The organism is Leptospira licerasiae serovar Varillal str. VAR 010, from assembly GCF_000244755.1.
Lineage (GTDB): Bacteria > Spirochaetota > Leptospiria > Leptospirales > Leptospiraceae > Leptospira_B > Leptospira_B licerasiae.
Genome location: NZ_AHOO02000013.1, coordinates 115,344 through 173,014 on the forward strand (window position 1 = coordinate 115,344; position 57,671 = coordinate 173,014).

Annotated in this window: 55 protein-coding genes (2 of these 55 cut by a window edge); 47 read left to right on the forward strand and 8 right to left on the reverse strand. The window is 43.1% G+C overall.

All coding sequences use genetic code 11. The features are described 5' to 3' along the window. From acpS to LEP1GSC185_RS16515, 21 genes are all read left to right on the forward strand, one after another. Nucleotides 1-287: the 3' portion of a holo-ACP synthase gene (gene acpS / locus LEP1GSC185_RS16415; protein WP_008592441.1), read on the forward strand. It extends 94 nt beyond the left edge of the window; only the last 287 of its 381 coding nucleotides appear in the window; the start codon falls outside the window, past its left edge; it ends in the stop codon at nt 285-287. Between the two features lie 6 nt (nt 288-293). Next, nucleotides 294-515 carry a tetratricopeptide repeat protein gene (locus LEP1GSC185_RS16420; RefSeq protein ID WP_008592471.1) on the forward strand — a complete coding sequence of 74 codons (222 nt, stop codon included), beginning with the start codon at nt 294-296 and terminating at the stop codon, nt 513-515. 9 nt (nt 516-524) lie between these two features. Continuing rightward, complete coding sequence (locus LEP1GSC185_RS16425) at nt 525-908, forward strand: bactofilin family protein (RefSeq protein ID WP_008592741.1); 384 nt, start codon at nt 525-527, stop codon at nt 906-908. Between the two features lie 22 nt (nt 909-930). Continuing rightward, complete coding sequence (locus LEP1GSC185_RS16430) at nt 931-1,191, forward strand: hypothetical protein (protein ID WP_024864096.1); 261 nt, start codon at nt 931-933, stop codon at nt 1,189-1,191. Between the two features lie 7 nt (nt 1,192-1,198). Next, nucleotides 1,199-2,080, forward strand: coding sequence for a 30S ribosomal protein S2 (rpsB, locus tag LEP1GSC185_RS16435; RefSeq protein WP_008592958.1), 882 nt, complete (start codon nt 1,199-1,201; stop codon nt 2,078-2,080). A gap of 11 nt (nt 2,081-2,091) precedes the next feature. Continuing rightward, on the forward strand, nt 2,092-2,691 hold the full coding sequence (gene tsf / locus LEP1GSC185_RS16440; RefSeq protein WP_008592207.1) for a translation elongation factor Ts: 600 nt from the start codon (nt 2,092-2,094) through the stop codon (nt 2,689-2,691). Between the two features lie 3 nt (nt 2,692-2,694). Next, entirely contained in the window at nt 2,695-3,447 is a 753-nt protein-coding gene (pyrH, locus tag LEP1GSC185_RS16445; protein WP_008592152.1) for a UMP kinase, read from the forward strand. Beyond that, nucleotides 3,437-3,991 (forward strand): ribosome recycling factor, encoded by a 555-nt coding sequence (gene frr, locus LEP1GSC185_RS16450; RefSeq protein WP_008592068.1) that lies wholly within the window; start codon nt 3,437-3,439, stop codon nt 3,989-3,991. The genes pyrH and frr overlap by 11 nt, the downstream gene beginning before the upstream one ends. Before the next feature lie 2 nt (nt 3,992-3,993). Beyond that, nucleotides 3,994-4,719 (forward strand): isoprenyl transferase, encoded by a 726-nt coding sequence (locus LEP1GSC185_RS16455; RefSeq protein WP_008592728.1) that lies wholly within the window; start codon nt 3,994-3,996, stop codon nt 4,717-4,719. Continuing rightward, nucleotides 4,712-5,626: a phosphatidate cytidylyltransferase gene (locus LEP1GSC185_RS16460; protein WP_008592557.1), complete on the forward strand. Its 915-nt coding sequence runs from the start codon at nt 4,712-4,714 to the stop codon at nt 5,624-5,626. Before LEP1GSC185_RS16455 ends, LEP1GSC185_RS16460 begins: the two co-directional genes overlap by 8 nt. A gap of 8 nt (nt 5,627-5,634) precedes the next feature. Next, nucleotides 5,635-6,804 carry a 1-deoxy-D-xylulose-5-phosphate reductoisomerase gene (gene dxr / locus LEP1GSC185_RS16465; protein WP_008592622.1) on the forward strand — a complete coding sequence of 390 codons (1,170 nt, stop codon included), beginning with the start codon at nt 5,635-5,637 and terminating at the stop codon, nt 6,802-6,804. Further along, on the forward strand, nt 6,798-8,489 hold the full coding sequence (locus LEP1GSC185_RS16470) for a site-2 protease family protein (protein ID WP_008592697.1): 1,692 nt from the start codon (nt 6,798-6,800) through the stop codon (nt 8,487-8,489). The genes dxr and LEP1GSC185_RS16470 overlap by 7 nt, the downstream gene beginning before the upstream one ends. Nucleotides 8,490-8,498: 9 nt before the next feature. After that, complete coding sequence (locus LEP1GSC185_RS16475) at nt 8,499-10,235, forward strand: proline--tRNA ligase (RefSeq protein ID WP_008592881.1); 1,737 nt, start codon at nt 8,499-8,501, stop codon at nt 10,233-10,235. A 17-nt stretch (nt 10,236-10,252) separates the two neighbouring features. Further along, a complete protein-coding gene (gene trpB / locus LEP1GSC185_RS16480; protein ID WP_008592241.1) occupies nt 10,253-11,467 on the forward strand; it encodes a tryptophan synthase subunit beta in 1,215 nt (404 codons plus the stop codon). Then, nucleotides 11,464-12,270 carry a tryptophan synthase subunit alpha gene (trpA, locus tag LEP1GSC185_RS16485; RefSeq protein ID WP_008592452.1) on the forward strand — a complete coding sequence of 269 codons (807 nt, stop codon included), beginning with the start codon at nt 11,464-11,466 and terminating at the stop codon, nt 12,268-12,270. The genes trpB and trpA overlap by 4 nt, the downstream gene beginning before the upstream one ends. Nucleotides 12,271-12,365: 95 nt before the next feature. Beyond that, nucleotides 12,366-14,693 (forward strand): adenylate/guanylate cyclase domain-containing protein, encoded by a 2,328-nt coding sequence (locus LEP1GSC185_RS16490; protein WP_008592101.1) that lies wholly within the window; start codon nt 12,366-12,368, stop codon nt 14,691-14,693. Between the two features lie 24 nt (nt 14,694-14,717). Beyond that, nucleotides 14,718-16,631: a 1-deoxy-D-xylulose-5-phosphate synthase gene (gene dxs / locus LEP1GSC185_RS16495; RefSeq protein WP_008597165.1), complete on the forward strand. Its 1,914-nt coding sequence runs from the start codon at nt 14,718-14,720 to the stop codon at nt 16,629-16,631. A gap of 47 nt (nt 16,632-16,678) precedes the next feature. Next, complete coding sequence (locus tag LEP1GSC185_RS16500; RefSeq protein ID WP_008592720.1) at nt 16,679-17,149, forward strand: tetratricopeptide repeat protein; 471 nt, start codon at nt 16,679-16,681, stop codon at nt 17,147-17,149. A gap of 2 nt (nt 17,150-17,151) precedes the next feature. Continuing rightward, nucleotides 17,152-17,772, forward strand: a complete 621-nt coding sequence (locus LEP1GSC185_RS16505) for a GNAT family N-acetyltransferase (protein ID WP_008592774.1) — start codon at nt 17,152-17,154, stop codon at nt 17,770-17,772. A 98-nt stretch (nt 17,773-17,870) separates the two neighbouring features. Further along, nucleotides 17,871-18,815 (forward strand): alpha/beta hydrolase, encoded by a 945-nt coding sequence (locus LEP1GSC185_RS16510; protein WP_008592654.1) that lies wholly within the window; start codon nt 17,871-17,873, stop codon nt 18,813-18,815. Further along, nucleotides 18,812-19,873, forward strand: coding sequence for an alcohol dehydrogenase (locus tag LEP1GSC185_RS16515; protein WP_008592563.1), 1,062 nt, complete (start codon nt 18,812-18,814; stop codon nt 19,871-19,873). Before LEP1GSC185_RS16510 ends, LEP1GSC185_RS16515 begins: the two co-directional genes overlap by 4 nt. 1 nt (nt 19,874) lies before the next feature. On the opposite strand, the gene LEP1GSC185_RS16520 is transcribed toward LEP1GSC185_RS16515, so the two are convergent. Beyond that, nucleotides 19,875-20,369, reverse strand: coding sequence for a hypothetical protein (locus LEP1GSC185_RS16520; RefSeq protein ID WP_008592327.1), 495 nt, complete (start codon nt 20,367-20,369; stop codon nt 19,875-19,877). Beyond that, on the reverse strand, nt 20,369-20,701 hold the full coding sequence (locus LEP1GSC185_RS20220) for a hypothetical protein (protein WP_232298458.1): 333 nt from the start codon (nt 20,699-20,701) through the stop codon (nt 20,369-20,371). Before LEP1GSC185_RS20220 ends, LEP1GSC185_RS16520 begins: the two co-directional genes overlap by 1 nt. A gap of 313 nt (nt 20,702-21,014) precedes the next feature. Between LEP1GSC185_RS20220 and LEP1GSC185_RS16530 the strand changes: the two genes are divergently transcribed. Then, the gene (locus LEP1GSC185_RS16530; RefSeq protein ID WP_008592254.1) at nt 21,015-21,701 is read left to right on the forward strand and encodes a hypothetical protein; all 687 of its coding nucleotides are present in this window, start codon (nt 21,015-21,017) and stop codon (nt 21,699-21,701) included. Between the two features lie 393 nt (nt 21,702-22,094). Continuing rightward, nucleotides 22,095-22,973: an SDR family oxidoreductase gene (locus tag LEP1GSC185_RS16535; protein ID WP_008592454.1), complete on the forward strand. Its 879-nt coding sequence runs from the start codon at nt 22,095-22,097 to the stop codon at nt 22,971-22,973. Here LEP1GSC185_RS16535 and LEP1GSC185_RS16540 read toward each other — a convergent pair. Beyond that, nucleotides 22,970-25,504: a Crp/Fnr family transcriptional regulator gene (locus LEP1GSC185_RS16540; protein ID WP_008592386.1), complete on the reverse strand. Its 2,535-nt coding sequence runs from the start codon at nt 25,502-25,504 to the stop codon at nt 22,970-22,972. The genes LEP1GSC185_RS16535 and LEP1GSC185_RS16540 overlap by 4 nt on opposite strands. A 176-nt stretch (nt 25,505-25,680) precedes the next feature. Between LEP1GSC185_RS16540 and LEP1GSC185_RS16545 the strand changes: the two genes are divergently transcribed. Beyond that, nucleotides 25,681-26,817: a DUF1343 domain-containing protein gene (locus LEP1GSC185_RS16545; RefSeq protein WP_008592722.1), complete on the forward strand. Its 1,137-nt coding sequence runs from the start codon at nt 25,681-25,683 to the stop codon at nt 26,815-26,817. Nucleotides 26,818-26,854: 37 nt separating this feature from the next. Here LEP1GSC185_RS16545 and LEP1GSC185_RS16550 read toward each other — a convergent pair whose 3' ends face one another. Continuing rightward, a complete protein-coding gene (locus LEP1GSC185_RS16550) occupies nt 26,855-27,091 on the reverse strand; it encodes a hypothetical protein (protein ID WP_008592892.1) in 237 nt (78 codons plus the stop codon). A gap of 6 nt (nt 27,092-27,097) precedes the next feature. Continuing rightward, nucleotides 27,098-27,691: a hypothetical protein gene (locus LEP1GSC185_RS16555; RefSeq protein WP_008592951.1), complete on the reverse strand. Its 594-nt coding sequence runs from the start codon at nt 27,689-27,691 to the stop codon at nt 27,098-27,100. A gap of 127 nt (nt 27,692-27,818) precedes the next feature. On the opposite strand from LEP1GSC185_RS16555, the gene LEP1GSC185_RS16560 reads away from it, so the two are divergent. After that, nucleotides 27,819-28,445 (forward strand): CDGSH iron-sulfur domain-containing protein, encoded by a 627-nt coding sequence (locus LEP1GSC185_RS16560; RefSeq protein ID WP_008592935.1) that lies wholly within the window; start codon nt 27,819-27,821, stop codon nt 28,443-28,445. Nucleotides 28,446-28,617: 172 nt separating this feature from the next. On the opposite strand, the gene LEP1GSC185_RS16565 is transcribed toward LEP1GSC185_RS16560, so the two are convergent. The 3 genes from LEP1GSC185_RS16565 to LEP1GSC185_RS16575 all read right to left on the reverse strand — a co-directional run bounded on the left by LEP1GSC185_RS16565 (nt 28,618) and on the right by LEP1GSC185_RS16575 (nt 32,252). Next, nucleotides 28,618-29,430, reverse strand: a complete 813-nt coding sequence (locus tag LEP1GSC185_RS16565) for a hypothetical protein (RefSeq protein ID WP_008592919.1) — start codon at nt 29,428-29,430, stop codon at nt 28,618-28,620. A 232-nt stretch (nt 29,431-29,662) separates the two neighbouring features. Next, nucleotides 29,663-31,123, reverse strand: a complete 1,461-nt coding sequence (locus LEP1GSC185_RS16570; RefSeq protein WP_008592370.1) for a bifunctional ADP-dependent NAD(P)H-hydrate dehydratase/NAD(P)H-hydrate epimerase — start codon at nt 31,121-31,123, stop codon at nt 29,663-29,665. Nucleotide 31,124: 1 nt separating this feature from the next. After that, nucleotides 31,125-32,252 carry an LIC_12708 family protein gene (locus LEP1GSC185_RS16575; protein ID WP_008592099.1) on the reverse strand — a complete coding sequence of 376 codons (1,128 nt, stop codon included), beginning with the start codon at nt 32,250-32,252 and terminating at the stop codon, nt 31,125-31,127. Between the two features lie 315 nt (nt 32,253-32,567). On the opposite strand from LEP1GSC185_RS16575, the gene rimP reads away from it, so the two are divergent. The 22 genes from rimP to LEP1GSC185_RS16690 form a co-directional block, all read left to right on the forward strand. Continuing rightward, nucleotides 32,568-32,993, forward strand: a complete 426-nt coding sequence (gene rimP / locus LEP1GSC185_RS16580) for a ribosome maturation factor RimP (protein ID WP_232298466.1) — start codon at nt 32,568-32,570, stop codon at nt 32,991-32,993. A 2-nt stretch (nt 32,994-32,995) separates the two neighbouring features. Further along, nucleotides 32,996-34,369 carry a transcription termination factor NusA gene (gene nusA, locus LEP1GSC185_RS16585; protein ID WP_008592894.1) on the forward strand — a complete coding sequence of 458 codons (1,374 nt, stop codon included), beginning with the start codon at nt 32,996-32,998 and terminating at the stop codon, nt 34,367-34,369. Between the two features lie 68 nt (nt 34,370-34,437). After that, a complete protein-coding gene (gene infB / locus LEP1GSC185_RS16590; RefSeq protein ID WP_008597272.1) occupies nt 34,438-37,179 on the forward strand; it encodes a translation initiation factor IF-2 in 2,742 nt (913 codons plus the stop codon). Nucleotides 37,180-37,186: 7 nt separating this feature from the next. After that, nucleotides 37,187-37,540: a 30S ribosome-binding factor RbfA gene (gene rbfA / locus LEP1GSC185_RS16595; protein ID WP_008592500.1), complete on the forward strand. Its 354-nt coding sequence runs from the start codon at nt 37,187-37,189 to the stop codon at nt 37,538-37,540. Continuing rightward, nucleotides 37,497-38,423 carry a tRNA pseudouridine(55) synthase TruB gene (truB, locus tag LEP1GSC185_RS16600; RefSeq protein ID WP_008592269.1) on the forward strand — a complete coding sequence of 309 codons (927 nt, stop codon included), beginning with the start codon at nt 37,497-37,499 and terminating at the stop codon, nt 38,421-38,423. Before rbfA ends, truB begins: the two co-directional genes overlap by 44 nt. Before the next feature lie 51 nt (nt 38,424-38,474). Further along, nucleotides 38,475-38,741, forward strand: a complete 267-nt coding sequence (rpsO, locus tag LEP1GSC185_RS16605; RefSeq protein WP_008592355.1) for a 30S ribosomal protein S15 — start codon at nt 38,475-38,477, stop codon at nt 38,739-38,741. 10 nt (nt 38,742-38,751) lie between these two features. Continuing rightward, complete coding sequence (pnp, locus tag LEP1GSC185_RS16610; RefSeq protein ID WP_008592511.1) at nt 38,752-40,839, forward strand: polyribonucleotide nucleotidyltransferase; 2,088 nt, start codon at nt 38,752-38,754, stop codon at nt 40,837-40,839. A 40-nt stretch (nt 40,840-40,879) separates the two neighbouring features. Further along, nucleotides 40,880-42,172, forward strand: coding sequence for a M16 family metallopeptidase (locus LEP1GSC185_RS16615; protein WP_008592426.1), 1,293 nt, complete (start codon nt 40,880-40,882; stop codon nt 42,170-42,172). 1 nt (nt 42,173) lies between these two features. After that, complete coding sequence (gene dut, locus LEP1GSC185_RS16620) at nt 42,174-42,608, forward strand: dUTP diphosphatase (RefSeq protein WP_008592672.1); 435 nt, start codon at nt 42,174-42,176, stop codon at nt 42,606-42,608. A gap of 213 nt (nt 42,609-42,821) precedes the next feature. Beyond that, the gene (locus tag LEP1GSC185_RS16625) at nt 42,822-45,704 is read left to right on the forward strand and encodes an FtsK/SpoIIIE family DNA translocase (protein WP_008592757.1); all 2,883 of its coding nucleotides are present in this window, start codon (nt 42,822-42,824) and stop codon (nt 45,702-45,704) included. Between the two features lie 102 nt (nt 45,705-45,806). After that, nucleotides 45,807-46,538 (forward strand): LolA family protein, encoded by a 732-nt coding sequence (locus LEP1GSC185_RS16630; RefSeq protein WP_008592858.1) that lies wholly within the window; start codon nt 45,807-45,809, stop codon nt 46,536-46,538. 25 nt (nt 46,539-46,563) lie between these two features. Further along, nucleotides 46,564-47,691, forward strand: coding sequence for a helix-turn-helix domain-containing protein (locus LEP1GSC185_RS16635; RefSeq protein WP_008592330.1), 1,128 nt, complete (start codon nt 46,564-46,566; stop codon nt 47,689-47,691). Nucleotides 47,692-47,699: 8 nt separating this feature from the next. Next, nucleotides 47,700-49,025, forward strand: coding sequence for a 30S ribosomal protein S12 methylthiotransferase RimO (gene rimO, locus LEP1GSC185_RS16640; protein ID WP_008592244.1), 1,326 nt, complete (start codon nt 47,700-47,702; stop codon nt 49,023-49,025). Beyond that, nucleotides 49,022-49,756, forward strand: coding sequence for a CDP-diacylglycerol--glycerol-3-phosphate 3-phosphatidyltransferase (gene pgsA, locus LEP1GSC185_RS16645; protein WP_008592086.1), 735 nt, complete (start codon nt 49,022-49,024; stop codon nt 49,754-49,756). The genes rimO and pgsA overlap by 4 nt, the downstream gene beginning before the upstream one ends. Beyond that, nucleotides 49,746-50,756, forward strand: a complete 1,011-nt coding sequence (trpD, locus tag LEP1GSC185_RS16650) for an anthranilate phosphoribosyltransferase (protein ID WP_008592656.1) — start codon at nt 49,746-49,748, stop codon at nt 50,754-50,756. The genes pgsA and trpD overlap by 11 nt, the downstream gene beginning before the upstream one ends. A 54-nt stretch (nt 50,757-50,810) precedes the next feature. Continuing rightward, nucleotides 50,811-51,149 (forward strand): preprotein translocase subunit YajC, encoded by a 339-nt coding sequence (yajC, locus tag LEP1GSC185_RS16655; RefSeq protein WP_008592322.1) that lies wholly within the window; start codon nt 50,811-50,813, stop codon nt 51,147-51,149. Between the two features lie 45 nt (nt 51,150-51,194). Then, nucleotides 51,195-51,911: an SRP-less Sec system protein gene (locus tag LEP1GSC185_RS16660; RefSeq protein ID WP_008592904.1), complete on the forward strand. Its 717-nt coding sequence runs from the start codon at nt 51,195-51,197 to the stop codon at nt 51,909-51,911. Between the two features lie 10 nt (nt 51,912-51,921). Then, nucleotides 51,922-53,865 carry a protein translocase subunit SecD gene (secD, locus tag LEP1GSC185_RS16665; RefSeq protein ID WP_008592589.1) on the forward strand — a complete coding sequence of 648 codons (1,944 nt, stop codon included), beginning with the start codon at nt 51,922-51,924 and terminating at the stop codon, nt 53,863-53,865. Beyond that, entirely contained in the window at nt 53,858-54,796 is a 939-nt protein-coding gene (gene secF / locus LEP1GSC185_RS16670) for a protein translocase subunit SecF (protein WP_008592156.1), read from the forward strand. The genes secD and secF overlap by 8 nt, the downstream gene beginning before the upstream one ends. Beyond that, nucleotides 54,793-56,076 carry a bifunctional diaminohydroxyphosphoribosylaminopyrimidine deaminase/5-amino-6-(5-phosphoribosylamino)uracil reductase RibD gene (locus LEP1GSC185_RS16675; protein WP_008592841.1) on the forward strand — a complete coding sequence of 428 codons (1,284 nt, stop codon included), beginning with the start codon at nt 54,793-54,795 and terminating at the stop codon, nt 56,074-56,076. The genes secF and LEP1GSC185_RS16675 overlap by 4 nt, the downstream gene beginning before the upstream one ends. Further along, nucleotides 56,061-56,666 carry a riboflavin synthase gene (locus tag LEP1GSC185_RS16680; RefSeq protein ID WP_008592408.1) on the forward strand — a complete coding sequence of 202 codons (606 nt, stop codon included), beginning with the start codon at nt 56,061-56,063 and terminating at the stop codon, nt 56,664-56,666. The genes LEP1GSC185_RS16675 and LEP1GSC185_RS16680 overlap by 16 nt, the downstream gene beginning before the upstream one ends. A 254-nt stretch (nt 56,667-56,920) precedes the next feature. Continuing rightward, nucleotides 56,921-57,671, forward strand: the 5' portion of a protein-coding gene (locus LEP1GSC185_RS16690) for a bifunctional 3,4-dihydroxy-2-butanone-4-phosphate synthase/GTP cyclohydrolase II (protein ID WP_008592643.1). 455 nt of this gene lie beyond the right edge of the window; only the first 751 of its 1,206 coding nucleotides appear in the window; its start codon is at nt 56,921-56,923; its stop codon lies beyond the right edge, outside the window.

The window sequence follows — 57,671 nt, forward strand, 5'->3', positions numbered from 1 at the left end:
CCGAAACGGAGATTGCATACTGTTCCGGAAGAAAAGATCCGGTTCCTCATCTTAGCGGAAGATTTTGTGTCAAAGAAGCGTTCATCAAGGCGATAGAACCCGGGCATAAGGTAATCCTTGATATGAGAGAAATCGAACTTTTCGGGAAAGAATTCGGAAAAAAAGAATTGGTACTTCACGGAAAATCCAAAGAATTGTTCCTCGAGAAAGGCTATAGCGGTGTTTCCGTATCGATCAGCCATGCGGAAAATTATTCCACTGCAATCGTCGTTCTCTATAAGGAGTGAGCATCCATGGTCACCGAGTCTTTTAAACAAACTCTGAAATTGTACGACGAAGGTCTCGCATTGTACAAGAATAGAAAGTTCAAGGAAGCTTGGGAACTGTTCAAAAAGGCAGTAGAGATCACTCCGAACGACGGGCCTTCTAAAAAATATATAGGACGCTGCGAAGCATTTATCGCGAATCCTCCTCCAGAAGATTGGGATGGGGTTTTCGAGATGAAAACGAAATAATCTGGTATCATGTCAAAAAAAGCCTCAACCGCATCCAAACCAAGCCGCACTGTAACCGAATTCGGGACTATCTCCACTGTTTTAGGAAGAGAAACCCATTTTTCAGGAATTCTTAACTTCAAAAAACCTTTGGAGATCTCAGGTGAATTCCAAGGAGAAATAGAATCCGAAGGATTCCTATTAGTTAGCGAAGGAGCCAAGGTCAGAGCCAATATTAAAGCCGGGACTGTAATCGTTGGGGGAGAGATCACAGGCAACGTAATCGCAACCCAAAGATTGGAAATGCTTCCTAGTGGAAAAGTGAACGGAAACATCAAGACTGCAAAGCTGCAAATCGCGGATGGAGTGATCTTCGAAGGCAACTGCGAAATGATCCTACCTAATAAGGATTGACCCTTCGGTCCGACCTGAAAAATTGGTATCTGCCAGCCCGAAACGACCTATGGACGGCGGAAAAGCGGCCAAAATCGCATTAGCCATCTTTTTAGGAACCTTGGCCGGAGCCGTAGTCGGAGTAATCATCGACAACGTTTTTGGGGTCCATATCCTCTCCGTCTACCTCTTACAAGAACCGGTTCGGCTGGAACTTTACGTAATTAAAGTCGAAGCACAAGTTACCCCTGCAAGTCTTTTGGGACTTGTGGCGACATTGTTCTTCGTACTAAAAAAGGGGTAAACAACTCATGTCAGTAATTTCCATGAAGAATTTACTGGAAACCGGAGTTCACTTCGGTCACCAGACAAGAAAATGGAATCCGAAAATGGCACCGTATGTCTTCACTGCAAGAAACGGGATCCATATCATCGACCTTCAAAAAACCGTTCAAAAAGCTAAAGAAGCTTACGACGCATTGAAGAAGGTTACTTCCGAAGGAAAAAAAGTCCTATTCGTAGGAACTAAAAAACAAGCGAGAGGAGCGATCGAAAGAGAAGCACTCCGTTGTAATATGTTCTTCATCAATAACCGCTGGCCGGGCGGACTTTTAACCAACTGGAACACAGTTAAAAAATCCATCGCTCGTTTGAAAAAACTAGAGGGAATGGAAACGGATAATAGCTTCGAAAAAGAAGTTAAAACTAAAAAAGAAATTCTATCTCTTCGTAGAGAATTAGATAAACTCCGCAAAACTTTGGGCGGGATCAAGGATATGAATAGCATTCCTGAAGTTCTTTTCGTGATCGATCCTAAGAAAGAAGAGATCGCAGTAAAAGAAGCTCGTAAACTTGGTCTTAAAATTTTCGCAGTGGTGGATACCAACTGTGATCCTGAGTTGATCGACTATCCAATCCCAGGTAACGACGACGCGATCCGTGCTATCTCCTTATTCCTCGAAACCATGTCTAACGCGGTAATCGAAGGAACAGGTGGAGTTGTAGAACAACCTCGCTTCAGCGAAGATTTGGATTCGGAAGCGCTTGCTCTTGAATACCAAGGTGAATACGACGAAAGTGGTAAGTTCATTATGGACGAGGATCCAGTTAGCCCTAAAAAAGAGGAAGCTGCTGCTACTCCTGCTCCTGCGGTTGAATCTCCTGCTACTATTGAAATCGATAAAGGCGAGTAAGAGGGAAGATCATGTCAGCATCTACTACCGACCTTATTAAGGAACTAAGAGACCGCACCGGTGCGGGATTGATGGATTGTAAAAAAGCTCTTCAAGAGAACGGTAACGATCTAGACAAATCCGCAGATTGGTTGCGTGAAAAAGGGATCGCTAAGGCTGCTAAAAAAGCGGGCCGTGTAACAAAAGAAGGAAGAGCCGTTTCTTATATTCATGGAGACGGAAAGATCGGAGTTCTGCTTGAGCTCAACTCCGAGACTGACTTCGTTGCGCGTAACGAAGCTTTTGAAGCTTTGGGAAAAGAAATTTGCCTACAAATCGCGGCTATGGCTCCGTTATATGTAAGCGAAGACCAAGTCCCTGCAGAAGATATCGAGCGTGAAACTAAGGTTTTGGAAGCTCAATTAAAAGAAGAAGGTAAAAAACCTGAACAGATCGAAAAGATCATTCCAGGAAAGATCAAAAAGTATTACTCCGAAGTATGCCTTTTGAACCAAGCCTTCATCAAGGATAACGCTAAAACCGTTGACGATCTGGTTAAGGAATCCATCGCGAAATTCGGTGAAAATATCACCGTAGCTCGTTTTGCTCGTTTCCAGGTAGGCGGCGCGTAAACCTTGGCCGAAGAAACTTCTAAGTATAAGCGGATCTTGATTAAACTCTCCGGTGAGGCTCTTGCCGGAGAGGGCGAGTTTGGGATCGATAGCAATAAGGCCCATTCTCTTGCAGAAGAGATCAAAGAAGTTCATTCTTTAGGAGTAGAGATCGCTCTGGTAGTCGGAGGGGGAAACCTGATCCGAGGAGCGAATCTCGCTAAGGTGGGGATGGACCAAGCCACCGCAGATTATATGGGGATGCTTGCTACCATCCAAAACGCATTGGCTCTACAAGACGCCTGCGAAAAAAAAGGACTCTACACTAGAGTTCAGTCCGCAATCGACATTCATTCCATCGCAGAAAGTTATATTCGCCGAAGAGCGGTCCGACACTTGGAAAAGAAAAGGATCGTGATATTTGCAGGCGGGATCGGTAACCCTTATTTTACTACGGACACAGCAGCAAGTTTAAGAGCGGTAGAAGTAGGATGCGAAGTGATCTTGAAAGCCACTAAGGTGGACGGAGTTTACGAAGCGGATCCTAAAAAAGATCCAAGCGCTAAACGATATACTCATATCTCCTTTATGGAATCCATTAAACGTAGATTGAAAGTTATGGATTCTACCGCCCTCAGCCTCTGCATGGAAAACAATATGTCTATAATCGTATTTGACATTTTTAAGCGGGGCAATTTAAAAGATTTGGTTCTGGGGGACAAAAAAATAGGTACCCTGATTTCCAACTCGGAGGATATTCGGATCGATGGCGAATGAAGAATTAATCAACGCAATGAAATCCAAGATGGATAAAACCGTGGAGTTACTTAAAAAGGATTTCGCGGGAGTCCGGACGGGCAGGGCCAACCCTGCATTGATCGAAGATCTTAGAGTGGAATATTACGGAACTCCTACTCCAATCAATCAGTTGGGAAATATTTCAGCTCCTGAGCCTAGACTTTTGGTAGTTTCTCCTTATGATAAGGGGACTATGAAAGATATCGAAAAGGCAATCCAAGCTTCCGGACTTGGGCTACAACCTACGAACGACGGGGTTGTAATCCGTATCATTATTCCGGAACTTACGGGCGAAAGACGTAAAGAATTGGCTAAAGTGGTAAAATCCAAATCGGAAGAAAAGAAGGTCGCTGTCAGAAACATCCGCAGGGATGCGATGGAGGATCTTAAAAAACATTCCGAAGGAATTTCCCAAGACGAATTAAAAACTCTGCAAGACCAGGTGCAAAAAATTACGGATTCTTATATAGACAAAGTTTCCGCAATTACCGCTGAAAAAGAGAAGGAAATCACTACGGTCTAAGCTTGGCTTCTTCCAAAAAAAAGATCCCCCGTCATGTGGCCGTCATCATGGACGGAAACGGAAGATGGGCGACATCTAAAGGACTTTCCAGATCCGAAGGACATAGGGCGGGAGCGGATGCAATTGATCTTCTCATGGATTCCAGCCTTTCCTTAGGTTTGGAGGTAGTTTCTCTATACGCATTCTCCACAGAAAACTGGAAACGTCCGATCACTGAGATCAGATCCATATTCAATCTATTGGTGGAATTTATAGATTCCCGTTTGGACAAGATCCACGCCAAAGGTATCCGGATATTACATTCCGGTTCTAGAAAAAAGTTAAGTTCCTTAGTTTTATCTAAAATCGATCGGGCTGCGGAGATGACCCGCAAAAACCGCAAATTAACCGTGAACTTTTGTTTGAATTACGGGTCTCAGGAAGAGATTTTAAGCGCGTTTTCCAGATTAGCGGAAGAAAGAAAGAAGAAGTCTATCTCCATCCAAAAACCGATCAGCGTGAAAGAACTCGAAAAATATTTGTATACGTACCCTCTTCCTGCGGTAGATTTATTGATTAGAACCGCTGGTGAGAGGAGATTATCCAATTTCCTTCTATGGCAATCCGCTTATGCGGAGCTTTTTTTTACGGAAAATCTTTGGCCTGATTTTGGAGACAAGGATCTGAGAGAGGCGCTGGATTGGTTCGCAAGAAGGACCCGAAAATTCGGAGGTTTAGAGAATGGGTGAAACTACAAAAAGGATCCTTTCCGCGGCTGTGCTCGTGGCCCTCTACCTGTTCATGATCTTTTACAGGGATTTTTATTATTTGCAAACACTGGCCGTACTTCTTATCGGAGGAGTGATCGGTCTGACGGAATTTTACAGGCTTTCCGACAGAGGCCAGGACGGAAGGCCTTTCAAGGGGACCGGTATATTCTTCTTTATTATAATATTATTAATTTATTATTTTAGATTCGTAGCCTCCCAGAACAAGTTCGAACCGCCGATCTTTTTTCAGACACATTTCAAACTGTTTGTGCCTACATTTGATGCTGTAACATTCTCCTTTGTATTACTTTTCCTATTCAGTTTCCTTCTCCAAATTTTGAGAAGACCTTTGGACGGAGCGATCTTTTCGGTTAGTTCCACTATCTTAGGAGTGGTTTACGCTGCGATCCCGCTTGGACATTTACTTCTACTTTTGGGAATGAACGACGGGATCTATTACGTGTTCTTGGTTTCCGTCGCAACATTTATGACCGATGTAGGCGGATATTTCGGTGGACGTTGGTTCGGAAGGAACCCGGCAGGGCTTGCGATCTCCCCCAAAAAGACATGGGAAGGTTATGTTTCCGGGATCATCGTTGCGATCGGTTCCGTATTTCTCCTGAATATTCTCTGGGAAAGAAGTACAGGGGTCGCACCCTTAGTTTTCGGTGCGGAAGTATTTTTAATTTCTTTAATTCTATCTTTAGTAGGGATTGTAGGGGACCTATTGGAATCCGCTATGAAAAGGGATGCTAAGGTAAAAGATTCCGGGAATTTGATACCGGGCCATGGTGGGATTTTAGACAGAGCGGACGCTTTACTTTTGACCGTCCCTATTCTTTATTTTTATCTACAGATCAAGCTTGCCTTGGGATTTCCGGTCTAATTAAGAATATGAAAAGAGGCGTCTCTATACTGGGTGCCTCCGGATCGGTAGGAGAGTCTACTCTCAAAATACTCCGCCAATTTCCGGAAGAGTTTCGGTTAATATCCTTCAGCGTACATTCCAATTTGCAAAAAGCGGAATCTATCGCGAAGGAATTCCAACCGGATATTCTATGTATTAGTTCCGAATCCGCGGACAGAACTGTACTCGGAAACAAGATCGGAAACACGAAAATACTCTACGGACCTGAAAGTTTAGAAGAGATCGTTTCCGCTCCGGAAATAGAGACCGTAGTCACCGCAGTAGTAGGTGCAAGCGGGATACGTCCTACCGTTGCCGCCATTCGAGCAGGCAAAAAAATAGGGATCGCAAACAAAGAAACTTTGGTAAGCTGCGGACCTTATATCAAAAGTTTATTAGAAAATTCTAAATCATCACTTGTTCCGGTTGACTCGGAACACAACGCGCTTTTTCAACTTTTGGAAAATATGAAGAAGGATTCCCTGGAAAGGATCGTCCTGACAGCCTCCGGTGGACCTTTTCGTAAACTTCCCGTAGAAGATCTTCCAAAAGTAACGATAGAGCAGGCGTTAAAACATCCGACCTGGAATATGGGTCCAAAGATCACCATCGATTCTGCCGGCATGATCAACAAAGGATTAGAAGTGATAGAGGCTCATTTTCTATTCGGATTTTCCTACGATAAGATAGGGGTGGTCATCCATCCTCAGAGTATTGCGCATGGTCTTGTGGAAACAAAGGATGGGGCAAGTTTCGTTTATGCTTCTTATCCTGATATGATCTTTCCGGTGGCGCATTCATTATATTATCCTAAAATAGTTCCTCAAGTTTTGAGATCTCATCCCGCGACATCATGGGGGAACTTGGAATTTTTAGAGCCCGATTTGGAAAGATATCCAGGTCTGGCTTTGGCGTATCAGGCGGGTAGAGCAGGGGGCGTAGCTCCTTCTATCTTTAATGCTTCTAACGAAGTAGCGGTTGAATTATTCTTGCAAGGTAAAATTCTTTTTACGGAAATCCCGACGCTGATCCGGAATGTTCTGGAAAAAATCCCGAATTCATTTCCGAACGATCTGGAGGGATATGAAGAAGCGGATAGAAAGGCCAGAGAATTGGCCTTCCATTTCTCTAAAGATAAGGTAGTGCATTTATGTTAGCAGATATTTTAGGCATCGTATTCATGCTGGCCCTTTGTATTTTTATCCATGAATTGGGTCATTTAATTATGGGCTGGGTCGTTGGTGTAAAGGCCAGGATCTTTTCCATCGGTTATGGAAAAGGGATTTGGAAAAAGAAAATTGGTGAGACCACTTTTCAAGTCACAGGAATTCCTTTAGGCGGATATGTTCTGTTTAAAGGAGACGAAGGCGGAACATTAAAGGGAGAGAAGGGAGAATTTTTATCCACTCCTCCGTTAAAAAGAATGATCCCGGTTTTCGGTGGGCCATTATTCAACTTGATCCTAGGGTTTTTTATCATATTCGGTCTGTACGCGATAGGTTATGCGCCAACTGGAACTAAGATCTATATAGAACCTGCGATCAACGAATATTCTTCCGGATACCAAGCAGGTTTAAGAAGTGGAGATAAGATCGTATCCGTAAACGGGACCAAAACGGAATCTAAATACGAATTATTATCCGAGCTTGGACTTGCTCGCGGCAAAGATATCCAACTCAAAGTAGAGAGAGATGGAAAAGAACTAGAATTTCATTTTGCGGACCCTCAGATCGGAGTGGACTTCGCAGGAGAAAGACTTGTGCAAGTGGACTTCGGATACGGAGCTACATTAAGTCATTGGTTCTTGAAAAAACTCTCATTCTTGGATCCGAACGGAGAAGCGGCGGAATATAGAAAGCAAAGAGAAAGAAAAGCGGCATTGGATCCGAAACTTTCTCCGAGAGAACTTGCCTTACAGGAAGCAAAACTGAACAAAGAAGCAATCGAATCCAGGGCCTTAGACTATCTGAACGACGGGGATCGTATCCTGTCCGTAAACGGGATAGAAGTGCATACCGTTCCGGAATTGCAACGTACTCTCGGAAAATTCCAAAACGAAAAAGTAAAATTAGAAGTGGATCGTAAAACTTATCCGCTGCTCAACCCTTGGACTCGCGAAAAAGCGGAAGTGGAAATGACTCCTCTTGGTGCGTTCGTTGTGGAATTGAAAGATGTTCGAGACAGAAAATATCCCGAAATTCCGATTAGCACGATCAGTCTCAGAAGCCATGATCCGGAAATTAAACTAAAACTTTTAAGTTTAAAGATGGATGGTAAGTCTTTCTCAGACCTGGAAGATTTCAAAAAAACAGTCCAGACCCAAATCGGCAAAAGAGTCCAGCTAGAAGTCCAGGGACAGACTTGGGATGCGACACTCGGATTCTATCAAATCGGTCTCTTAGGTTTTACCGCTAAGATGCATGTGAAAGAGGAAAGTATGGACCGAAAACTTTCCTTCGGCGAGGCATTTTTACAATCCGGTAAAGACGTTGGAAAAATGATCAGCGATAACCTGAGGGGACTCGGGATGATCTTTTCCGGAAGACTGAAGGTTAAGGACAGCGTTTCAGGTCCTGTAGGGCTTGCCAAAGTTTCCGTTCAGTTCTTAGAAGACGGTTTTTATTCTTACTTTCAGTTCGTGGCATTTATTTCGATCGCTTTAATGATAATGAATTTACTTCCGATTCCTGTAGCCGACGGTGGACATATCGTTTTTTTCACATACGAGGCGATCGCCGGTAGACCTTTGCCGATGGCTGTTCAAGAACAGGTTTTGAGATTAGGATTCTTCTTCCTTTTATCCTTGGGCCTCTATGTGACTTACCACGATTTCTTAAGATAATCGAGAGTCATGAGAGCATCTAAATATTTAGTACCTACGGAAAAAGAAAATCCTTCGGACGCGGTAGTCGCTTCCCATAGGCTGATGATACGCGCCGGTCTGGTCCGAAAATCAGGCTCAGGATTTTACTTCTTTCTACCCTTAGGGTTACGCATCCTTAAAAAAATAGAAAGTATCGTCCGCGAAGAAATGGACGCTACAGGCGCATTGGAATTCGAACTTCCTATCATGACTCCTTCCGAGTTTTGGGAACAGTCCGGAAGATGGAGTGTTATGGGGCCGGAAATGATGCGAGTGAAGGACCGTCATGACCAATGGTATGCGCTTGGCCCAACTCATGAGGAATCTTTTTCTTATTTAGTAAAACCTTTACTGAAATCATACAAGGATCTGCCGATCAATGTGTATCAGATCCATACTAAATTCAGAGATGAGATTCGCCCTAGATTCGGGGTGATCCGTTCCAGAGAATTTATTATGAAAGATGCATATTCTTTCCATCTGGATGACGCTTCTCTGGATGCTACTTATCAGGACATGAGGACCGCTTATCGCAAAATTTTCCAGCGTTGCGGCTTGAAAACGATTCCAGTACAGGCGGATTCAGGCACTATGGGTGGTTCTGCTTCAGAAGAATTTATGGTAGTTTCTCCTATCGGGGAAGAGACACTACTTCTTTGCGGTGACTGCGGCTATAATTCTAATAGTGAAAAAACTCCTTTTATTGTGAAAGCGGAGGATTCTCCAAAGGGTCCTAAAGACAAAAAAGAAGTGGCAACTCCTGGTAAAAAGTCTATCGAAGATGTAGCTTCTTTCCTTAACGTTCGCCCTCAGGATACGATCAAGGCAGTTGCTTTCCAAAACGGAAAAGAAAAACTGTTGGTATTCCTACGCGGGGACCTGGAGTTGAATGAGCACAAACTTAAATCTTATTTAAAATGGTCCGACCTGGACTTGATCCCCGAGCCTGAATTAAGAAATTCTAATTTAATTCCAGGTTTTATCGGACCTTCCGATGTAGGGGCAGGATTTAAGGTGATCTTAGATTCTTCTATCCAAATGGATGGAGCTTACGTTGTAGGCGGAGGAAAGGAAGATTTCCATATCCAAGGATATGTTCCTTCTTCAGAGATCAAGATCCAATACGAAACTACGGATGTGGCTCTTGCGAGAGAAGGAGATCCTTGTCCTACTTGTGCAAAAACCTTAAAGGCAGAAAAGGGGATCGAAGTCGGTCATATCTTCAAGTTAGGAGATAAATACACCAAGTCTTTCCAGATCCAAGTATTGGACCAGCAAGGTAAGGCAAAAACATTGACCATGGGATGTTACGGAATCGGAGTAAACCGAACCATGGCTACCGTTATAGAGCAATGTAACGACGAAAAGGGGATTTACTGGCCTATCAGTATCGCTCCTTTCGAGATCTGTCTTGTTACTCTTACAAAAGGTGCAGAACAGGACGCAAAAGCATTAGAATTTTATGAAAACCTAAAGAATGAGGGTTTTGAAGTTTTCTGGGATGAAAGAGATCTTGGTCCAGGATTCAAGTTCAAGGACTCCGAATTGATCGGTTTTCCGATCCGTATCACAGTAGGTAAAAAGTTTTTCGAGTCGGGAGAAATTTCCATCTACGATCGTAAGGCGGACAAGGATGAAACTTTCCAATTCACCGATTTCGACGACCTGAATACCAAAGTTGAAAATCTACGTCAGGAATTATATCAGGAGTTGTTGGGAGATTAATCCCTCCAAAAACTGTCATGGCTAAAGAACGCAGCTTCACTGAAAAAGAAGGATACTTCGGAGATTTTGGCGGAAGATATTCCCCTGAGATCCTGACCGAAGCGTTGATCGAGTTGGAAGATACTTACAATAAACTCCGTAAGGATAAAAAATTCCAAAAGGACCTGGAGTTTTATAGAAAAAATTATATCGGAAGACCTTCTCCTCTCACCTATGCTGAGAAGCTGACCAAGGCCTGGGGTGGGGCCAAAATTTGGCTTAAACGAGAAGACCTAAATCATACGGGGGCTCATAAGATCAATAATACGATCGGCCAGGCTTTGATCGCCAAGGCAATGGGTAAACGTAGGATCATTGCGGAAACAGGAGCAGGCCAACATGGTGTGGCAACCGCGACCGTCGGAGCTTTATTCGAATTTGAAACGGCTATTTTTATGGGAGAAGAAGATCTCCGCCGTCAAAAACTGAATGCGATCCGTATGCAAATGTTAGGTGCAAAAGTGATCGGAGTCTCTTCCGGAACAGCGACTCTAAAGGACGCTACCTCGGAAGCGATGAGAGATTGGGCATTAAATGTTTCTAATACTCATTATATAGTCGGTTCTGTGATCGGACCTCACCCTTTTCCTACGATCGTTCGAGATTTCCAGAAAGTGGTGGGAGAAGAATCCAGAAAGCAGTTCAAAAAAGAGAACGATAAACTTCCGGATGCGGTCGTTGCCTGTGTGGGCGGCGGTTCCAACGCAATGGGAATGTTTTACGGATTTCTAAATGATAAAAAAGTAAAACTATACGGAGTGGAGGCCGGAGGAAGGGGATCTTCTCCTGGAGAACATTCCGCAACGATGTTTTACGGTAAGACCGGATTTTTGCATGGGACTAAAACTTTAGTCATCCAAGACGAGGGCGGACAAGTAGTTCCTGCTCACTCTGTTTCCGCCGGATTGGATTATCCAGGTGTGGGACCAGAACATGCGTATCTACATTCTTCCGGAAGAGTAAAATATGAAACTGTTTCCGACCAAGGAGCCTTGGACGCATTCATGGAAGTTTGTAGGGTAGAAGGTATCATACCTGCATTAGAAACTGCTCATGCATTTCGATTTGCAAAGGACCTTGCAAAGGAGCTGGGAAAGAAAAAGGACATTCTGATCTGTCTTTCCGGTAGAGGGGACAAAGACGTGGCGGAAGTGGCAAGACTTGTCGGTCTTTCGCAAGGAGATTTGATTTGAGCGCGATCGAGAGCGTTTTTTCGGATTCAAAAAGCGCATTCATTCCTTATATTTCTTTGGGAGATCCGAACTACGACCTATGCGTGGATTGGGCGGATGCTCTGATCAGAGGTGGCGCAGACATTTTAGAACTTGGGATCCCGTTCTCTGATCCGGTTGCGGATGGACCGGTGATCCAAAAGGCATTCAAACGTGCTCTTGCGAATCCTTTCTCCATGGAAAAGATACTAGAGACAACGGCAAAAATACATTCTTTGCACCCTCATATTCCTCTAGTGTATCTAACGTATTTTAATCCTATCTTTCATTACGGTTTCGAAAAGTTCGCTCAAGAAGCCAAGATCGCAGGCATCCAAGGTATGATCATTCCTGATCTTCCATATGATACCCCTGAAACAGACGAATTATTCAAATCTTTAAAAAGAAGAGGAGTGGATCTGATCCATTTAGTAACTCCAGCAACTCCTCTAAATCGAATGAAAGGAATTCGAGACTTTGCATCGGGATTTATTTACTATGTGACTTCCTACGGAGTGACTGGCGAAAGAAAATCGATCTCTGCGGATCTGGAAGATAGGATCAAAACCACTAAGGAAGTTTTTTCCCTTCCGGTAAGTGCCGGGTTCGGGATCTCCGCTCCTGATCAGGCAAAAGAAATTTCACAATATGCGGATGGGATCATCATAGGTTCTGCAGTACAAAGGATCATAGAAGAGAACGGTTCTAATCCTAGTCTTTGCAGAAAAAAACTGGAAGAATACGCACAATCGATTTCCGGTTCTTTGAGAGGAAAAAACCGCTAAAACTCTTTTTCCTAGTCGATATTTTCTTTCCTGAACCGGGAAGAAAATTGACGAAACCGTCCCGGTAGAGAGAATCTTCCGGATCGGAGGAAAGAATGAGCGAGTCCAAACCAGCCCAGAAATTTACCGTTGTGGATATCATTTTCGGGGTTACTACATCCCTCGGAATTCTGGCACATTTTTATTACGCGTTTTTTTCCGAGGCGAATTATTCGCTTCAACTTCTACTATTAGGTGCACTTTTCCTATATTCTTCCTCTTACTTTTTTTATAAAACCATAACTAAGGTTTCTAAAGATCCTCAATTGGTGGGGAGCCTTTGGTTAGCGATCATTGTATCCTTAGTTTGGTTCGACTTGTATGTTGCATTCACTCCTGTTTCCGAGTTGGAAGAAAGTTCCATCTCTTGGAGATTTAACGTTCTTCGTAACCAAACTGACGCAAGGGTGGAGAAGGAATCCGACAAGGGAGATCTGGAACAGATCCAATTGAAACCTCCCGAAAAAGCAAGAAGGGACATCAATATCATCGGGATCACCACTAAAACTTTGGATCAACTAGGCGGTGTATGGCCTCTTCCTTGGAAATATTACGCAAAGATAATAGATAAATTCGCTTCTTCTACCAACCATCTGATGTTCGACGTTTTCTTTCTGGACTATAAGCCGGGGCAAACGGATGAGATGGCTAAAGCTCTTTCGGGAAATCCTAGGGTTATGTTCGACTACCCTATGGAAACCAGTTTGGAATCCAAGAGCACGATCATCAATTTAGAAAAAAGGACTGAGATCCTTCGTAAATTCAAATTGGAAAATGTGAAGGATGAACAAACAGGTCTTTCTTGGTTAAAATTCCCGCAAGCTCCTATCGAGCCGATAGCCGAAAAATCATCAGGTTTAGGTTTTGCGAATATTAAAAAAGACGAATCCGGCCTGAACCGTAAAATGCCTATCGTCGCCAAGATCTTGGGTTCCGGCCCGGGAAGAGAAGACGAATACTATCCCTCTATCGACCTAGTAATCGCTTGTAATTATTACGGAGTGGATGTCAAAAAAGACGTAGAAGTGGTCATGGGCGAATATGTGAAGATCAAAAATATTCCCCAAAAGAATATCAATTATTTCGACCGTAAGACCTTAAAAATGGTTACGGAAGATATCATGGCTAGGCCGAACGATACTCGCGAGGTTACCATTCCGATCGACGAATACGGTCAAATGGAGATCAACTTTCCGGGAGGATTATATTCTTATAATACTACCGAGTTCTTCGAAGTTTCCGAAGGTTGGGACAACGAAACAGCCACTCAGGTTAACAATAATATTTTCTTAGTCGCGATGTTCTATGCTACAGGAAGAGGAGCCGCAAAAGATACTCACTTGTCCCCATTCGGAGATATGTCCGGGATCGAACACCACGCACATGCGATCAATACGATCCTGAATCAGGACTTTCTCTGGGATATGCCATTGGCCGGGAACTTCCTGATTTTCTTCTCCATGGCGTTTATTGTTGGGCTTGTCCTTCCTAGAATGAAAACTTCTTGGGGATTTTTGTTCATCATAGGTTTAGCGCTTTTGTACAGCGTAGTAACCTTATACGATTTCTCGGAATTCAATATTATTCATGTATTTCCTTCGGTGGTTATAGAGCAGTTCTTCATTTTCGTGGGGATCATAGTCTATAAGATCTTAACGGAAGAAGAGAACGTAAAATATATCCGTACCACATTCTCCAAATTCGTTTCTAAAGACATTGTGGACGAACTCCTAAAAAATCCGGAAAATCTAAATTTGGGAGGATCTAAAAAGGACATTACCATTTTCTTCTCGGATATCCGCGGATTTACCACCATGTCCGAAAAAATGGGTCCGGAAGAACTGGTCCAATTCCTAAATCAGTATCTATCGGAAATGACCGAGATCATTATCGAGTTCAAGGGAACGATTGATAAATACATGGGGGATGCGATTATGGCTTTCTGGGGGGCTCCGGTTCCTCTAGAAGACCATGCTTACTACGCTTGCGCGGCTTCCATTGCACAAATGAGAAGGCTCGCAGTCCTGAAGGAAGAATGGAAAGCAAGAGATCTTCCTGTAATGGACATCGGGATCGGATTAAATTCCGGACCGGCAGTCGTTGGTAATATGGGGAGTTCTCACCGGATGGACTATACTTGTATGGGAGATACCATTAACCTGGGATCTCGTCTGGAAGGATCCAACAAGGAATATGCCACAAACATTATCATTTCGGAATATACGTACGAAAAGGTTAAGGACCGTATAATTGCCAGAGAACTGGATCTAGTCAAGGTAAAGGGTAAAACCAAACCGGTCAGGATCTATGAACTGATAGACTTAGTGAACGAAGAAGACTTAAAACTTCTGAGGAGACCTTTGAATTCGGTAGAGCAGTCCTGATGACCGTTAAAGACTTAAATATTTATGCAACAGGAATATTCGTTATTGAACGGGATCCGCCTTCCGGCGGATCTCAGAAAATTGCCCCTCGAGGAACTCCCTAAACTCTGTTTCGAGATCCGAAATTATATCATCGATACTCTCTCCGGGATCGGAGGGCATTTCGCAAGTAACCTGGGAGTCGTAGAACTTACCGTAGCGTTACATTACGTTTTTGAAACTCCAAATGATAGGCTGATTTGGGATGTAGGACATCAAACATATCCGCACAAGATCCTAACCGGCAGAAGAGAAAAACTTTCCACTGTCCGTAAATTTAAGGGACTTTCCGGATTTCCTAAAAGAGAAGAGTCAGTCTACGATCTATATAATACAGGCCATGCAGGCACTTCTATTTCCCAAGCTTTGGGAGAGGCCGTGGCCCGAGATCTTACCGGAAAAAATTATTCAGTCGCAGCAATTATCGGAGACGCATCTATCGCTACTGGGATGGCGTTGGAAGCTATGAACCATGCAGGACACCTTAAAAAAGATCTGCTCGTGGTCCTAAACGACAATTATATGTCCATTTCCAAGAATGTCGGATCCATTTCGAACTATCTGAATAATATCATCAGCTCTCATTTTTATCTGAACTGGAAAAGGATATTTTATACTTTCCTAAAATGGTTTCCAATCGTCGGGCCAGCGATGGAGAGCTTTTTCAAGAGGGTAGAAAAAGGATTCAAGGACGTTTTTACTCCGGGCGGTCTATTCGAAGATTTAGGTTTTATTTATATAGGACCGGAAGACGGTCACGATGTGGTTCGTCTAGTCAAGATGCTCAGAAAGATCAAGACCATGAAAGGACCTGTTCTTTTCCATACGATCACTCAAAAGGGGAAAGGTTATATTCCGGCTGAAAAAGACCCGATCAAATACCATGGAGTGACCCCTTTCCGTAAAGAAGACGGAGCTATGGACTCAGGAGATTCTTCTAAAATTTCTTACTCTAAGATTGTGGGTAAGGTGCTTTCTGATCTTACGGAAAAAAATCCGCGCATTGCGGCGATCACTCCTGCGATGATAGAAGGTTCCGGACTCGGGGAATACGTTTCTAAATTCCCGGATCATGTTTACGATGTCGGAATTGCAGAGCAGCATTCGGTCGCTTTTGCGGGTGCAATGACTAACGGGGATGTCATCCCTTATATGTGCATTTATTCCACCTTCTTGACTAGAGGGATGGACCAATTGGTGGAAGATGTTTCTCTCATGAACCTTCCTGTCCGTTTTGTGATTGATAGGGCAGGCTGCGTTGGTCCTGACGGAGAGACCCACCAAGGATTGTTCGATCTAAGTTATCTTCTGTCCTTGCCGAATATGGATGTGTTTGTACCTTCTTCCGGACAGGATCTGGTTGATTCGCTTAAGTATATGGAGCATTATGATAAGTCTCCGATCGCGATCCGATTCCCTAAGGCAAATGTGGAACTCTCCGGTCTAGATTTTGTAGGAGAAAAGGATCTAAAACCCGGAAGTTTTAGGGTATTGCAAAGAGGATCGGATATCGCACTTCTATCCATCGGATCCATGTTGGAAGAAGCCAAGAAGACTGCCAGTCTATTGGAGCAAGAAGGTTATTCGGTCACTTTGATCGATCTTGTGTGGTTGAGACCGCTCGGCAAAGACGCTTTGGACGATGAACTTTCTCATGTACGTCATTTTGCGATCCTGGACGAGAGTTATTTAGATGGAGGAGCTTCCGGGTATCTTCTGAACAGGATCTCGCCGGAGTATTTAGGACGGTTTATCAAAACTTTCGCGTTCCCTTCCGAGGTAATTCATCACGGAGAGAGAAAGGAAATTTTTGCCGAATACGGTTTGGACGCTCAGAGTATTTTTAAGTTTCTTCGGGAAAACGTAAAGAAGGAAGTCCTACACGGAAAACGGAATTAAGCTATTTCAATAGGCGTCCGAAAATAAAAATAAAAACGGGTAGATAATTGGAAAACCTGACGCCTGAAGACAAGCTAGAAGCATCTAAATTTTTCTATAGAACCGGCGATTTGGATCGTGCGGAATTCCTGCTGAAATCCTCATTGGAAGATTCCGAAAGCCATGAGACCTATTTTTTTCTGGGTCTGATCGAAAACCAAAGAAACAATTGGAAAAAAGGTCTGTACTATTTCTACCGTTCCGTAGAAGTAAATCCTGAATACGGAAATCCATGCAACGAGATCGGAATTCTTCTTCTTCGTATGGGAAGAGAAAGAGAATCCGTTTTCTGGCTAAAAAAGTCGCTCCGTTGCACTTTGAACGACGCTCCTCATATTTCTCTTTTTAATTTGGCTACACTTTACAAGATCTGGAATCGTCCGGAAAGGTCTTTGCAGTATCTGCATAAAGCAATCGTAATGAAGCCAGATTTTGAAGAGGCAAAACGTTTGAGAGAAGAGTTGAATTCGGCAATCTAAGAATGTCTAACGAACCGATTATTATTCGTCCTGCCAGGCCGGAAGACGCGGCCGCAGCTGTTCCTTTAATCTATAGTTCCGGGCCTGCTGCCTGGGACTATGTTTTCAACGAAGGAAAAATTTCCGCTCAGGACTTTCTGACAAAGTCATTCCAAGGAACCAAGAACACGTTCAGCTATAAGAATCATTATTTGGCTGAAAAGAACGGCGAAGTTGTAGGAAGTATCGTTATATTCCGCCCCGAGAATTTTTTCTTTCAGAACGCTGCGACTGCAGGAAATATTTTTCGTATCTACAAATTCAGAGCGCCCAAGGTCGCAATCCGTGGATTAAGTATGGAAGGAATGATCCAACCTCCTAAATCGGGCAGGTTGTATTTGGGGCATATCGCCGTTCCTGATAAAGAAAGAAGGCAAGGGATAGCCGAGAAGTTGATCAGATTTGGAATTTCGACTTTCCCGGGTTACGACAAAATTTCACTGGATGTTTCTCAAGAGAATCCGAACGCGCAAGGTCTGTATAAAAAATTAGGTTTCGAGATCGTAGAGGCCAGGAATTTTTCCGGGCCAAAAGGTTTAGTTCCTAATCATTATTATATGGAAGCAAATCGTTCCTCCTTCTAAACTTCCTATTTATACTTTCCCGATCTATAAACTGGAACGACAAATCGTCCGATCTATAATATTCTTTTCTTCCTTACTCATTCTAAAGGGAGAAAAGAATGGAATTTGCTCCGGAGATGTTGGAATACGCAAATCTGATTTCCTCTAAAGGACTCACAGGTTTTACCCAAGGAACTATCCAGGAAAGAAGGGACGGTTATTCCGCAATCGGAGAACTTTTGGGAGAAGGCCCGCTTTTGCGGGAAGTCCAGGACATCCGGATCCCTTCTAAAGGTGGAGACGTATTCATAAAAAATTATATTCCAAAAACGGAACCTAAATCCAAGATCCTCTACTTCCATGGAGGAGGGTGGGTAGTCGGAAGATTAAAAGATTTCGATCCATTTGCGCGCAAACTCTCCGAGGCTACTTCCAGTATCGTTTCTCTTGTCGATTATAGACTGGCTCCAGAATATCCGTATCCTATTCCATTAGAAGATGCTTATGCTTCTTTAGAATGGATCGATTCTCAAAAGGAGAATATCTGGAAAGATCTTCCTTTGGTGGTAGGAGGTGACAGTGCTGGAGGAAATTTGGCCGCTTCTACCATTTTGAGAGCTAAAGAAACATACGGTCCAAAGATAGATCTACAGATCCTGATCTATCCGGTCACGGAGGCGATTTGTGATACCGATTCATATAAAGAATTCGAATTAGGTCCCGGTCTTACCAAAAAAGATATGGAATGGTTTATCGATCAATACTTGCCTGATCGCCACACAAGGTCCGATCGCCAAGCCTCTCCCTTATACCAAACTGATTGGAAGGATCTTCCTCCTGCGATAGTGTTTATAGCTGACATCGATCCTCTAAGAGATGATGGGAAACTATATGCAGAAAAATTAAAGGAAGCAGGAGTTCCTGTTTTATTCAAAGAATTCAAGGGTTATACACATGGATTTTTTACCAAGGTGAATCTTCTAAAGGCTCCTGAAGAAGGACTGAAAATGATCTCAGAAGAAATGGATCGTGTATTCAAACGAAAGGAGGTCTTACGTAAATGAAAAGTATTAGATTAGTAGAATTCGGCTCCTCTTTAGAATTGGAAGAAAAACAAGACCCGGAACCGAAAGACTCGCAAGTATTATTAGAAGTTATCTCCTGTGGGGTCTGTCATTCGGACCTACATTTAAGGGACGGTTATTATAAAATAGGCGGAGAAGAAAAATTATTCGTAAAGGACAGAGGAGTCAAACTCCCTCTAACTCCCGGTCACGAAGTTGTAGGCAAGGTTATAAAAGTCGGATCTAACGTCCATTCCGTATCGGTAGGAGAAACTAAGTTAGTCTATCCTTGGATTGGCTGCGGTTCTTGCGAAGAATGTGTATCCGGAAATCCTCAACTTTGTTCCTCCCCTAGATCGTTAGGTATCTACCAGGATGGAGGTTATTCGGATCGGATACTGGTCCCGGACGAAAAATGGCTTTTGGATATTTACGATCTTTCTCCTGAATATGCTTGTTCTTATGCATGCGCAGGACTCACCGCTTACGGCGCACTGAAAAAAGCGCTCCCACTTAAGAAAACGGATACTTTGCTGATCATTGGAGCAGGCGGACTTGGAATGTTCGCTTCTCAATTGGTTCCACTACTGACGGATGCGAAAGTTATCTTTTTGGATCTGGACGAGTCTCGTTTGGATAAGTTAAAAGAACTCGGATTTTATACTGTTCCTTCTTCACATTCTGATGCCGCTTCAGAAGTGAAAAAGATCTCAGGTCCTTTAGGGGTTTCCGCGGTCATCGATTTTGTAAATAATAGTACCACTTCTTCATTTGGATTTTCTCTTTTGAAAAAGAATGGGACATTAATTGGAGTCGGCCTTTTCGGCGGCGAGTTAAAGATCCCGACCCCAATTCTTTCTCTCCGAAGTTTAACAGTTCGTGGGAGTTACACAGGTTCTCCGGGAGAGTTAAAGGAGCTGCTAAAACTTGCGTCTGAAAAAAAACTACCTCCTGTTCCGGTCCAGATCAGGAATTTGAAAGATGCGGATTCCGCTTTGAACGATCTATCTTCCGGTAAAGTATTGGGTAGATTGGTGCTGTCCGGAAAATCAGTATAATCTATTTTTGGAATTCTTTCGGAAGAGAAACATTCGGATGTTCTCCAGTTTCCAAGATCGGGACCTCTCGGTTTTGGAATACGAGTTTTAATCCTTGTGGAGATTCGGATAAGTATTCGCTCAATATAGAAGAGACATTTCTTGCAATCTTATACTTTAAAAAAAGATGATCCTTTTTTCTGGCGAATAATTCACCTTCCGAATCTGCTGCAATCTGCAAAGAGGATAAAGGCAATTCTTCTCCAGAGTCGCTTAAAAAATAAAATTCTCCATCCTTATCCCAAATCCTGATCAAGTTCAAAGGATAACCGAATAGTTCCAAATATCCGTTTTCGGAAAATTCCCCATATTGGTTGTCTATATAGATACCGTCTTCGGCTTCTTTTAAGTTCTTACGGAAATATTCCAGAATATCTTTTTGTTCGATCTTTGCTTCGCGGAATATCCAGTCTCCGTTAGGCAAAACCTTGATTTCGCTATCTAGACGCCTTGCCATTATTCTTCTTCCCTTTCTCTATAACGGAATGCGACTCCTTCCAAAACTTTTGCATCCTTCGCGATCTCGGCCATGCTGGTTGTGTAACCTTCGGTAGTGCCGGTTTGGAAAATAGTAGGAGGAACAGGAACCGTTCCTATATTTGCGAGATACATTCCGTCCATACCTCTATCAAAAAGTTCTTTCTTAATTTTTTCGTAATAGAACTTTTCTATCCTACCATCCCCGAAGTTCCTAACGATCACTCTTCCGTAAGTTTTGTAATTCCTGCGCTTGGGTGGATGTTTTAGTATCTCTATTTGCTCCCAACCCGGCTTATGAGAAACGAGCACAGTTTCTTTCTGGCTTCCCTCCTGGACAAATTCCACCGAAAAGCAGGAAACTAAGGTTAGGCAAGATAGCGCCAGGAGCCCCTTCCAAAACTGAATATTTATTCCGGGCCTAGAGCTAGTTAAAATGGGGAGAATTGCCATTCCTCCCCATTCAAGAAGCGCACATTCCGTGGACAAGCGGTTTTTTTGCATAGCCAAAAGAGGGCTTTTCAGACTTGGATTTTTTTTATATACTCTCCCCGGATACCCGGTAAATTCTCGCGAAATTCGGAACCTCGTTTAAGCTGGTTCCTCCGGGCCACCGAAAACTCGTATGGAAGACATAGATCTCAAAAAACGCGCGAGAGAAAACGTTTTAAAAATAGGGTATTGTACTCTGGACGAGCTGGAAGAGAAGGTGAAAGCCTTTCGGGTGATGAACCAGAATGCCGCGAAGAAAAGATACCTTATTACTAGAGAACCTATTTCAGATTCATCCGGAAAAATTTTGGTTCCGAAAGCTGCAGAGATAGATATTTCCACGGCAAAATTACTCAGACGTCATTTTAAACCGACCAGCGAATTCAAAACTTTCCAACCTGACGAAGGGATTGTTATTATCTCCGACATGACTTCCGCAGAAGGTGTTTCCTTCACCATGGACATTGTGACCCAGATCATGAACCTGGGCGGTGGAGCTTACGAAGGATTTATAGATCGAGTGGATAGTTTCGGAGACTTTATCAATCTACTTAAAAAGTCTTTATTTCCAAGACTGATCATTATTGGTTATATGCCTCAAGATAAGATCCAGGGTGAGTTATTAAATTTCGTTCGGGTGAAACGAGTCGATAACTATCTAAGAGCCATGGAGCTGACTCACACCGCATTCAAACCTCAGGCTTATTTTCCTAAGATCCGTCAGATCGAAATTTCTCAAGAAGATCCTAAGTCTTGGGGACGTTTTGTCGTAGAGATCGTAAGAGAATACACTAGACCTTATTTGTTAGAAGAAGTTTAAACTTTTAAAATCCACGCGATGTTGGAGTTCCAACAAAAGGTGGGGCGGCTCTCGCTTCGCGAGACCAGGCTACTACGGGTTCGCGCATTCGCGCTCATCCGGCAAGCCGGACTGGCGCCCTTCGTATCCCTTCCGCAGCGACCCATAGGGAGCGAGGAAACGACCGCGTAAGCGAGTCGGTGCCGAAGGCCAAACGAGTGAATCGCTTTAATCAAAACCAATGGACTTAATCGAAAACCTAGCTTAACTCAATATCATATATTTAACCGCAGTGAAAAGCCTCTGAGACCACGGAGCACACAGAGTTGAGAAAAATAACTTGTAACTTTTATTGTTTCAAGTAGTCTAAGAATATAAATCTAAGGTAGACCAAAAACAGGTTTAAGGACCCGAATGAGCACAATATCCGAAACAGTACTCGTGACCGGAGCTTCCGGCCATATGGGAAGAATTGTCCTAGAAGAATTATTAAAAAGAGGCCATAACAAGATCATTGCGACAACTCGAAAGCCTGAGTCTCTCGAAGACTTTGCAAAAAGGGGAGTTATAGTTCGAAAGGCAAGTTTTGACCATCCAACAAGTCTTGCCGCTGCATTTGCGGGCGCGGATCGGATCTTGATTATCAGCACCGACAATATCGGAAATCGTATCCCAGAACATAGCGCCGCAGTAGATGCAGCGGTAAAAGTGGGAGCAAAACGGATTCTTTACACTTCTCTCACCAAGGCAGACGAGGTCCCGGTCACATTCGCTTTCGAACATGAAGGAACAGAAGAGAAGATCAAACAAAGCGGTCTTGCGTACACAATTCTTCGAAATAATCTATATTCAGATTATCTAATACCTAAGATCCAACATGCAGTAACAAGCGGTTCGATTTACGGTTCCGGGGGAGAAGGTGCCTGCGCCTATATTTCCAGAACGGACTGTGCAAAAGCGGCCGCAGCCGCTTTACTTTCCAATATCTCTGAAAATCAAATTTTAGAGATCAGCGGGCCAAAGGCTTGGACATACTCGGAACTTGCAAAATTCGTTTCCGAGTTAACTGGCGTATCCGTTTCCTATGTGGACATTCCTGCAGAAGAACTTTCTAAGGCCTTGGTCGGAGCGGGAGTTCCGAAGCCTATGGCGGATGCTCTGGCTTCTTTCGATGTGTCTATTCGAGAAGGTTATCTAAAAGATGTAAGTTCAGCTGTAAAAGATCTGACTGGAGAATCCCTTCAGGATGTGACTGCACTACTGAAAGAGAACAAATCTATTTTAGTCTCTTAAACTCGATAGAATTCCATATTTTCGCGTAAAGGGTCCGGAAGACTTCCTAACGCGTTGATGTACTTCTTGTATCTGTTTTCCAACTCGGTAAACTTACGGGTGCGAATATTGACGAACCTGTTGTTGATCTCGCCAAATGCAGGCATTTTGGCGACCTTCTCTCGGATCGTTCTTGCGAAAGGAATATGACGATAGAAAATTCCTCGGACTACTCGGTTTAATCTTTGTACACCTTCCGCTTCGTATTTGATCCAAAGCTGGTAATCGTTAGCAAAAATATCTCGTTCGTTCCGGAAACGTTTGAATTCAGCGGCTAACTTTTCTTTGATCTCTATGGAAAGATCTTTGTTCTTTTTGTAGAACTGAACATAGTCCATATAGTCCGCAGTGATGGACGGATTTCCCACGTTATTCCACTCAGGTCCTAAGATCGTTTTACAAAGTTCCCAACGGAATGCGGCAAACGCATCTATCAAAAGTGATTTGAGATCACCTTGTACAAAAATCGGAAGAACGATCCTACCTCTACTCTCTTTAGAGCCGGAACCTCTGTGGATAGAAAGCTCCTGCCACATCATGATCTTACTACCGATGGAAGGAACAATTACGAAGTCCGGAACGATCGCTCTTTGAACGAACTCCTTATTAATCCCCATCTCGGGATTATTATAGATCACTTCTCGATTGAATACGGAGAAGTCTACTGCCATGATATCGTGGATCGTATCAGTAAGCATCTTTTTGGTTACGTATGCTTTGCCCAGAGGGATTTGAGAATGATACTTTGTGAGGATTGGCAAGTAGGTTGCCAAGGAACCTGTAGTGAGTCGAACGTTTGCCTCATACATAGCGCCGAATTCGAATTTTAATCTGGCTTCGGGATTGTCTATGTCCGGAGGAAGGTCAGATTCTTTTTTGAATACAGCGTTTCGGTTGTCCATCTTGACTTTGTCGAAGAAGTTTTGGCCGAGCTCATCCAACGAAGTAGGGCATTCTCTTTTATAAATTTTTTCCAGCCATTCCGTTCCGTAATGGATAGGAATATCGGAAACAGAAGTGATCGCGTCCTTGAATGTGGACATGAACACTAATTGGGAATCATCGAGCATAGTTTCGTCGAAGAATCCGTATTTCAACATCAGGTCCACGGGTTTTGGGACATTCTTTCCTGAGTTGACGTATTTTTGGAAACATGCAGCGTAAATATCGAAGTAAGTTTTTGTAATAGACCTTCTTAATTTACGAGTATCGTTGTCCGAATCCAATGGGTTCTTTAATGACTTGAGTTTTACCATCATCGCGGAAAACTCTTTGATCGCATCTCCTCCCATGCCGGAGAATTGGATGATCGTAGATGCAGAGTTTGCCAATTCTTTTCGAATTGCGGTCGCATCCGCAGAACCATCCACAGAAATTCCACTTCCGTTCGATGCTGCTTTTGCGGTCGGATTGGAAGCCTCGAATTTTTTGGCAAGGCCGACGGTCTTTTCTATAAACGGTTTAATATTAGGAGAAGGTCCTGGGATTGCAGAACCGAAAATTGCCTGATGGCCAGCAAGAGCCCTTTCTATTTTTTGGGAGACTACTTGTAAAATAGGGACTACAAACTCGGGAGGAGCAGTTGCGTAACCGTTTGCCGCCATGTCTAGAATGAGGAAATATTTTTCGGTGAGGCTTTCCACGCCACCTAAAAGGAGGGAGAAGTTTTCATCCAACTCTTCTAATATACTTTTTGCATTTTCGGTAATATTATTCTGCACTCTTCCGAGTTTATCGCAGACATAGGAAACCATGCTTGGATCAGGAGCGAATAATTGTGCGAGAAGATTCGGGTCCGCTAAAATGATCTTACGGACAAAATTGAATTCTCCGTCTTGGAATTCTATTTCTTCGGGATAATATTTTACCAGAAGCTGCGAATGATCTTCTTCCACATAATTTGCGGTCGGTCTTTCGGGAAGGATCCCGCCATTATCGAAATAATGTTTTAAATTTTCACGAGCAAGTCTTAAGACAGGGTCCACAATTTCAGAACTTGGATCCGCAATAGGTTGCCCAGGTTTGATATCCGGAAAAACACTCGGGTTGAATTGATAGTATAGAAGAGAAAGATTATCGTTTGTCTTTCCCATATCCGAAGCGATCTTTCTGAGCTGGTTCACTCTTTTGAAAGATTCGGTGATCTCTCTTAAGAGGGAACGACCCACCATGATCCCCAAAGAACTTCTGGCAGCGAGAGAACGACCCACGGTAGACTGGGACATAACATATGTGGAGAGCACGCAATCTTGTTCAGCAACAATTGTGAAAGGATAACGTCCGCTGCCGAAAAGTGCGGATGCGCCTGGAGTCAAATTGGAACCCGAAATTTTGAACAACTCCAGTTTTCTGCCGCCGGGCGCTTCTACCAAATAACGCAATGCTCCACTATGCAATACGTTGAGGGAATTCGCGGCGCTTCCTTCCGGAAATAAAACCGTTCCGGCTTTGACTGTTACTTTTTGATTTGGTACGCTTGTATCTAATGCCATACGATCGCTGTTGGGGCAAATTAAGAAGAAAACTATCCTTCCCTAAGAATGGAAACTCTTTTTTAGAGGATTCTCTAAAAAGGACCTTGCGGATGAGGCAAAAGATTTCCAAGAAGAAGGCGGCAATATAGTCCTGCTTGACTCCTGAACTTTCCCGGAAATAACCTCTTTAGAAAATGAAAAAAAGCAAAATTCTCTCCGATGCAAAATCTATCGGAATGCTTACCAATCAGAGCGCATATGGTTGGAGAGGCGACTATCATTTCAGGGTCATACAGAAAGAATACGGACTCAAGAAACTATTTTTGCCTGAGCATGGATTATTTGCAGAGCTACAAGATCAGGTCTCGGGAAACGGACTCATCTACGACTTAGGAGAAACCGAAGTCCTGAATTTGTACGGAGATACCGAACAAAGTCTCGCTCCCGCAGAGGAAGTTTTATCCGACCTGGACGCATTGATCATAGATATCAGAGATGTAGGCGCTCGCTATTATACATTTTTGACTACTGCTTTGTATGCGATGCAAGCGGCAGATCGACTTGCTAAAAAAGGAAAACCAAAACCTCGCATCTTAGTCTCGAACGCAAAAAATCCCGCAGGCTCCAAGATAGAAGGTTCTCCCTTGGAAAAAAAATTTTCATCATTCGTAGGTGTGGAAGGTACGCTGCACCGACATGGTCTCTCCGCCGCGGGCCTTTTAGAATACTATAAGGATAAATTTAATCTGGATCTGGAACTTTATCGATTGGATCTATATTCCAAAAGAAGTTCCGAATTTTTATGGGTACCGCCATCTCCTAATATTCCTGCTCAAACAACATGTTACGTATACACTGGACTTTGTCTTTTAGAAGGGACAAATCTTTCGGAAGGAAGAGGGACTACTCGACCGTTTGAAACGTTCGGTGCGCCTTATATCAACGATCTAGACAGATCACTTTTGGAAAAACTGCAAGAAAAGCAAAAAGGGATTTTTAGGCTCAGGCCTTTGAAGTTTATTCCAACATTTCATAAACATGCAGGAAAAGTTTGCGGAGGTTACCAAATCCTATTGGATAAACCTAAAAAATTCCATAGCTTATTATTCGGATTACTTCTTATCCGCACTCTCAGAGAATTTTATCCGGACCAGTTTGAATTCCTACAAGGACCTTATGAATTTAGATCGGATCTGCCCGCGATCCAACTTTTGGTAGGAGACCAGTATTTATTGGACTATCTGGATGGAAAAAGGTCTTATTCGGAAATACAAGATTATCTGGAAGACGCGGAAAGAAAATGGAAGAAGGTCACGAAGAATTTTAACTGAAAGAAGAATGCGTTGTAGGAATTCCTACAACGTTTAGTCAAACCGGAAGCCTAGAAAATTCTGCCTTTAATTTTTGCAAATCTCCCAAAAGATCGTTAGGCGCAGGACGGATATTTTTTGCCAACTGAAGGGCGTTTTCGATCAGATCTAATATCAGCTTTTTCTCGGTTGTAGCCCTGATCTTAGGCATATGGCTCCAATCCTTTTTGAATAGGGAAGCTTTTTCATCTACGATGGCGACTATTTTGTTTAATGCTTGGATCTCTTCGTTCATAATGTCTCAAAAATTAGGAATTTCTAATGAAATGTTTTCGTCTTTCCGCAGAATTTCCGCATGAAAGGATCTTTTCTTTCCGCCTTGGAATACATTAGTAATATTATTCAAAATTGATTTTTCTTGTGTTTTACAATCAGGAGGAAAATTAGCGAGAAGCCGAGAGGAAATTTCGTACCGGAAAAAATTCGTACTTCCGGGAGCTAAATTTTTGGACTCTAAGGCCCAAGAATCTTCTAAACAATTCAGATCACCGCTTTTTATATAAACTCGTATCTTATCTTCCGTATTCGGAAATGATAAATTTTCCGTTCCCTTATTTTTCAAAAAAAGAAAGAAGATGGGAAAGTCCTTTGAATTCTCTTTACTGGAAGAAAGTCTATAACTCACAAAACCCGAAGAAATTTCTTTAGATTCCGTTTGGCCTGAAAAAGCGAGAGGATTCAAAAGTTTGGCCACCACGGAAAAGATGAATAGTAATAGTATAACGTCGAAAAATAGGATCAACTTGGAACGGTTATTTGATTTGCCAGCTTCCTTACTTTTACGCAAGAAATCTTGGAATTCTTCCGGAGAGCGGGAGTGATAACCTTTACTCATTTTAGATGTTCCTAGGTCCTTTTTCCATAGATTACTTTCTCCTAGAAAAGATTGCAAGCATTCCATTGTTAATGATTCTGTTGCATTACTTGTAGAAATCGTGCATACTTAGTCCCAGGAGTTTATCATGGATATCGTAAAAGGAACAGATGCGACCATTCTTTTCGATGGTAAAAAATGTATTCATTCTAGAAATTGTGTGCTGAGTAGACCTGACGTATTCGTGCCGAATGTAGAAGGGGACTGGATCTATCCGGACAAAGCAAGTGTGGAAGAGATAAAATCTTTAGCTTTGAATTGTCCATCGGGTGCGATCCGTTTTGAGTCGAATGATCCTTCTTTCAAAGAAACTGCTCCACCTGTCAATGTTCTGAGAGTGAGAGAGAATGGGCCTCTTGCGATCCATGCCGATATTGAGTTAGAAGGTGTAGAAAAACAATATAGACTCACACTTTGCAGATGCGGAGCTTCTACTCATAAACCATTTTGTGACGCAACCCATGTGAGCGTAGGATTTACTGCAACTGGGGAACCTGCTGTCAATGAGTCCGATCCTTTGCCTGTTCGGAATGGAATTTTAAAAATAGACCCCACTAAAAACGGTCCTTTGAAAGTGAGCGGAAACTTAGAAATTTGTTCTGGGACTGGAAAGGTAACAAATAGAACCACCGAAACATATCTTTGTCGCTGCGGTGGTTCTTCAAATAAGCCTTATTGCGATGGGACTCATCGCAAGATCAAATTTAGATCGTAGCTACCTATTATTTATAGATTACACATTTCCTTAAGCTTGTTCAAATTTTCCTTTTTGATCGACCTACATTCTTTTCTGTTTATGTCTTCGACAAAGATTTAAACGCCAATCCAAGCGGGGGCAGGTGCTAGTCATCAACTTGGATTGACTTTTAAATTCTAATCAAAATGAATTAAGGTTTCGTACACTGATATAATTTTCCGCGAGCACAACATTTTTTATTAGGAGAAGAATCCGAGCTGGTTTGTGTGCATTCGTTTTCATTAGCCGTACATACACCTGCTGTTGTTGGGAATACCGCTGTGGCGGGTGATTTTTTTAGAGTAAACTGAGTTCCAGAATCTTGTCCTGTAGAGGAACCGAAGCAATATCCTGTGATTAAGTTATTTAAACCTTTAAAATAAAGTAAAACCCAAGCCTTTCCGCCACTACTTTGTATTTCGGTAGCGCAATCCTGAGGAGAATTGAGATATCCTAGTAAATATCCGATACCAGTATATGCCTTTCCCATTTCAAGAGTGGAGGTGTTTGGATTTCCACCTATATTAAAAGAATTCGGATCGACACATGCCTTTAATGCGCCTTTCTTTTCGAAAACACGTTCTGTGTAATCCACATTATCAAAATAAGATTCCCATTGTATCGGATTAGAAAGTCTTGAGTAATGCAGACAAAGTGGATAAGGTTTGTCATGGATATTGCCATGACTATCCGTCGCATGCCTTGTTCCGTTTGAAAACCAAAAAGCAATACAATTGGAATCATCTGCACAAAGTTGTTTGCAATTTGCGCCCGTTGTAACAGTATTTAGCGATTGATTTGAATTACTATATCCTGTTGGATAATCTTCACCGTCTTTTATCGTCAGGTTAGTCCATATGTAGTCGTCCGCGTCCGCAAAGGTCGGACTCGTAACCATACAAAATAGGATGAAAAGCAGAAAGCTGAAAAACAAATCCCTCGATCTCAAACCATTTTTATTCATTTATTCTCCTGCCGATTAGATGTTCTTTTTCAATTGATCTGAGCCAGGGAAACATCATCTCGGTTTTTTATTATTTGAATCAAGAGGACATTTATCTCATAGCATGAATATTTTGTCACTTTGATAATGGTGTAATTTTTTATCTAAGACGGAGAATGTCGCATTCGGTAAGCGGATTGAGAATTATAACGGTTATTTAGGTTGCTTGAGTGGAATTTTATATGAGTTTTCTCTAATGCAAGAGACTTCTGATCTTCTTGCGTATTCTGCCTGCAGTAGGATACCCTTTACATAATTCTGCACAATAAAGCAGGACACTTTGTGCAAGTCTAACCGATTCGATCATGCTTTCTCCTCTGGATAAGAAGAATGTTAGGATTCCCACAAGAAGATCACCAGTTCCCATGACAGCAAGCTTAGGTTCTTGGTACTCCCAGAAGTAAGAGTTTTCCTCAGGAGTAAATAGAATGGAAACAGGTCCTTTTAAGAGTAAATAGGTTTTCTTTTCCTTTGCCCAAACTTTTGCATCTTCCAATGCGGAGTATTGGCTTTGGTATTTTTTGCCGGAAATAGAAGACCATTCTCCCAAGTGAGGAGTTAGTATTGTGCGAGGACCTAAATGTGTTTCATCCAAATATTTGAATGCGCCCGCATCGAATACTAGAGTTGTTTCCTTGGAAAAAGATAAAGTAGGAAGATCGGAAGAAGCTAATCCAGGACCAACACAAACCACACTCGCTTTTTTTAGAAATGGATAATCAGAAGTCTTTTTAGCACTTTCTAATTGAGAGATCATGAAAGATGGATCTTTTTTAAGAACCTTTATCAAAGTATTTGCGGAAGGAGTGAGTATCTGGGAGATTCCACCCCCTAATTCTTGGAATGCGAGAGCAGAGGATAAGATTGCACCGGACATTCCTTCCGATCCGCCTATAAATACCGCTGAGCCGTTTTTATATTTGTGGGAATCCTTTGCCCTAGTAAGTTTTGAAACTAATTCTACTCTGCTTGCCCTCGGTAAAAGATATTTGGAAGTCCGGAATTCTTGTCTTAAGAAGCCAATCGGATGAAATGACTTTCTATCCTTAGGCAAAGGGTAGAAAACATTTTTGATCTTAGGAGATCCGATTTCCGCCAAAATATCCGCAGCAAATGGGATTTTTTCATCGGGAGAATAGCCGGAAATAGCATCTATACTTAGGATAAGCAAAGAATCTTTTAGTTTTTCTTTACAAGCACGGATCTCTGTGGCTGCCTTCGAAATTTCTCCGGATAATGGGCCCTTAAATCCTGTTCCTAAAAGAGAATCCACAAGAACTTCCCCCGGATTTACGAGATCGTTCCTAAATTTTTCCAAAGGGATATTTTGGATCTTCAATTCTTTCGTTAGATTTTTATAATATTTCGTCTCTTCGGAGGAATTCCCATCTTTCGAATAGATTTCTACTTGCAGACCTTCTGCGCTTAAAAATTGAGCAAGCGCATAGCCGTCTCCTCCGTTGTTTCCTGAACCGCAGAGAATGATGATCTTTTTTGCCGATCTAAAAACTTCTTCCCAGGTCTGGAAGACGGAAAGCGCCGCGAATCCCATGAGCAAAGTTCCCGAAATTTTTCGTTCTAAGATGGTTTGTTCGTCTAAGAGTTTCGCTTCTTCTTCGTTGAATAATACCTGGAAATTAGGAGATCGGCTCATTTTATTTCCATTTATGGATCTCTAAATAACCGGATCTGATCTTCATAGAGTATATCTCGTCGTTCGTATCCATCCAAGTTTCCCTCCAGAGCCCGCGAGGTGGAGGGTAGTTGAGGCGGATATTATTCACATGATTTCCGTCTTCGTCGTGGACTTGTAATCGGATAGAATTCCCTTCTTCTACTTCCGTTTCCCAGATAAAAAAGTTATCGTTGTTTAACACCCAATATAACGTTTCGGAAGGATCCTGGATCTCTTTGATCGGAGTGATCCTTTTGTCTTTGAGTTCGTATTTTAAGATCTTTCTATTTTTGAATCTTCCGGATTTGGTTTCGTAAAAGCTGAAAGAACCGAGTATATATTCTCCATCAGGATGCGAGATAAACGAATCCACGTACCAAGTATAAGCTTCTCCTTGGTTCAGAGAATCTTTGAAGTCGGAACCTTCTACCTTCTGTTTTAATTTTCCCGATTCGTCGAAAATGCTGAGTCTCATAGCTCCGTTATATCTATGAAAAACGAATAATAGATCGTTGTTCCCGGCTTCCATTCTTTCCACATAACCGAATGGAATAGAACCTCCCGCTCCATCGGCGTAGATTGTTTGGGACAGTTTTCCGGAATCGTTTATCTTTAAGATCACGGAAGGGACAGCTTCTTCCGCTTCCGTGCGAAACTCTCCGGATTTTTTGGTGTAAATGTTTTCGGCCGCTTTGTCTGACTTTACGTCTTCCTTAGAAACTCTGGATTGAACGTAAATATCATCCCCATCGGAAACGGTGACTAATCCGATCCTTCCCAATTTGATATTATATGTTTTGACTTTGTCTTGCTTTTCCTTGGAGTTTCCGATTACAAACTTCAGATCTCCGTCCGAGTTGAATGCTTTGATCAAAGATTGTTCGAAGTCCGGAACGTAAATGACCCCGGAGGCAACCGCCACCTGGTTTGGAACATTCGTCGGAACCCGATTGACTATGCTCACTTGTAATTCTTTTAAATCTTTTCCTAATTTAACTCTTCCGTATAGATAGGGATTGTAATCATCCACTCGGAATTTGGAGCAAGCTCCCATCACAAAGATAAAACATAAGAAAAAAGGAAGGTATTTTTGGTTTGCCCGGGACATTTCGTTACCATCCTTCTTTTTAGTATAAGAAAACAAGCAATTTCGTTCGTAACAAGAGGATGGCTCGGAACAGGGCGTATTTTTTACTTTACACTAGGGTTAGCCAAAAATATTTTGAATTGGTATCGGGAACCACCCATTGAATTTGTATGGGAAGCCTGAAAAATTCGGATTATCCGGACTTTTGTAGGTTGTATTTTCCTCTTTTTTGAGGCAAAACGAAGCGGTTCAGAGACTCTCTGTAAGGCCGGCGTGACAGTCAGTAAAGAAGTTATCGAAACGATCTTAGATCGAATCCTTCTCACTCCCGTCAAGCTGTATGCACTCATGGTTAGCCAAAGGCCAAACCATACGCTGATCGAGGTAGAGCTGGATCACCTCGGACACCCGTACGGTTCCGTCAGCCTTCTGGAATGTGAGCAAGTTTCCAGAAAACTGAATGAAGAGTTGGAGCAGATCTCACCGGATCTGAACTATACTCTCAAAGTTTCTTCCGCTGGTGCGGAAAGAAAACTGGTGATTCCCGAGGATCTGGATAGATTCCGTGGAATACCGGTGCGACTCGTCTTTAAGTCGGAAGGGTCGGGCGATAAAGAAGGAATCTTTAAGATTCTGGATAGGAAAGAAGACAGGATCTTTTTAGAACCGTTTTCCAAGAGGAAGACAAAAGGTGCTAAAAAAAAGGAAGTCATTCTGGAATTGAAGGATATACTGAAAGGAAATTTGTACGTAAGTATTTGATTATGGCAGTTAAGAAGAAAGAAGTCGAAGTCAATCTGTTGGAAGCGATCCAACAATTTTGTGCCGACAAGTCTCTAGATAGGGAAGCCGTGATGGGAGTCATTCGTGATTCCTTGATTACCGCGTACAAAAAGAAGTCAGGCATAGAAACTCTGGAAGAAGAAGAAAATCCTATCAAGGTAGAATTTGCTTCCTCTGGTGACGGAGAAAATGTAGTAATCATAGTATCCCGTAAAGTTGTGGATTCCGCTCCGCAAAACGGTTTGGAAATTTCCTTAGAAGATGCTAAGGCTGTTTATCCTAACGCAACTGTGGGAGAGGTTCTGGATTTTAAAGAAAAGCCGATGGAGCTTTCCAGGATCATTTCATCTCAAGCAAAACAAATGGTATTCCAACGCTTGAGAGATATGGAAAAAGAACTTTTGTATCAAGAATACAAAGCAAAAGAAGGCGAACTGACTCACGGATATTTCCAACGTTGGAAAAAGGACGCAATGTCCATCGATCTTGGTAAGGTCGAAGGTATTATGCCTAAGCGTGAGCAAAACCCCGGAGAAAAATACCATAGCGGGGATCGCCTAAAAGCAATCATTCAAAAAGTAGAACTTCGTCCGAGAGAGCCGATCCCAGTAATCACTCTTTCCAGAGCATCTGCCGACTTCGTTCGTAAACTTTTCGAAATGGAAATCCCGGAGATCTACGATGGACTCGTAGAGATCGTTAACGTGGCTCGTCAACCTTCCATTCGTACCAAAGTAGTGGTTTATGCTACCAGAGGAGATATAGATCCTGTGGGAGCCTGCGTTGGTATGAAAGGGGTTCGTATCCAGTCCATCGTTCGGGAATTAGGAAACGAAAGAATAGATATCGTTCAATACTCTTCGGACCCGACAGAGTTTATCGCAAATGCGATCTCTCCGGCAAAACCTTACGATGTAAAGGCAGATTCCGTAGGTAGAGAAGCAATGGTAATCGTTCCGGAAGAACAATTATCTCTTGCAATCGGGATTAACGGTTCCAATGTAAAGTTGGCGTCACAGTTAACCGGATATAGGATCGATATCAAAACAATAGCCCAGTATAACGAAGAATTTTCTTCTCCGGAAGCGAGAGAGAGATTGGATAAACTATTCAGTCCTCCAGCTGTCGCTACGGAAGAAGAGGACGATGATGATGGAGCAACCGCTCTAGAAGATTTACCTGGACTTTCTACCCGTTTAATCGGCCTATTAAGGAGCGCAGGGATCAATAACGTTGAGACGTTGATCGAGATTAGCCAGGACGACTTGGCAAAACTCCCCGGCATAGGACAGACTACTGCCGCACAAATCCTAAGGATATTGGCGGAATCAGTAGAGTGGGTGGAGGAGAGCTAATCTCTCGATTTGAGGGTTAAGCTTTAGGACCCGTTTTCAGTACATCGCGTACTTGACCAGGACATTATATGGAAGAAAAGAATAAATCAATCAAGGAAAAGCTCCAGGGCTCTGCTTCTGCTGACGCAAGTAAGAAGAAGAAGCTGGTGATCAAAAAGAAGCCGGACGAAAAAACGCCTTCTACTTCTGCAAAGAAAGAAGCATCGGCGGAACCGGCTCCAAATAAACCTGCTCCCGAAGTTTCTTCTGGTCCAAGTACCCCGAAATCTACTCCTACTCCTAAAAAAGAACCTCTATTTCCAGAACCAAGCACTCGCCAAGAACCTCCGGTTCCTAGATCTGCTCCTCCGGAACATATACTTGGAGAAGGTAGAACCCCTTTCCAAAGAGAAGACAATAATATTATAGTATCTCGTCCAAGCCAGAGACCAACATTCCCTACCCAAAACCGTGAAGGTGGTGGTGGAAATTACCGAGGAAACCGTTCCGAAGGAAACCAAGGTTACCAAAACCGTGAAGGCGGCGGCGGTTACCAAGGCGGTCAAGGTGGCGGTGGCTATCGCGGAGGCCAGGGTGGTCAAGGCGGTGGCGGTTACCAAGGCGGTCAAGGTGGCGGCGGTTATCGCGGAGGCCAGGGTGGTCAAGGCGGTGGTGGTTACCAAGGCGGTCAAGGTGGCGGCGGTTATCGCGGAGGCCAGGGTGGTCAAGGCGGTGGTGGTTATCGTGGAGGCCAGGGTGGCCAAGGCGGTGGCGGCTATCGTGGAGGCCAAGGTGGACAGGGCGGCGGATTCCGTGGTGGTCCAGGTGGCGGCCAAGGCGGTGGTTTCCGAGGAGGCCCCGGTCAGGGCGGCGGATTTAGAGGCGGCCCAGGTGCAGGAACTCCACCTCCAGGTTTAGGACCTGCAGAAGGCGGAAGAGGAGTTCCTTCCGGTAAAAAACGTAATGATAAAGATAGAGGCGGAAGACCAGAAGGTCAGGAAGGTTCTGAAAATTCTAAATTCTTCCGTCAGTCTTACAGAAAACCTAAGGTAAGCGGACCTACAGGAGTTTCTGTACCGAAAGAGATCACTCTTTTGGAGAATGTCCAAGTAGGAGAGCTGGCTAAGAAAATGAATCTTAAGCCGGGTGATGTCATCGGTAAACTCATGAAAATGGGAATGATGGTGACCATCAATAATATCATCGATGCGGAAACTGCATCGATTCTCGCGGACGAATACGGTTGTAAGGTAAAAGTAGTTTCTCTATACGAAGAAACTCTGATCGACGAAGAAAAAGATAGTCCGGAAGATTATATTCATAGACCTCCAGTCGTTACCATCATGGGTCACGTTGACCATGGTAAGACAAAACTGTTGGATACTATTCGTAAGTCCTCCGTCATCGATACCGAATCCGGTGGAATCACGCAGCATATTGGTGCTTACCAGGTAAAAACTTCCAGAGGGGAAATCACTTTCTTGGATACTCCTGGTCACGAAGCGTTTACATCTATGAGAGCAAGGGGAGCCAAGGTTACGGATATCGTGATCTTAGTGGTTGCTGCGGACGACGGAGTAATGCCTCAGACTTTAGAGGCATTATCTCACGCGAAAGATGCAAAAGTCCCTATCATTGTTGCAATCAACAAAGTGGATCTACCTACTGCAAATCCTGATAAGATCATGCAGGAACTCGCAAACCATGGACTCCAATCGGAAGAATGGGGCGGGGACACGATGTATTGTAAGATCTCCGCGAAGGAAAATATCGGGATCGATAAACTTTTAGAATCCGTACTTCTGCAAGCGGAAGTTCTGGATCTGAAAGCGAACCCTAAACGTAGGGCAAAAGGTACGATTGTAGAAGCGAAACTGGATCCGGGCCGAGGAGCAGTTGCTACAGTTCTTATCCAAAACGGAACACTAAGAGTAGGTGATCCGTTTGTTGCCGGTGTATTCTCCGGTAGAGTTCGTGCGATGTATGACGATTACGGTCATCTGATCAAAGAAGCAGGACCTGCTTTCCCTGTTCAGGTAACTGGACTAGACGGAGTTCCTGATGCAGGAGCACCTTTCGATTCGGTAGAAGACGAGAAGGAAGCAAGAAATATCTCCCAACACCGTATCGAATTCGAAAGAATCGGAAACGCGGGAGCTGCAGGTTCCAAAGTCACTCTGGAAAACATGAACGAGTTCATCAAACAGGGCGCATTAAAAGAACTGAAAGTAATTATCAAAGCCGACGTTCGTGGTTCTGCGGAAGCGATCAAAGAAGCATTGGAAAAACTTTCCACTTCGGATGTAAAACTGAACGTAATTCAGTCCGGAGCGGGAGCTATCGTGGATATGGACGTGATGCTTGCATCCGCTTCCAACGCGATCGTAATCGGTTTCCATGTTCGTGCGAATCCTAAGACCATTGCACTCGCCGAAAAAGAAGGCGTTCAGATCAAATACTACAACATCATTTATCAGGTTGTGGACGAGATCAAGATGGCGATGGAAGGACTTCTCGAGCCGGAAAGGATCGAAGAAGTTATCGGGACTGCAGAAATCAGAGAAGTTTTCAAAGTTTCCAAGATCGGAAATATCGCAGGTTGTATGGTTACTTCCGGAAAGATCACAAAAGCTTCCGGTATCCGCGTGATCAGCGATGGAGTCCAGGTATTCGACGGAAAACTCAAGTCTCTTCGAAGATTCAAAGACGAGGTCAACGAAGTGGTGAACAATTTCGAATGCGGTATCCAGTTGGAAAACTACAACGACTTCAAAGTAGGCGATACGATCGAAGCTTATACAGTCACAGTAGTAAAACGGAAACTGGAGTAGTATTAGAGTGAATCCGATCCGTAAAAGGAAAATCGAAGCGGAGACGGTTCGGACCGTCGCCATGATGATCCTGGCCGGAAAAGTCAAGGACCCTCGGGTCCATATGGTTTCCGTTCACAGATCGGAACTCTCGGACGATTCCAAAAATCTAAAGGTTTACGTTACAGCCATCTGTACTGACAAAAAAAAGGAAAAATTACTCGCTGGATTAAATAGCGCCTCGGGTAAATTTGCCGCGACTCTTTCCACAAAACTCAATCTTAGGATCACTCCCAGGATGAGTTTTGTTTGGGACGAAGAATATATCCAAGGTTTAGATGAATCCCTCCGACTTACGAGAAAACCAACAAATCCGGACTGAATTCGGATTTCTACTCTTGGATAAACCGATTGGAATGACTTCTTCCGATCTGGTTTTAAAGGCCAAAAAGACTCTCGGACTCAAAAAAGTGGGGCATACCGGCACCTTGGATAAGGCAGCTTCCGGCTTAATGGTCCTTCCTGTAGGCACTTCTACTAGTTTCTCTCAAGTATTTTTAGGCAAAGACAAAGAATACGAGGCGGATGTTCAATTCGGCTTCTCCACTGACTCCGGAGACAGAGAAGGTTTAGTCGTAGAAGATTGGGAAACTCCTAAGATCCAGAAATGGTATTTAGAATCCCTGCCTAAATTGCAAGAGATACTGTCCAAAGTTTCGAGTTGGGAAGAGCAGATCGCGCCTGAAGTCTCCGCACTCAAGGTGCAAGGACAGAGAAGAGCCAAGTTATTTAGAGAAGGTATCTCTGTTCCACCAAGCATTCGTAAGATCAAAATATTCGAATTCGAAGCGGGAGATTTTTGTCCCGAAGGTTTCAAACTAAGGGCAAGAGTCTCAGGCGGTACTTATATCCGTAAACTTGTCATGGACATAGCGGAAGAAGCCGGGATCCCGATGTGCCTTAAGTCCTTGAATAGGACTAAGGTGGGAAAACTTAAACTGGAGCAGGCGGACACATACGAGGCTCTGCTGCTTGGAAAAGCAATCATACATCCGCCAGAAGAGATCCTGGACATTCCTTCGGTAGAAATTCCCAGCACCGAGGTGAAAGACGTTTTTCACGGGAAAAAGATCAAACTGGACTGGATCCCCGCGCAGGAGTTCCTACTTACCTCCCCGGAAGGAGAGATTTTGGCATATTGTAGGAGGGAAGGACTTCCTGGCAGCCTTTCTTATAAATATTTGAAGGTCTTTTCTAAAATTTAGCTTGGACAGGGGGCTAGGCCCTCGAAAATTGGCAACAGGTACAATCAAACTATGGTAACTACGGAACAGAAGAAGCAAATTATTTCCACATTTGCAAAAGGAAAGGGGGACACCGGTTCAACGGAAGTTCAAATCGCCCTTCTAGACGCTCAAATCAAAGATCTTAACGAGCATTTTAAAACTCATAAGAAAGATTTTCATTCTAAAACAGGTCTTCTTAAACTTATCAGCAAGCGTAAAAAGTTACAAGAATACTTAAAACGTACTGATCTAGAACGTTATAAAAAACTAATCGAAGCTCTCGGACTCCGCAAGTAAGGAGTTCCTCATGGCTAAAACTATAACTGGCCAATTTGGCCGTGATTCAATTACTCTCGAAACGGGAGATTGGGCGAAGCAAGCCCACGGGTCCGTAGTATATAAAACCGGAAATCTAGTTTTATTAGCAACTGTTTGTGCCGCAGACGAACCTAAAGAAGGCCAAGACTTCTTCCCGTTAACTTGCGAATATTCCGAAAAAGTTTACTCGGTAGGTAGATTCCCAGGCGGATATTTTAAGAGAGAAGCAAAACCTTACGAGCATGAGGTTCTGAATTCAAGGATCATCGACAGACCGATCCGCCCACTTTTCCCGGAAGGATACTTCTGCGAAGTTCAATTGCAGGTAACCGTTCTATCTGCGGATAACGAAATTTCCACAGCAGGCCACGCTTTAAACGCTGCTTCTGCAGCATTAACGATCTCTAATATTCCCTTCAATGGTCCGATTGCCGGCGCCAGAGTAGGAAGGATTAACGGAGAATTGGTTATCAATCCAGGCAACAAAGAGATCCAGAATTCCGATCTGGACCTGGTAGTTGCAGGAACTAAAACCCATATCGTAATGATAGAAGGTGAGGCAAAAGAACTTTCCAACTCAGAAATGTTGGAAGCTTTAAAGTTCGCTCACCAACATATCGTAAAATTCGTTGAGCTCCAAGAGAGCTGGGCGAAAGAGCTGGCAGTTGTCAAAAAAGAAGTTAAACTCAAAGTAAAAGATGAGACTCTTTTGGGCGAGGTCCGCAAATTCGCATTCGATAAGATCTCTTCCGCAAACAAAACAGCGGATAAGGCTTCTCGTAATAAAGAAATCTCTAATGCAAACAAAGAAATCGTAGAACATTTCAAAGAGACGGTAACCGAATCTGAAAAGATCAAGGATATCAAAAACTTCTTACATGAACTCGAATACGAGATCGTAAGAGAGCAGGTATTAAAAGAAGGAGTTCGTTTCGACGGAAGAAAGTTGGACGAGATCCGAAATATCAGTGTGGAGATGAGTCCTCTTCCAGGAGTTCACGGTTCTGCGGTGTTTACTAGAGGCCAAACTCAATCATTGGGAACTGTGACCTTGGGAACTGCCGCAGACAACCAACGTTACGAAACATTGGAAGGTCAAAAAGAAAAGAACTTCATGCTTCATTATAACTTCCCTGCTTTTTCAGTGGGAGAAGTGAGAAGATCTTCCGGACCGGGTCGTAGAGAGATCGGTCACGGAAACCTGGCAGAAAGAGCTTTAAAACTAGTACTTCCTAAGCAGGACGATTTCCCTTATGTGATCAGAGTTGTATCCGAAATTTTGGAATCCAATGGATCTTCTTCCATGGCTTCCGTTTGTTCCGGATCTTTGGCTTTGATGGCTGCAGGAGTTCCGATCAAATCTGCAGTTTCCGGAATTGCAATGGGATTATTCTCCGACGAATCCGGAAGATTCGCGGTATTATCCGATATCGCAGGGTTAGAAGATCATTTTGGCGATATGGACTGCAAGATCGCAGGAACCAGAAAAGGGATCACTGCATTCCAGATGGACTTAAAAGTAACGGGTGTTGCGTTTAACGTTCTAGAGGCAGTATTCGCTCAGGCTGAAAAAGCTCGCTTCCATATACTGGACGTGATGGAAAAATCCATCTCCAAAGCGGCGGACAGCGTTTCTCGCACAGCGCCTAGGATTATCGTTAAATATATTCCGAAAGATCGTATTGGGGAACTGATCGGTCCAGGCGGTAAAAATATTCGCGGGATCATCGAAGCTTCCGGAGCGGATATCAATATAGACGACGACGGAAAAGTGACGATTGCCGGGGCCAACATGGAGCAGGCTGAAAAAGCTGCCGGCATGGTGGAAGGATTCTTCGCGGAAGTAGAAGTTGGAAAAATTTACGAAGGCAAAGTAAAACGTATCACCGATTTCGGCGCCTTTGTGGAGATCCTACCGGGCAAAGAAGGACTTTGCCATATTTCCAAATTGGATTCCAAGCGTGTGAATTCAGTTAAGGACGTCGTCAAAGAAGGTGAGATTATCCGTGTCCGCGTATTGAACGTGGATAAGACCGGAAAGATCGATCTTTCCAGAAGAGACGCTCTCGAAGTTTGAAGTAAATTAAACCGGCGAAACTTTTTCGCCGGGTGGTCCATTGGTTTTTCTAGAAGAAAAAAATCATAAAGTAGTATTAGGGAACGGGCTTGTAGTCCTTTTCCAAAGAGCTCCTTATTCGGTAAGCGTATCCATGGGAGTGTATGTAAAAGTGGGATCCAGGTCTGAAACTTTGGAAACTGCCGGTTACTGTCATTTTCTGGAACATATGCTTTTCAAAGATACGGAAAAGCGAACTGCAAAACAACAAGCGGAAGATTGGGAAAGAGTAGGAGCTTACTCTAACGCGGCCACTTCCAGAGAATACACTTACTTTCATGCAACCTTAGCTTCCAGAGATCTGGAGCTAGGCTTGGAATTACTTTCAGAAATGATGTTCCAGCCCTTGTTCAGAGAGCAAGATATACGCACGGAAGCGGAAGTTGTCTTGGAAGAAATGAAAGGTTATGAAGATTCTCCGGAAGACGCGATCCACGATTTTTATTATAATAATCTATTTTCAGAAAATTCCCTAGGAAGAGATATTATCGGTACGGAGTCTTCCATCCGAGGTGTAACTTCTTCCAGCCTCAGAAAGTTTTACGAGACCTATTATCATCCGGAGAATATGATACTTTCTCTTTCCGGAAATTATGAGCCTGAGTTCGTATTCAATCTGGTTTCCAAATATTTCTCCCATTCCGTTAAAAAGGGAAAAGAGGGAACATTCGAAACTCCTAAGAAAGAATTCGGATATTTTCGCAAAGGAAATAAGGAGACGGAACAAGCCTATTTCATTTTAGGCGGAGAAGGTTTTCCTCGGAATTTCCACGATGCTACTAGACTTTCACTTCTAACACATGTGTTAGGCGGGGGAATGTCATCTCGTTTATTCCAAAAAGTCAGAGAAGAAAAAGGGCTATGTTATCATATTACGAGTTATCCTTCCTCTTATCGCGATATAGGGATCAATTCGATCGTTTGCTCTACTTCCAAGGAAAGATTTACCGAAAGTCTGGAACTTATTTTGGAAGAACTGAGACTTTTTGTGGATAAGGGAGTAACGTCCCAAGAATTGATGGATGCAAAGACCAACCACGAAGGAAGTCTTTCCATAGGTTACGAGCACACTGAAAGTAGAATGAACAATATCGCTTTCCAAGAATTGTATTATGGTAAATACAATTCTTTAGAGGACAGGATCAAAGAGATCCATTCCGTAACGGAAGAAGAGATCAATCAAAAGATTCGCAAAATATTCGCACTTCCTAAATTACATCTTTCCGTTTTGGCTAAATTAAAACCGAAAGAAGAACAAAAAATAAAATCCATTTTTGGATCCTATTCTTACTAAAATGAAAATCCCTGTTAAAAAACTAAAAGAGAAGGCGCTTCTACCTGAGATCAAAACTTCCGGTTCCGCGGGTTACGATATCGCAGCATGTTTGGATTCCAATTTGGAATTACCTGTGGGAGAAGTTGTTTTGGTTCCTACCGGGCTTTCTTTTGCGATCCCGGAAGGATTTCATTTCGAGATCAGACCTCGCTCCGGATTTTCGACTAAATTTAAAATCTTGATCCCGAATACTCCTGGTACTATCGACTCGGATTATAGAGGAGAATTGATGGTCCCTTTACTCAATTTGGGAAAAGAGCCTTATCTTTTAGAGGACAAGACTAGGATTGCGCAACTTTTGATCCGACGTACCTGGCACACTGACTGGGAACTTGTGACTGAACTTCCTGTGTCCGAAAGGGGAGCAGGTGGTTTCGGTAGCACCGGTTTTTGAGACGCGGAGATTGGAAGAGTTGCAGCTCTTTTTGGGCGCGCAGAGGCGCAAAGCCGCGGAGAGGAAGATTTTGGGGATTTGTATTCCTAAGATCTCGGCGCCTTCGCGGCTCTGCGTGCTAAGTCCAACGCTGCGCCTTTTTCTACTCCGTGTCTCTTTTCCCTGAATTAAGTCTCTTTTCAGATTTTCACTTTCTGCCGATGCTTACGGAGTATGGATAGAAAGGACCAAATTATCGGACAAAATATAGCGATTTGGGAAAAGGGACGAGCGGCATTACCGTATCTTCTGCTTTTTACCGGGATTTTTCTGACACTTTCCTTGGGTTCTTTCACCATCGCCGAGAATGGAGTGGAGGCGAACCTTTTCGGAAGGTTGGGTCATTATCTTTCTTGGGGATTTTTATACTTATTCGGGAATGCTTCTTTTGTTCCAGGCATCATGCTGATCCTGACCGGCGGGATTCTCCTTGCAAAACCTGCTCAGGACGTTACTAACAAACTTCTTACTATTCCTTTATTCTTACTTGCAGTCGCTGTTAGCTTAAATGTTTTCGGGAACGTTTCCACCGTTCCATTCGCGTCTAACGGTGGAGTTCTCGGCCAAGCATTAGCGGTTGCTTTGGAATATCTTCTTGGTTCTACAGGAAGACTTCTCATCCATTTTGTTGTCTATTTTTACGGTATACTTGTTTATCTAAACGAATCTCCGGTCCATTTTTTAGGAAGGCTTCTTGCACAGAGCGGCCGGGACTGGAAGGAGCAATGGCTTTCCGGCTATATGAATGGAAGAACCAAAAAAGAAGAAGAAATCCAAAATTACGAACCTGCATTTGCGAAAGCAAAGTCCACTGATTGGTCCAAAGGTCTTGCAGGCATGATGAATTCAGTCGGTTCTTGGAAAGAAACAAGCACCGAAGTTTCGGAAGAAAATGTTCCTCCTTGGTTTCGCAGAGAAGTTTCGGGACCTTCTTTGGAGAGACAAAACCCGGTGAAAAATCCCGCTAATTTAGAATCTTATATCCAAAGAGCAAAAGGGAATTCCAAAGTTGCAGACCTAAGAGAATCTAACGTGCAGTATAAAAATTCGGGTCTTCTTCAGGGCTTTTTTGAGGATGATAGAAAGATCTTCCAATTCCAAAGCGCTTCTACTCGTCTTGTGGAAAAAGTTTACGGAGTTCAGGAAAGAAAAGAAGAAGTTCCGGCTGCTTCTTCTAAAAAAGCCTGGGAGATCCTGGATCTTAGGAGCGAAAGTTCTGCAGTTCTTTCTTTCCAAAAAGAAGAAGTTCCGCTCGAGATGATCGAGTCGGAAGAAGTTGAGGAAGAAATCGTCTCACACAAATTTACTCATGGATCCATCTCGGAAACAAACATAGTTTCTGCGGAAGCCGAAGACTTCCGGGAAGAAGACGATGAATTAGAAGAATGGACCGACGAGGAAGGCCAGGAACTGGAAGATTCGGAAGAATACGAGGAAGAAGCGGAAGACGACTCCGAAGATTTAGAAGATTCCGAGGTAGTAGTGGAGTCTCCAGCGGTTATCGAACCGGAGGTGGCAATTCAGAATACATTACCTTCTCCTCCCGTTCTAGGAGTTCCAACATCCTCTGTAGAGAAAAAATCGGAAAAACCGAAACAATCCGAACTTCCTTTTACCCCTGTTTCTATGGTTCCGGTATTCCGTTCCAAACGTTCCGTTTATCATATCCCTCTGAATCGTTTGAAGAGTAATCCTACGAAAGTTCAAGACGCACTTTTCAAAGTAGAATCGGAAAAGGTAGCCTTCGAGATTGAGAACGCGCTGAAAGTATACGGTTATGAAGCTAAGGTTGTGGCCTGGGAAAGGGGCCCTATCATTACTCGTTACGAACTTACTCCTCCTCCCGGTGTGAAACTGGGAAGGATCACTTCTTTGACGGACGAGCTTAGAATGTATCTTGCCGTTAAAAATATTCGGATTGTCGCTCCTATCCCGGGTAAATCCACGATTGGTATCGAGGTTCCAAACAAACATAGAGAAGATGTTTTCCTTGGAGATATATTACGTTCTTCTTTAGCACCTAAACCTAAAAAGGATCTGAATATCGTGATCGGTAAGGATATCTCCGGTAAGTTGGTATCTATCGATCTGAACAAACTTCCTCACTTGCTTGTGGCAGGAACGACAGGTTCAGGTAAATCGGTTTGTTTGAACGCGATGATTGCTTCTCTCGTTCTGAACCTTTCTCCGGAAGAAGTTCGTTTTATCATGATAGACCCTAAGATGGTGGAACTCACTTTGTTCGAGGATATTCCTCATCTTCTGATGCCTGTGATCAAGGATGCTCGCAAAGCAACTAAATCCCTTTCCTGGGTGATCCAGGAAATGGAAGCTCGTTATGAGGCCGTTTCCCAATTGAAATGTAGGGACTTCCGTTCTTATAACGAGAAGGTTGAAGAACATTATCACAAAGAAGGTTATAATAAGATGCCTTATCTTGTGGTGTTCATAGATGAGCTTGCCGACTTAATGATGGTTTCCGGAAAGGATTTGGAAGATGCGATCACTCGAATCAGCCAGAAGTCCAGAGCGGTCGGGATCCACTTGGTAATGGCAACCCAAAGACCTTCCGTGGACGTCATCACTGGTCTTATCAAAGCGAACTGCCCTGCAAGGATCGCATTCCATGTGGCCCAAAAAACGGACTCTAAGATCATCCTAGATATGAACGGCGCCGAGTCGCTTCTCGGAAAGGGGGATATGCTCTACAAGTCTCCCACTTCTGCGGACCTTGCAAGGATCCAGGCTCCATTCATTTCGGAAGAAGAGATCGAGAAGATCGTGGATGAGGCCAAAAAATACGGAGCTCCTACCTATGTAGAATTCGATTTGGAAGAAGAAACCGAATCAGAATCTGCAGAAGAGATGGACGAAGAGCTATTCGACAAAGCCTGGGAAATCGTAAGAACGGATAGAAAAGCAAGTGCGAGCTACTTGCAAAGACGTTTGAAAATCGGCTATAACAGGGCTGCTCGGATCATGGAATTAATGGAAGAAAGGGGATACGTTTCTCCGATCCTGGGATCTAAGGGACGGGAAATTTTAAGATCCGCGTAAAAATTCGACCCGGTCTAGGAATTTCCAGGCCGGGAAAAGAAACCAAGTGACAGGGGGGCGGATACTCGCCATCCTGGAAAAAAATCCCTGCATTACCTGAGAATGAAAGATACCTTAAGCAATCGTTCTATATTTATAGCCCTCGGAATTGTCGCTTTATTCGGCAGCTTCTCTGTGGGCGCTCAGTCTTCCGCGAAACACCATTGGAATTCACCTTCTGAGGTGGTTAAAAAGGTCAGAAAAACTTTCTCCGACCTGAAATCTTATAAGGCTGATTTCGTGATCCAAACGGAAGCGAACAAAAAAGTAGTCACTAAAAAGGGTGTCTGCTATTATAAGAAGGGTGGAAAGATCAAATATGAATTCTCGGATCCTTCCGGGGACGAGATCGTTTCCGACGGCAAAACTCTTTGGATCTTCATCAAAAGATTGAATGCAGCCGGCAAACAGGATCTTACATTAAATAAATCTAATAAATCCGGTCCTATTTTTTCCCCCATGACGGAGGAAGGTCTTTCCAGGATTTTCAGAAAATATCATTATAAATTCGAATCCATAGAACAACCTCAGATCTCTCCTAAAGACAACCGTCAATATTTCGTATTGGCATTGGAACAAAGAGAGAAGATCGGCGGTTACGAAACTATGACCCTCTATGTGGATGCGCAAACTTCTTTTATCAAAAAGGCGGTTGCAAGCGACGGAAGAGGTAAGACCACCACTGTGGAATTTTTCGGATTGGATCCGAATGCGGATATCGAGGATGGAGTATTTAATTTCCGTCCGGACGGTAATTCTAAAATCGTAAATAACCCCTTGGTTTCGGAAGAATAAATCTTCCTAGGAAAGGAGAGCGAAATTGAATCAGAAACGAGTAGGGCAAATCCTTAGAGAGGCTAGGGAAGAAAAAAAGCTCACTGTAAAGGACGTATCCAAGGATACGAATATTTCCGTTAAGTACATTCTTGCATTGGAGACAGAGGACTATGCTCAGTTTCCCGGAGAGACTTTTACCATAGGTTTCCTAAAAAACTACGGTAGTTACTTAAAATTAGACACGGGGATGCTGATCAATTTATACAGAGGGGAGAAGATTGAAGAGTCCCAAGCTCCTTTGGAAGAACTCACTAAACCTACTTCTAACTTTTATTATGATCTAAATTTCGATAAAAACAAACTGATCACCGCGATCTCCGTTCTGATGGTTGCGATTGCAGCAGTCCTTCTTTATACCTTCGTTGATGGGACTTCTTCCGACGACGATGTCGCGGAAGAAAGCGGAAGAAGGTTGGAGATCCCCGAAAATATAGATTTTATCAATCGTTCCGTTCCGGAAACAAGACCTGAAAGTTTTATCTTAACTGCGAACCAGGGTGTGAGTTTCAGCGCGTCTAACCAACAGTGCAAACTTTTCATCTCTTCCGTAGAGCAAGGATCCGATACGAACACTGCTGTCCTTGCATTCAATGTGTATCCTGAACTGACCGTTTATAAGTTTAGATTGTCCGAAGGACAGGAAAAAGTTCTCAGCTATTCTATTCCGGAAATTTCTTCCTTACGTAGAAGTATCCGAATATCCGCTCAAAGTGTGACCGGAAGTTCCGCAAAAGTTTTGGTTTCCTTAAGTGAGGAAGAAAAGCAAGGGACTACCGTTCAGCCTAACCCTCAAGGGGAGGATTCCACCAAAACTTTAGGCGACGTTCCGATCCAAGTTACATTATTTTTCTCTAAACCAAGCTATGCTGAGTTTATCATAGATGGTCAGATGGGATTCAGAGGTCTTGTACAAGGTGGAGAGAATAAAGCTTTAGAAGCGAAAGATCGTCTAGAGATCAAAGTAGGAGACGGTTCCGCGGTGGAGATGATCCAAAACGGAAAACCGAAAGTGGTCTTAGGCCGTCCTGGAAAATTAGTGAAGAAAGTTTATATAAAAACACCAAACCCTTACGATAGCACTCAGTTTATCATTAAGGAGTTGGGCGAGTAAGGCTTCGTTTGGATAAAAAGTTCTACATCACCACTCTTGGATGTCCCAAAAATACCGTGGACTCCATGAGCATGCACCATTCCCTTTTGGAAGAAGGTTTTCTTCCGGCGACTAAGCCGGAAGAGTCCGATTTCCATCTGATCAATACCTGTACTTTTATCCGCTCCGCTACGGAAGAGACTATCCAGACTATTTTGGGTGCTGCTCACGCTAAAAAGCAAGAAGGGCAGAAGTTAGTCGTTGTAGGATGTTTTGCAGAAAGATATCCTAAGGATATCTCTGCAGAGATTCCCGAAGTGGATCTTGTTTTTGGGACCGGCAAATATTCCCAAGCAGGACGGATCATTAAAGAAGCTTTCCGTAGGGAAATTTCTTCTCCTGCAAAAACCGAATTTAACTCGGATATAGTGGAAAGAATGAAACTTTCTCCCGAGATAGAGAACTATTCCAAACCTTATGCGTATGTAAAAGTTTCGGACGGCTGTAATAGAGGATGTGCATTCTGTATTATTCCTTCTCTTCGTGGAAAATTCGTGGATTCTCCTCTGGAAGAGATCTTAAGAGATACTAAAAGAGCGATTGCAGCAGGTGCAAAAGAGATCTGTCTAGTTTCCCAAGATACTGTGTATTACGGAAAAGATTCCGATAAACTTTTGGATATGATCAAAGCGGTCTCGGAAGTTGAGAAACTTGAAATATTAAGATTATTGTATTTATATCCGGACAAGAAGACCGAAAAGATCCTGAGGCTTATGGGAGAAATTCCTAAGATCGCTCCTTATCTGGAATCTCCACTCCAGCATGTTTCCGAAAGAGTATTAAAGAGCATGAATCGAAGCGGAGGATATTCCCAATTTAAGGATCTATATTCACTCGCGAGGGAAGTGAGACCCGATTTAGAGATCAGAACTTCCTTTATTCTAGGTTTCCCCGGTGAAACCGGAGAAGATGTAGATGAGATCTTACGTTTTGTGGAAGAGACTCGCCCGGAAAAACTGAATTTATTCTCTTATTCTCCCCAAGAAGGAACCAAAGGTGCGGATCTAACCCAAACAGTTTCGGATAAGGAGAAGGCAAAAAGGATCAACCTGATCCGAGATGCCCATTTGAAAATCCTGCAAGAGATCCATGAATCCAGGATAGGTCAGACTTATACAGCGATCGTGGATGGACTGGAAGGGAACACTGCTATTGTAAGACGTTTGCAAGACGCTCCGGAAATAGACGAAGTGGTTTATGTGGAAGATCCTTCTTTAAAGCCTGGAACGATCGGAAAAGTGAAAATCGAATCTTTTTACGAATACGACATGATGGGAACTTGGTTGGCATCTTGAATCCGAATATAAACTTACCCAACGCTCTTACAGTACTGAGAGTGGCTTCTCTTCCCTTTTTTATCTGGTTTTTATACCAGAAGGAACAGGCGTATCATATTGCCGCTCTGGTTTTATTCTCTTTGGCATCTATTACAGATTTTATAGACGGTTACCTGGCCAGAAAATGGAAACAAGAGACCGAGTTCGGAAAATTTTTAGATCCACTCGCTGATAAGATCATCGTAGTAGGTTGTTTTACCACATTCATATTTCTGCACGAGCAAATTGAACTTTGGATGGTCGTACTGATTATCGGAAGGGATATGCTGATCACAACTTTACGTTATCTCGCGATCCGTTTGGGAAAATCCATCCGAACCACCATGCTTGGAAAGGTAAAGACCGCCTTTCAGATGGGAGCTATTATTCTAATTCTGATCTTCTTTATATTAGTTTCTTCGAATAAAAGAATTTTGATCAACGAAGTCTACCAAAGCGGGAAACTTGCAGGTATGACCGTTTTTGGGATCGCTTCCGAAAACGCAGTTGCATTCGTCAAGGTTTGGCAGGAAAACGGTGCCCCCGGCTGGAACGAACTTGTATTCGGATTGGGCGGTTTTGTTCCGTACTTCGGAATGCTTTTGACTACTTTGATCACTGTACTTTCCGGAATACGTTATCTGATCTCGAACAGGGAAGTGATTCGTTACAGCTCCATACGGAGGGCCTTCGGTAAAAATGGAAATTAGACAAGCTATCATCAAAGTTTTAGAAAAGAAAAACCTTACCGTTGCGGAGGCAGAGGCCGCGATCAATTCTGTAATGAAAGGAGAAGTATCCGAGATACTACTTTCTTCTTTTTTGACCGCAATGAGAGCAAAAGGAGAAACCGTAGACGAACTGTTGGGTTTTTGTCTGGCTCTTCGCCGTAACGCGCTTAAACCTAAAACAGCTTTTCCTTTCGATATGCTGGACACTTGCGGAACGGGAGGAGACGGGAAGGGTACGGTAAACATCTCCACACTTTCCGCAATTGTTCTTTCTTCCTTAGGGATCAAAGTCGCAAAACATGGAAACCGTTCCGTTTCTTCTCATACAGGTTCCAGCGATATTCTAGGAAGACTCGGTTATAATACGGAGAAGACCCAAGAAGAAGTGGAGTCCCATCTGGTTGATAACGGATTTGCTTTCTTATTCGCTCCGATGTGGCATCCATCTATGAAGTTTGCAGCGCCGGTCCGTAAAGAATTGGGCTTTAGGACCTTATTCAATATGATCGGACCTCTAAGTAATCCATTCTCTCCTCAGTACCAGATCATTGGAGTGTATGAACCTGAGTTGACTGAAACATTTATCCGGGTATTGCAAGGTTTGGGTTTGAGAAGAGCCCTAGTATGTCATTCTCGAGACGGACTGGACGAATTCTCCATTTTTGAAAAAACGGATTATACTCTTTTAGAAGACGGGATCATCTCCAGAAAGGACTTCGATCCTAAAGATTTAGGTCTAAAGGATCCGGATCCTGCGGAAGTATTTACAAACGGTCCCGACCAAGCGGAATCCTTAGCTAGAAAGATCCTTGCAGGGGAAAAGATTGCGGGTGCCCACGCGGTTGCCTTGAACGCGGGAGCTGGACTTTTCACCTTGGGAAAAGCCCCTTCTATCCTAGATGGATACAAAATCGCATTAGAACAGTTGGCTTCTGGAAAAACAGGCGCCTTCTTTCAAAATTTAATTACCAAGGGATAATAAAGGAAAATACTGGTCTCAAAAAGGACCAAAAAAGGAAACACAGGTTTCATCATGCTTAGCAATTTTCAAAATCTATTTTTATTAGCCCAAGCGGATCCGGCTGGAGCGCAAGGTGGGGGATTTAATACCCTATTATTCATTCCGATCCTATTCATCATTCTGTATTTTATCGTGATCCGTCCTCAAAGAAACGAGGAAAAGAAAAGAAAATCGATGATAGAGAGCCTACAAAAAGGGGATGTTGTCATCACTTCTTCCGGGATCCATGGAAAGGTTGTAGAATTTAAGGACAATAACGAATCCGTGGTTTTAGCAATCGCTAAGGACACGAACGTTACCTTCAATTCCAGCACGATTTTAAGAAAGAAGGAAAAAGAGAAAGAGGCGTAATTCCCTTTTTCCGATAGGTATAGTAAGTAATAACCGGTGCGACTCATGAATAAGATCCTATGCCTCCTTCTATCCATTTCCTTAGCCCTTCCGATTTTCGGACAGGACGGAGAAGAAATCGATTTTTTGGATAAGGTTTCCGAACCTAAGAAGACAACCACTTCTTCCAAAAAGACCCCTCTTGCAAAAGCTTCTAGAAAGAAAAAAGTAAAGAAGAATGCAGGTAAAAAGAAGAAGGTAGTCGAGTCCAAAGAGACTGAGCAGAAAGAATCTGAAACTAAGAAAAAAGTGGATCCGGAAATCGCACCGGAAGATCCAACTCAGGGAAAAAATTCAGGAGATCCTAACGGTAACGGACAGACCGAAACTACCGAAAGGAACCTGAACAAAGAAGTTTCGAATCCTGAGGTTACTGCCGAGATCCAAAAGCCGTACTGGTTGAATGAAGAAACGAATTTAAGTCCGAGAAATTTGCCCGGTTACGATGCGACCGCTTCTTCCCTACCTAAAGAAGATATCTCTATCCGAGAGAAGTTGGGAGAGATCCTAAAACTCGGCGACGATAAGAAAAAAGAAGAAGAGAAAAGAAAGGCTGCGGAACAAAAAGAGCAGGGAGCCATTGCTGGATTTTTCTCCGAACATAAAAAAGCGATCATCATCATCGCAATCATACTTGCTTTTGCTTTATACCAATTCAGAGCCAAAGGCGCACGCGTCACTCGGCGTTCCCCTGTGACCATCAACAAAGTGAGAAGAGACTAGGAGTCCGAATTTGAAATCTGTCCAATGGATTTTTGTTCCAATATTGGTTGTAGCGGCGTCATTGACGCTTCTTTACCCGAACTTCGCCGAAAGGGAATTGGAACTCGCAGTAAGAAAAGAATTTAAACAGTTACCAGAAGAAACCCGCAAAGATTTACTTTCTAGTTTTGCGGAAAGATGGAAAACCGATTATAACCCGAAAGGAGATTGGCAGATAGAGCCTGATCCGGGCGTTTTTCCGGAGCAGGACTATTATTTAGTCAAAGGAAGATTTATCACTTCCGCAAAGATTAACCAGCTTTCCCAAGAAAACCAAGAGCTGATCTTAGAACCTAAAAACAAACTTAGACCTACTTGGGTAGAAGAGTATATTTTCGGCGGAAGACCTTTGGCGATCCGATTGGGATTGGACTTACAGGGCGGTATGAGAGTCGTTCTAAAAGGTGATTTCGACGATTATACTTCTAAATTAAAAGATTCTTACACAAAAGAGATCGAAGAACTTACTCGTAAAAAAAGCGATGCTAGCCTTTCCGAAAAAGAAAGAAAGGAAGCCACAGATAAACTTAAAGAGATCGATAGTTATTTCGAATTAACTCCGAGCAGAAAACTCGCAGAGTTGGAAAAAGCAAAGCTCATCATAGACAACCGTTTGACCAACCAAAACCTGACCGAACCTCAGGTGCGTATCCAGAAAGACCAAGATTCCATCGAGGTTTCTTTGCCTGGGGTCAGCAACTCTTCTCAGATCTTAGATATTATCCGAAACACAGAAACTGTGGAATACAGATTGAGAGAACCTTCCGATCCTAATAATCAGAATTCCAGAGGTACTTACCACGACGCCATCGAGTTGGAAGAGATGAAACTCATGAACCAAGGTAAGAGGGAAGAAACCGAGATCGTAAAATTCCAGAATATCGTAAAACAGAAACTGGGAAAAGACGAGCAGGATAAATTTCTGGAAGCTATGGAGAAGAAGTACAATATTCCTGAAAAATATAAATTGTACGTAAAATGGTCCCGGGCAAATAACCCTAAGGCCTCACTTCTTCCAAGAGAATTCGTGGTTCTGGAAAGAGCGATCTCTCTGGACGGAAAGGACATGAGAAACGCTCGTGAGAGCTACGATCAAAATCGACTCACCTATTACGTTTCCTTCTCCTTAACTTCTCAAGGCGCAGAGAAATTTTTCGATATCACCTCTAAAAACGTAGGAAGACAACTCGCAATCGTTTGGGGAGACAAAGTTATCTCCGATCCGGTAATTCGTAGTCCGATCGCAGGCGGTAACGCTCAGATCGATGGAGAATTCGGACAAAAAGAAGCTACCGATCTTGCAAATGTGATCAGCGAAGGTGCACTTCCTATCCCGTTGAACGTTTTAGAAATGAGATTTATCGGTCCTACTTTAGGGATCGAATCCATCGAAGTAGGATTAAAAGCGGTCCTTTTAGGATTCGCACTCGTGATCGTATTTATGCTGGTGATCTATAGATTGTCCGGCCTGGTTGCGGATATTGCACTTCTTGTGAACGTGATCGTGCTTATGGCACTTCTTTCCTTGATGGGATTTACTCTGACCTTACCCGGTTTTGCGGGGATCATCCTCACAGTGGGTATGGCTGTGGACGCTAACGTGATTATCTACGAGAGGATCAAAGAAGAACTTGTCGCAGGAAAACATGTTTCTGCAGCGGTTGCCCAAGGTTTTGAGAACGCTTTCTGGACGATCATGGATAGTAACGTAACCACTTTGATCTCAGGAATCTTGATGATCAAACTAGGAAACGGACCGATCAAAGGATTTGCGATCACTCTTTGTTGGGGTATCATCACTTCCCTGTTTACCTCCTTGTTCTTGAGCAGAATGATCATGGATTTATTGGTAAACAAACTTGGAGTTCGCAAACTCCAGATAGGATTCAAAAAACTGGAGTCCAAAAATGTTTGATTTTATAAAATATAAATACATTTCCATTACTTTCTCTTCTATCCTGATCTTAGTCGGGTTTGGAGTTACCTTCGGAAAATACGGCGGGTTTGCCACTTCTTTGGATTTTGACGGAGGTTTAAGAGCCGTTGTCGAATTTCCGGAGAATGTAGAGCGCAAAAACTTGGAGGAATATTTTTCCTCTAAAAACTTAGAAGCTGTTCTGGTACTAATGGATAAGGACAAAAACGATTACCAAATCGATATAGGCCTCGGTTCCGTTGACCAGATCAAACAACTTTATATAGAAAGAAAAGGGAAAGACAGCGTAGAAGCGAAGCAAGCATCCGCGATCGACGCCCTGATCGGCCTTTTACAAGAAGACTTTAAATTAGAAAAAAAGAAAATCCTATCCGCAAACCAAGTAGGTTCGGTGGTAGGAGCCGAGTTGACTTCTACAGGGATCTCCCTTTTGAGTTTAACTCTTTTCTTTATCATGTTGTATCTGAGTTTCCGTTTTCAATTCAAGTTTGCATTGGGAGCGATTTTGGCTCTTATTCATGACTTGGTGATTACAATCGCGTTTATCGGATTTTTCCAGATTAAACCGAGCGTTCCTATCATTGCGGCTCTTCTCACATTGCTTGGATATTCCATCAACGATACTATCGTGGTATTCGATAGGATTCGTGAAAATGCAGGAAACTTAAGAGATGCATTTTCCCAAGTGATCAATCTTTCGATCAACCAAACGCTTGCACGGACTTTCAATACTTCCGTGGCGACATTGATCTCTGTGGTTGCGATCATTATAGGTGGAGCAGTGGAGTTGTATGATTTCGCTTATGTTCTTACCTTCGGGATCATTCTTGGAACATTCTCCTCCGTATTCATTGCGGCTCCGCTCGTGGACATCTACGACACCTTAAGTAAGAGGTGGAAACGCTCTTGAGTTTTGTCCTCCCGGAAAATATTCGGGAGGAACTGACCCGCTATTCCTTTGTCTCCACCGGATATTCCAGCCCGAATCCTCCGGTGGCTTGCGTTTTAGAAGACGCAGATACAGGTGAGATATTAATCTCCGCATCCACACAGAAGTCAGGGCAAAATCACGCAGAAAGAGAAGCGTATCGTTTGCTTCTGGAAAAATTTCCAAGCGGAAAATTTCCATCTCATAATGCTTACGTAACCTTAGAACCTTGTTCTCATTACGGCAAAACCCCACCTTGTATCGATCTGTTTTTAACCGAAAAGCCGATTCGTTTAGAATACGGTTGGAGGGACCCGAATCCTTTGGTCCATTCTCAAGCCGGATTAAGCAGATTATCGGAGATAGGAGTGAAAGTAGTTGAGAATCCTAAGTTAGCCGAAATCTCTTCTCAATTCTTGTTCGGCTTCAGATCCAGGATAGAAAGAAAAAGACCGGCACTATTACTTAAGTCTTCTCTCAGCAAAGAAGGTTATTTCAGTTCGGGAGAAGGTCGTAGGGAAAAAATCTCTTCTTCCGAATCCGATACATTTCTCTCCATACTAAGAGCTAAGGTGGATGCGATCCTGGTCGGGCCAAATACGGTCCGAGTCGATGATCCAGGCTTGGATTTTAGAATACCTTCTTCTTTGCCGAAACTTGCTCCTCAAATCTTTCCCAGAATAGTGACTGTCGGTGCAAATCAAAATATCGGCAGGAACTCTTACAAAGGATTTTCGGGGTTGATCGCTTCTACCTTGGAATATTCTTCCCGTTCGGATATATTAGAGATCCATAAAGAAAAAGAGAAGGACTACCAACCGATCCGGATTTTCTTTTTACCGGATCAAGATTCGATCAGTGATAATTTTTTAGAAAAACAAAATCGGATCAATGAGAGAATCGGAAAGAAGAATGCAGCATTCTTTTTAGATAGGAAAAAATCTTATGAGCCGAATTTTATAGGTAAATTAGAAAACCTTTCTAAGTTTCCATTGGAGAAGATCGACTTTTCGGATATTTCCAGAATTTTAGAAGTTTTGAATTCATGGGAGATCAACACTGCATTGATAGAAGGTGGAAATTTTCTATACAAACTATTTTTACCTATCCTTAGCGAAGATGATGCTATCTTACAAATCAGATCGAATGTAGTTTCTTTTCCAAAAGGGATCTTGCCTGAATGGAAGGGAAAATTTTCTATGGAATGGAAGGCAGAACTAGGTTCGGATCTTTGGGAGTTGGGAAGATGTTCACAGGATTGATAGAATGCACCGGAAAAATCGAGTCTATCCAAGACACTGGCGACGGTAAAATTTTTAAGGTAGCCACCTCTTGGAAAGATCCCGACTTAAAAAACGGGGACTCCATTTCAGTCAACGGTGCTTGTCACACTGTCACTTCCTTCCAGGATAAAGGAAACAAATTTGAATTTTATTCTTCTTACAAAACTTTAGAACTCACTAATTTTGGAAGTTTTGAAGTTGGAACTAAGATCAATTTAGAAAGATCTGTCCAACCCCATACCAGAATGGGAGGTCATTTTGTGACCGGCCATGTGGATCTAACTGGCACCATTCTTCTTTCCGAAGAAAAAGATTCCGGCAAAGTGAGAAGGTTCATAATTTCTCACGATCCAACGTTTACCAAATATTTTGCGGTCCGGGGTAGCGTTACTGTGGACGGAATTTCTCTCACTATCGTAGATTCCAAACCGGGTGAATTCGAATTGGTTTTGATCCCGGAAACTCTTATTGTCACCAACGCATCCGAAGCATGGAAAGTCGGAGCCAAGGTAAACCTAGAGGTAGACCTGATCGCTCGCTATCTCGAACAGCTAGGTAAATACAGCTAAGGAATTTTCACTCAGAGGCGCAAAGTCGCTGAGAGGACGTAATGTTGGAGTTCCTACACTGCATTTGAAACCTATCTTAACCCTCTCCGAGTCTCTGTGGCTCTGCGTGCCAAAATCTTTGTGTCTCTAAATTCCGCTGCGTCTCATACCCGAAACCATATCCTTGGTTCGAATTACCAACTATCAGTCTCACTTTTCCGAGGTAGCTCCGATTTATCATGGAAAAAAAACAGTCCAAGAAATGAGGTGGAATCATGATCGGCTCCATTGAACAGGCAATCGAAGATATAAAAGCGGGGAAGATGATCATTCTCGTGGATTCCGAAGATCGGGAAAACGAGGGGGATCTTGTTTGTGCCGCCCAATTCACTGACAAAGAAAAAGTGAATTTTATGGCCACCTATGGAAGGGGCTTAATCTGTTTTCCGATGGAGGGAGACAGGCTCCGACAACTCGGTCTGAACAGAATGGTGGACGACCTGAGTTTGGGCGACAAGCATGGGACCGCGTTTACAGTTTCCGTTGACGCAAAAAACGGGACTACCACCGGGATTTCCGCCCAAGACAGGGCTACAACCATCCAAGTACTTATAGATCCAAAGACTACTCCAAGCGACCTAATGAAACCGGGCCATTTATTTCCTTTGCAAGCGGTATCGGGTGGAGTTCTCAGAAGAGCGGGACATACGGAAGCATCTGTAGATCTTTCCAAGCTTGCGGGACTTTATCCTGCTGCTGTGATCTGCGAGATCATGAATGATGACGGAACCATGTCTCGTCTTCCTGACCTGGAAAAATTCGCGGAAAAACACGGACTCAATATTTATACGATCGAAGATCTGATCCGCTACAGAAGGAAAAAAGAAAATCTGATCCATTTAGAAGTAGAAACCACACTCCCTACGGAGTATGGTGATTTTACGGTCAGAGCATATTCTACTATCATCGACGATAAGGTTCATGTTGCATTAGTAAAAGGTAAAATTGATAAAGACGAGCCGGTGA

Bases quoted from the DNA above. Each gene is read 5' to 3' on its own strand.
- frr (WP_008592068.1), top strand. From the start codon at position 3,437: ATGGCGAATGAAGAATTAATCAACGCAATGAAATCCAAGATGGATAAA.
- infB (WP_008597272.1), top strand. From the start codon at position 34,438: ATGGAAGAAAAGAATAAATCAATCAAGGAAAAGCTCCAGGGCTCTGCT.
- LEP1GSC185_RS16490 (WP_008592101.1), top strand. From the start codon at position 12,366: ATGAGCGAGTCCAAACCAGCCCAGAAATTTACCGTTGTGGATATCATT.
- LEP1GSC185_RS16545 (WP_008592722.1), top strand. From the start codon at position 25,681: ATGAAAAAAAGCAAAATTCTCTCCGATGCAAAATCTATCGGAATGCTT.
- dut (WP_008592672.1), top strand. From the start codon at position 42,174: ATGAAAATCCCTGTTAAAAAACTAAAAGAGAAGGCGCTTCTACCTGAG.
- rpsB (WP_008592958.1), top strand. From the start codon at position 1,199: ATGTCAGTAATTTCCATGAAGAATTTACTGGAAACCGGAGTTCACTTC.
- LEP1GSC185_RS16420 (WP_008592471.1), top strand. From the start codon at position 294: ATGGTCACCGAGTCTTTTAAACAAACTCTGAAATTGTACGACGAAGGT.
- LEP1GSC185_RS16565 (WP_008592919.1), bottom strand. From the start codon at position 29,430: ATGAATAAAAATGGTTTGAGATCGAGGGATTTGTTTTTCAGCTTTCTG.
- truB (WP_008592269.1), top strand. From the start codon at position 37,497: ATGAATCCCTCCGACTTACGAGAAAACCAACAAATCCGGACTGAATTC.
- rpsO (WP_008592355.1), top strand. From the start codon at position 38,475: ATGGTAACTACGGAACAGAAGAAGCAAATTATTTCCACATTTGCAAAA.
- LEP1GSC185_RS16660 (WP_008592904.1), top strand. From the start codon at position 51,195: ATGAATAAGATCCTATGCCTCCTTCTATCCATTTCCTTAGCCCTTCCG.
- LEP1GSC185_RS16460 (WP_008592557.1), top strand. From the start codon at position 4,712: ATGGGTGAAACTACAAAAAGGATCCTTTCCGCGGCTGTGCTCGTGGCC.
- tsf (WP_008592207.1), top strand. From the start codon at position 2,092: ATGTCAGCATCTACTACCGACCTTATTAAGGAACTAAGAGACCGCACC.
- LEP1GSC185_RS16630 (WP_008592858.1), top strand. From the start codon at position 45,807: ATGAAAGATACCTTAAGCAATCGTTCTATATTTATAGCCCTCGGAATT.
- LEP1GSC185_RS16475 (WP_008592881.1), top strand. From the start codon at position 8,499: ATGAGAGCATCTAAATATTTAGTACCTACGGAAAAAGAAAATCCTTCG.
- secF (WP_008592156.1), top strand. From the start codon at position 53,858: ATGTTTGATTTTATAAAATATAAATACATTTCCATTACTTTCTCTTCT.
- LEP1GSC185_RS16470 (WP_008592697.1), top strand. From the start codon at position 6,798: ATGTTAGCAGATATTTTAGGCATCGTATTCATGCTGGCCCTTTGTATT.
- LEP1GSC185_RS16555 (WP_008592951.1), bottom strand. From the start codon at position 27,691: ATGAGTAAAGGTTATCACTCCCGCTCTCCGGAAGAATTCCAAGATTTC.
- LEP1GSC185_RS16560 (WP_008592935.1), top strand. From the start codon at position 27,819: ATGGATATCGTAAAAGGAACAGATGCGACCATTCTTTTCGATGGTAAA.
- LEP1GSC185_RS16535 (WP_008592454.1), top strand. From the start codon at position 22,095: ATGAGCACAATATCCGAAACAGTACTCGTGACCGGAGCTTCCGGCCAT.
- LEP1GSC185_RS16510 (WP_008592654.1), top strand. From the start codon at position 17,871: ATGGAATTTGCTCCGGAGATGTTGGAATACGCAAATCTGATTTCCTCT.
- LEP1GSC185_RS16575 (WP_008592099.1), bottom strand. From the start codon at position 32,252: ATGTCCCGGGCAAACCAAAAATACCTTCCTTTTTTCTTATGTTTTATC.
- trpB (WP_008592241.1), top strand. From the start codon at position 10,253: ATGGCTAAAGAACGCAGCTTCACTGAAAAAGAAGGATACTTCGGAGAT.
- nusA (WP_008592894.1), top strand. From the start codon at position 32,996: ATGGCAGTTAAGAAGAAAGAAGTCGAAGTCAATCTGTTGGAAGCGATC.
- LEP1GSC185_RS16425 (WP_008592741.1), top strand. From the start codon at position 525: ATGTCAAAAAAAGCCTCAACCGCATCCAAACCAAGCCGCACTGTAACC.
- LEP1GSC185_RS16550 (WP_008592892.1), bottom strand. From the start codon at position 27,091: ATGAACGAAGAGATCCAAGCATTAAACAAAATAGTCGCCATCGTAGAT.
- LEP1GSC185_RS16520 (WP_008592327.1), bottom strand. From the start codon at position 20,369: ATGGCAAGGCGTCTAGATAGCGAAATCAAGGTTTTGCCTAACGGAGAC.
- LEP1GSC185_RS16515 (WP_008592563.1), top strand. From the start codon at position 18,812: ATGAAAAGTATTAGATTAGTAGAATTCGGCTCCTCTTTAGAATTGGAA.
- yajC (WP_008592322.1), top strand. From the start codon at position 50,811: ATGCTTAGCAATTTTCAAAATCTATTTTTATTAGCCCAAGCGGATCCG.
- LEP1GSC185_RS16540 (WP_008592386.1), bottom strand. From the start codon at position 25,504: ATGGCATTAGATACAAGCGTACCAAATCAAAAAGTAACAGTCAAAGCC.
- LEP1GSC185_RS16625 (WP_008592757.1), top strand. From the start codon at position 42,822: ATGGATAGAAAGGACCAAATTATCGGACAAAATATAGCGATTTGGGAA.
- dxs (WP_008597165.1), top strand. From the start codon at position 14,718: ATGCAACAGGAATATTCGTTATTGAACGGGATCCGCCTTCCGGCGGAT.
- LEP1GSC185_RS16530 (WP_008592254.1), top strand. From the start codon at position 21,015: ATGGAAGACATAGATCTCAAAAAACGCGCGAGAGAAAACGTTTTAAAA.
- dxr (WP_008592622.1), top strand. From the start codon at position 5,635: ATGAAAAGAGGCGTCTCTATACTGGGTGCCTCCGGATCGGTAGGAGAG.
- pnp (WP_008592511.1), top strand. From the start codon at position 38,752: ATGGCTAAAACTATAACTGGCCAATTTGGCCGTGATTCAATTACTCTC.
- LEP1GSC185_RS16680 (WP_008592408.1), top strand. From the start codon at position 56,061: ATGTTCACAGGATTGATAGAATGCACCGGAAAAATCGAGTCTATCCAA.
- trpD (WP_008592656.1), top strand. From the start codon at position 49,746: ATGGAAATTAGACAAGCTATCATCAAAGTTTTAGAAAAGAAAAACCTT.
- LEP1GSC185_RS16505 (WP_008592774.1), top strand. From the start codon at position 17,152: ATGTCTAACGAACCGATTATTATTCGTCCTGCCAGGCCGGAAGACGCG.
- LEP1GSC185_RS16570 (WP_008592370.1), bottom strand. From the start codon at position 31,123: ATGAGCCGATCTCCTAATTTCCAGGTATTATTCAACGAAGAAGAAGCG.